Origin of the sequence: Hymenobacter sp. (genome assembly GCF_036387835.1) — a bacterium.
Classification (GTDB): Bacteria; Bacteroidota; Bacteroidia; order Cytophagales; family Hymenobacteraceae; genus Hymenobacter.
In genome coordinates this window covers 1-57,671 of the sequence record NZ_DASVSY010000117.1, presented here as the reverse complement: position 1 = coordinate 57,671, position 57,671 = coordinate 1, and the positions used below count along the sequence as shown (strand labels likewise).

32 protein-coding genes (1 of these 32 running past the window's edge) are annotated in these 57,671 nt (G+C 56.4%); 17 read left to right on the top strand and 15 right to left on the bottom strand.

The window, feature by feature from the left end:
* From VF639_RS23315 to VF639_RS23290, 6 genes are all read right to left on the bottom strand, one after another.
* Positions 1–537, bottom strand: the 5' portion of a protein-coding gene (locus VF639_RS23315; RefSeq protein WP_331148365.1) for a GH92 family glycosyl hydrolase. The gene continues 1,740 nt to the left of window position 1, outside the view; only the first 537 of its 2,277 coding nucleotides appear in the window; it begins with the start codon at positions 535–537; its stop codon lies off the left edge, out of view.
* A gap of 491 nt (positions 538–1,028) precedes the next feature.
* Entirely contained in the window at positions 1,029–2,564 is a 1,536-nt protein-coding gene (locus VF639_RS23310; protein WP_331148364.1) for a glycoside hydrolase family 28 protein, read from the bottom strand.
* Between the two features lie 220 nt (positions 2,565–2,784).
* The gene (locus VF639_RS23305; RefSeq protein WP_331148363.1) at positions 2,785–4,377 is read right to left on the bottom strand and encodes a GH39 family glycosyl hydrolase; all 1,593 of its coding nucleotides are present in this window, start codon (positions 4,375–4,377) and stop codon (positions 2,785–2,787) included.
* A gap of 260 nt (positions 4,378–4,637) precedes the next feature.
* On the bottom strand, positions 4,638–6,323 hold the full coding sequence (locus VF639_RS23300; protein ID WP_331148362.1) for a RagB/SusD family nutrient uptake outer membrane protein: 1,686 nt from the start codon (positions 6,321–6,323) through the stop codon (positions 4,638–4,640).
* Between the two features lie 124 nt (positions 6,324–6,447).
* Entirely contained in the window at positions 6,448–9,576 is a 3,129-nt protein-coding gene (locus tag VF639_RS23295; protein ID WP_331148361.1) for a SusC/RagA family TonB-linked outer membrane protein, read from the bottom strand.
* A gap of 626 nt (positions 9,577–10,202) precedes the next feature.
* A complete protein-coding gene (locus VF639_RS23290) occupies positions 10,203–11,222 on the bottom strand; it encodes a LacI family DNA-binding transcriptional regulator (RefSeq protein WP_331148360.1) in 1,020 nt (339 codons plus the stop codon).
* Positions 11,223–11,382: 160 nt separating this feature from the next.
* Here VF639_RS23290 and VF639_RS23285 point away from each other — a divergent pair, with 160 nt between their 5' ends.
* The 3 genes from VF639_RS23285 (at position 11,383) to VF639_RS23275 (ending at position 14,369) form a co-directional block, all read left to right on the top strand.
* Positions 11,383–12,264, top strand: coding sequence for an inositol oxygenase family protein (locus VF639_RS23285; protein WP_331148359.1), 882 nt, complete (start codon positions 11,383–11,385; stop codon positions 12,262–12,264).
* Positions 12,265–12,669: 405 nt separating this feature from the next.
* A complete protein-coding gene (locus VF639_RS23280; RefSeq protein ID WP_331148358.1) occupies positions 12,670–13,299 on the top strand; it encodes a DNA-3-methyladenine glycosylase I in 630 nt (209 codons plus the stop codon).
* Between the two features lie 89 nt (positions 13,300–13,388).
* Positions 13,389–14,369 (top strand): Gfo/Idh/MocA family protein, encoded by a 981-nt coding sequence (locus VF639_RS23275; RefSeq protein ID WP_331148357.1) that lies wholly within the window; start codon positions 13,389–13,391, stop codon positions 14,367–14,369.
* 69 nt (positions 14,370–14,438) lie between these two features.
* Here VF639_RS23275 and VF639_RS23270 read toward each other — a convergent pair whose 3' ends face one another.
* Entirely contained in the window at positions 14,439–17,252 is a 2,814-nt protein-coding gene (locus VF639_RS23270; protein ID WP_331148356.1) for a TIM-barrel domain-containing protein, read from the bottom strand.
* A 978-nt stretch (positions 17,253–18,230) separates the two neighbouring features.
* Between VF639_RS23270 and VF639_RS23265 the strand changes: the two genes are divergently transcribed.
* From VF639_RS23265 to VF639_RS23240, 6 genes are all read left to right on the top strand, one after another.
* A complete protein-coding gene (locus VF639_RS23265; protein ID WP_331148355.1) occupies positions 18,231–21,482 on the top strand; it encodes a SusC/RagA family TonB-linked outer membrane protein in 3,252 nt (1,083 codons plus the stop codon).
* A 23-nt stretch (positions 21,483–21,505) separates the two neighbouring features.
* A complete protein-coding gene (locus VF639_RS23260) occupies positions 21,506–23,092 on the top strand; it encodes a RagB/SusD family nutrient uptake outer membrane protein (protein WP_331148354.1) in 1,587 nt (528 codons plus the stop codon).
* Between the two features lie 56 nt (positions 23,093–23,148).
* The gene (locus VF639_RS23255) at positions 23,149–24,375 is read left to right on the top strand and encodes a glycan-binding surface protein (RefSeq protein WP_331148353.1); all 1,227 of its coding nucleotides are present in this window, start codon (positions 23,149–23,151) and stop codon (positions 24,373–24,375) included.
* A gap of 290 nt (positions 24,376–24,665) precedes the next feature.
* The gene (locus VF639_RS23250) at positions 24,666–25,694 is read left to right on the top strand and encodes a LacI family DNA-binding transcriptional regulator (RefSeq protein WP_331148352.1); all 1,029 of its coding nucleotides are present in this window, start codon (positions 24,666–24,668) and stop codon (positions 25,692–25,694) included.
* Positions 25,695–26,111: 417 nt separating this feature from the next.
* Positions 26,112–29,009 carry a beta-galactosidase GalA gene (galA, locus tag VF639_RS23245; protein ID WP_331148351.1) on the top strand — a complete coding sequence of 966 codons (2,898 nt, stop codon included), beginning with the start codon at positions 26,112–26,114 and terminating at the stop codon, positions 29,007–29,009.
* Positions 29,010–29,376: 367 nt separating this feature from the next.
* Entirely contained in the window at positions 29,377–30,675 is a 1,299-nt protein-coding gene (locus VF639_RS23240; RefSeq protein WP_331148350.1) for an OmpA family protein, read from the top strand.
* Between the two features lie 220 nt (positions 30,676–30,895).
* On the opposite strand, the gene VF639_RS23235 is transcribed toward VF639_RS23240, so the two are convergent.
* The 4 genes from VF639_RS23235 to VF639_RS23220 form a co-directional block, all read right to left on the bottom strand.
* Positions 30,896–32,797, bottom strand: coding sequence for a DUF294 nucleotidyltransferase-like domain-containing protein (locus VF639_RS23235; RefSeq protein WP_331148349.1), 1,902 nt, complete (start codon positions 32,795–32,797; stop codon positions 30,896–30,898).
* On the bottom strand, positions 32,790–33,503 hold the full coding sequence (locus VF639_RS23230; protein WP_331148348.1) for a 3'-5' exonuclease: 714 nt from the start codon (positions 33,501–33,503) through the stop codon (positions 32,790–32,792). The genes VF639_RS23235 and VF639_RS23230 overlap by 8 nt, the downstream gene beginning before the upstream one ends.
* Before the next feature lie 45 nt (positions 33,504–33,548).
* Positions 33,549–34,559, bottom strand: coding sequence for a LacI family DNA-binding transcriptional regulator (locus VF639_RS23225; RefSeq protein WP_331148347.1), 1,011 nt, complete (start codon positions 34,557–34,559; stop codon positions 33,549–33,551).
* Positions 34,560–34,878: 319 nt separating this feature from the next.
* Positions 34,879–35,760: a T9SS type A sorting domain-containing protein gene (locus VF639_RS23220; protein WP_331148346.1), complete on the bottom strand. Its 882-nt coding sequence runs from the start codon at positions 35,758–35,760 to the stop codon at positions 34,879–34,881.
* A 504-nt stretch (positions 35,761–36,264) separates the two neighbouring features.
* Here VF639_RS23220 and VF639_RS23215 point away from each other — a divergent pair.
* The 5 genes from VF639_RS23215 (at position 36,265) to VF639_RS23195 (ending at position 44,876) form a co-directional block, all read left to right on the top strand.
* Complete coding sequence (locus VF639_RS23215; RefSeq protein WP_331148345.1) at positions 36,265–37,245, top strand: arabinan endo-1,5-alpha-L-arabinosidase; 981 nt, start codon at positions 36,265–36,267, stop codon at positions 37,243–37,245.
* 108 nt (positions 37,246–37,353) lie between these two features.
* On the top strand, positions 37,354–38,265 hold the full coding sequence (locus tag VF639_RS23210; RefSeq protein ID WP_331148344.1) for an ABC transporter substrate-binding protein: 912 nt from the start codon (positions 37,354–37,356) through the stop codon (positions 38,263–38,265).
* A 224-nt stretch (positions 38,266–38,489) separates the two neighbouring features.
* Positions 38,490–40,541, top strand: a complete 2,052-nt coding sequence (gene tkt / locus VF639_RS23205) for a transketolase (protein WP_331148343.1) — start codon at positions 38,490–38,492, stop codon at positions 40,539–40,541.
* Positions 40,542–40,837: 296 nt separating this feature from the next.
* Positions 40,838–43,675 carry a bifunctional transaldolase/phosoglucose isomerase gene (locus VF639_RS23200; RefSeq protein WP_331148342.1) on the top strand — a complete coding sequence of 946 codons (2,838 nt, stop codon included), beginning with the start codon at positions 40,838–40,840 and terminating at the stop codon, positions 43,673–43,675.
* Positions 43,676–43,937: 262 nt separating this feature from the next.
* Positions 43,938–44,876, top strand: a complete 939-nt coding sequence (locus VF639_RS23195) for a glycoside hydrolase family 43 protein (RefSeq protein ID WP_331148341.1) — start codon at positions 43,938–43,940, stop codon at positions 44,874–44,876.
* A gap of 299 nt (positions 44,877–45,175) precedes the next feature.
* On the opposite strand, the gene VF639_RS23190 is transcribed toward VF639_RS23195, so the two are convergent.
* On the bottom strand, positions 45,176–46,999 hold the full coding sequence (locus tag VF639_RS23190) for a GH39 family glycosyl hydrolase (protein ID WP_331148340.1): 1,824 nt from the start codon (positions 46,997–46,999) through the stop codon (positions 45,176–45,178).
* A gap of 109 nt (positions 47,000–47,108) precedes the next feature.
* On the opposite strand from VF639_RS23190, the gene VF639_RS23185 reads away from it, so the two are divergent.
* The gene (locus VF639_RS23185) at positions 47,109–48,269 is read left to right on the top strand and encodes an MFS transporter (RefSeq protein WP_331148339.1); all 1,161 of its coding nucleotides are present in this window, start codon (positions 47,109–47,111) and stop codon (positions 48,267–48,269) included.
* Positions 48,270–48,385: 116 nt separating this feature from the next.
* Here the strand turns inward: VF639_RS23185 and VF639_RS23180 are convergent, their stop codons facing one another.
* The 3 genes from VF639_RS23180 to VF639_RS23170 all read right to left on the bottom strand — a co-directional run bounded on the left by VF639_RS23180 (position 48,386) and on the right by VF639_RS23170 (position 52,176).
* Complete coding sequence (locus VF639_RS23180) at positions 48,386–49,414, bottom strand: LacI family DNA-binding transcriptional regulator (RefSeq protein ID WP_331148338.1); 1,029 nt, start codon at positions 49,412–49,414, stop codon at positions 48,386–48,388.
* 546 nt (positions 49,415–49,960) lie between these two features.
* Positions 49,961–51,175 (bottom strand): Gfo/Idh/MocA family protein, encoded by a 1,215-nt coding sequence (locus VF639_RS23175; protein WP_331148337.1) that lies wholly within the window; start codon positions 51,173–51,175, stop codon positions 49,961–49,963.
* Positions 51,172–52,176 (bottom strand): FAD:protein FMN transferase, encoded by a 1,005-nt coding sequence (locus tag VF639_RS23170; RefSeq protein ID WP_331148336.1) that lies wholly within the window; start codon positions 52,174–52,176, stop codon positions 51,172–51,174. Before VF639_RS23170 ends, VF639_RS23175 begins: the two co-directional genes overlap by 4 nt.
* Before the next feature lie 622 nt (positions 52,177–52,798).
* Between VF639_RS23170 and VF639_RS23165 the strand changes: the two genes are divergently transcribed.
* Together VF639_RS23165 and VF639_RS23160 are read left to right on the top strand one after the other, a co-directional pair.
* Positions 52,799–55,882, top strand: a complete 3,084-nt coding sequence (locus VF639_RS23165; protein ID WP_331148335.1) for a SusC/RagA family TonB-linked outer membrane protein — start codon at positions 52,799–52,801, stop codon at positions 55,880–55,882.
* Between the two features lie 26 nt (positions 55,883–55,908).
* A complete protein-coding gene (locus VF639_RS23160) occupies positions 55,909–57,567 on the top strand; it encodes a RagB/SusD family nutrient uptake outer membrane protein (protein ID WP_331148334.1) in 1,659 nt (552 codons plus the stop codon).
* Positions 57,568–57,671 lie beyond the last annotated feature (104 nt).

Genomic DNA, 57,671 nt, shown 5'->3' with positions numbered 1-57,671 from the left:
GGCCTGGTCGCTGTTGGGGCTTACCAATAGGTACAGGCTGTCGGTCTGGGTGGCCGTGAATTGCAGTATGGCGCACCGGGTGGTGGCCGTCAGCTCGGCACGGAGCTGATACTTGGGCAACGTAACCTGGTAGTAGGCGGGCGTGGTGGTTTCGGTTTGGTGCGAGAAGCGGGTGGCATAGGCGGCAGCCTGCGTCCGGAGTTTGCCGGTGATGGGCATGATGGTGACGCTGCCGTAGTCCTGCGTGCAGGAGCCGCTGAGCCAATGGCTGCCTCGAAACCCGGTGAGCAGCGTGTCGCGGAAGTAGTACGGGGCCTGGCATTTCACTTCCGTTAGCCGGGTCTGCGGAGTCCACTGCGTCATGCCAAACGGGGTGCCGACCGCCGGAATGGTATTGGCCAGGTGCTCGGTGCCTTCGCCATGCTTGAGCGCAGCCACGGTGGTGCTGGCCGCCGTACCCGACAAGGGCTGCACATAGCGCACCAAATCAGGCGTTTGGCCAACCGCCGCGGGCAACAAGCCAAGCAGTGCAAGCAACAGAGAAAATGTGGCGGCTTTCAGCGTAGTAAGGGTTTAAGGGAAGTTTGTAGTATGTAGTATGCTTTGAAGCTAAGGCTAGCTAGTGTTAGAAGATTAATTTCCCTCAGCTTAGGAGGGGTTAGAGGTGGTTGACCCACAGCAGAACGACTCGCGTTTGTCATGCTGAGCTTGTCGGAGCATCTCGCGTGCTGACGTTGCAGTACTAACCGTCATGCTGAGCGCAGCCGGAGCCGGAGTCGAAGCATCTCGCTAGCGTGGTAAAATCTCTTTACCGTTGCAACGAAGCGGTAGAGATGCTTCGACAAGCTCAGCATGACATATACCATTACAACCTTAGCACGCGAGATGCTTCGACTCCGCCTCCGGCTGCGCTCAGCATGACGAACTAGGGAAACAACGGCAGGTCAACCACCCCTAACCCCTCCTCAGCTGAGGAAGGGAACTAGTCTTCTAGCACTAGTTTCTAGGTCTAGTTCAAAAATATCTGTTCATAATTGCTTGCGGTTTTTCGAGGACAGGACTTGCACGGCCTTTTGCTTGCTGACGGGCGTGGTTAGCTTTTTCATCGATAGGCTCGTCACTTCCTGGAGCACGACGACTGGTGTGGTGGGCGCGGTGGGGATGGTTACGTCCTGCAAGGTTAGCTTTTGTACGTCGTCGAAGACCAGGGCGGGGCGATAATCGGGGCCGGTGGTGCGGATGCGGACGTTTTTTAGGGTTAGGCCTTCGGCGTGGCGCACGTAGAAGCCGTAGGCAGGCAGTTCGCCGAACATGGAAAACTCCGGGTAGTTGGGGGCTCTTTCCGGCACGACCGACAACGAATCGAGGCTGGCGTAGGCTACGGTTTTGTTGGCACCGCCGGCGTAAGTGATGTCGATGTTTTCCAGGGTCACGTCCTGTACCGGGTGGCCGGGCAGGCCGGTAACGGACGATGGGTTGACATTGTGGGGCTCTTTGTACACGGGACCCTCTATTTCGTAGCCTTTATCGGGTTTGCCGGCGGGCACTTCCACTTTCACGTTGGCGATGTACACCCGGCGCACGGTGCCGGCCGGTGCCCCCACTTTGCGCTGCCCGAGCCGGATAAAGATGGCATTGCCCGTGTTGCGACCCATAACATTCCGAATATCAATGTCTTCGAGCACGGCGCCATCCACGGCTTCCAAGGCAATAGCCGACCGGAACGTGTCGTACACGGTGAGGTTGCGAACGGTGATGCGCCTGAAACCGCCCAACGAGCCCGTACCAAGCTTGAAAGCGCTGGCGCTGGAACGCACTGTGCAATCAGCCACGTAAATACTGTCGCAGCTACGGCTCGCATCTTCCGATTTCAAGCAGATACCATCGTCGGCCGTGTTGAAGAAGCTGTTGGTTAGGCGCACGTTGCGGCAGTCCACGAAGTCGATGCCGTCGTTGTTCCAGTAGGCGGTGCTTTCCACCCGAATGCTGTCGAACACCATATTGCGGCACTGCCGGTAGGCTTGCACCCAACTGCTGGCATCCTTTAGGGTCACGCCCGTGATGCGCACGCCGTTGCAATTGTCGAAGTTGATGAGGTGGGTACGATTGCGCTCGGTGGGCCGCTTGATTTTCCACTCCGGGTCTTCCAAGGTTCCGGCGCGCAACAGCTCCAGCAAGTTCTGAATCAGCTGCCGTCCCTGGCCATCAATAACGCCCTGGCCTGTAATGGCCAGGTTTTGTTGGCTGTCGGCAATGAGCATAGCCATGCCCTTCTCGGCGCTGTAGTCTAGGCGTTTGGTGCTTCCTAGCAGGAAAGCTCCTCGGTTCAGGTGTAGCTCCACCCCCGATTTCAAATGCAGCGGCCCGGTCACGAATTGGCCAGCCGGCACCACCACCCTTCCACCGCGCGTGGCCGCTTCGTCGATAGCCTTCTGGATAGCCTCCCCGTTGTTGGTTTCCCCATCGGGCTTGGCCCCGTAGCTGGTGATGTTGAACGAAGCTTTCTGCCCGAAGCCAGAGCCAGCCAACAAAAGCAACAGGAAAAGCAGTGGTAGTTTGTGCATAGCGTAAGTTGAATGAGCATGTAACGCGAAGCTCCAGCTTCTGCGAACGAGCACCGCGAGTAGCCCGCGTAGGCGCCGCTTGTTATTGCCGCCGGTTGGTGCTGCGCCGCCTGATATCGTTGGCTGGTATCGTGCTGCTTGATATCGTTGGCCGGTATCGTGCGACTTGCGCCTACGCGGGCTACTCGCGGTGCTCGTTCGTAGAAGCTGGAGCTTCGCGTTACTGCCGCATGAGCTTCACCAGGTACATGTCGTTTTCGCGCAGCTTAAACTGCTCCGCTACCGTGCCGTTTTTCACGGTGATGGTTTTCTCGGATTCCATTTTGTTGGAGCTGCCTTTCTTTAGCTCGGCTTCCTGCTGCAACGACAGATTGTAAGGCGCACCCATGTTTTTGTAGGCCGTAAACGCGTCGTTTTTCTGGTAGCCGGTGAGCCACACCTGCATTTTGTACTTGCCGTTGGGCACATTGGCCACGTTCAGCTTCAGCAGGCCTTTGTCTTTGGCCGGGTGCAATTGGCTGTAGTATTCCTGGTTGGACAGCTTGCCGGCCGGGTCGAGCAGGGTGTAGTTCCAGAACAGCGCCTGGAGGTTGCCCTTACTGTCTTTGGTTACCCAAGAGCTGGAATCGGTGTTGGCAATTTCGGTGTCGCCGAGCTGGTTGAGGTACTGGTAGGCGTAGAAGGTAGGCTTGTTGATGCCTTGTAGGTTCAGCAAGCCGAAGCCGCCATGGAAAGGCGTTTCGGGCGGACCCGCTTCCTCGAAGATATCCGTGAACGTCCAGTACGACATCGACGAAACCAGGTGCTCCGACTTCTTCAGCGCGTTCAGCACCAGCGTGGCGTTCATGTAAGTGTCGTGGATAGGGTCGCGCGGCGACGATGAGGAATTCCACTCCGTGATGTGCACTTCCAGCTTGTTGTAAGGCGTTGGGGCGATGGTGCGGTGCAGGCGTTCCATGGCGTGCGAAATGCCGTCGGGCTCCCGCATGCGGGGGTGGCCTTTGCCGAACTCATCGAATGCCGTATAAGTGCTGTAGGCGTGCGTGGAAATAAAGTCAACGGGCGCTTTTTTGTCGGTGAAGAACTGGAGGGTTTCGGCCATCCAGGTGCTGCTGGAGGTGGCCGGCCCGCCCACGCGGTAGGTCGGCGATACGCTTTTCACGGCGTTGACGGTGGTGAGGTACAGCTTAAAGTACTCGTCCCGGCGCGCATTATTGTCTAGGTCGCCCGCGAAAAACTGCTTGAGGTTGGGCTCGTTCCAGACTTCGAAATACCACTTCTCTACCTCCTTTTTGCCGTAGCGCGCCTCCCAATGCTTCACCAGTTCCGTCACTAGCGCCCCCCATTTCTCTTGCGACTTAGGCGGCGTTACGTTGGCCTTCCACCAAAACACGGTTTGAGTACCGCTGGCTAAGGCGGGCGGCATAAAGCCAAATTCCACGAACGGCCGCACCCCAATTTTCACCAGATAGTCGTAGAGCCGGTCCACGTACTGCCAGTTGTAGATGGGCTTGCCGCCGGCATCTTCGGCGTACACGTGCATGTCGTCGTGCAGCAGGCCGTGGAAGCGGATGTACTCGAAGCCGACTTCTTTTTTTACGTACAAGAGCTGCTCCTGCCAGTCGGCGCGCAAGCCCTCGGCGGCCCGGCCGGCACCGATTACTTTCTGGTAGCCTTTGTTGCGGGATCCTTTGGTTTTTTTGAAATCAACAGAAATAACGCGGGTGGTGTCTGCAACGGGCGCGGTGGCCTGTACGTTGGCACTGCTTACTAAACCTGAAAAAACGAGCAGCAGTACGATGGCTCTGTGCATAGGGAGAAAGATGGTTGTCGTGGCCTCACCCCCCGGCCCCCTCTCCCGCGGAGAGGGGGCCGGGGGGTGTAGCGCCGCCCCGTCGGCTTGCGCCTCCAGAACGGCTACTGATCATAAAGTTTACGATGCTATATCGAGGCTTTCTTTAGATAAGAAATGAAATGGGTCCCGGTAGCCGTTCCGGAGGCGCAAGCCGACGGGGCGGCGCTACGCCGTCTGGCTCCCCCTCTTCGCGGGAGAGGGGCCGGGGGGGTGAGGCCCTAATACCCCGGATTCTGCGGGAATTCGGCGCGGTTTAGGTCGATTTGGGTTTGGGGAACCGGGCGCAGGACGTGGTAGGGCTGAATGGCGTTGGCTCTGATCAGCTCCTTGTTGTAGAGCTTGGCCCGCTCCAGCAATTTGCCGGTGCGCTTCAACTCAAACCAGCGCAGCTCCTCGCCGAACAGCTCGCGGGCTCTTTCTTCCAGGATACCGTCGATGGTGACGCTGGTTACGGCTAGCTCGTCTTTGTAAGTGCGGCCGGTGGCGGGGTTGGTGCCCGCCTTGCCGGCCCGGCGCCGAATTACGTTGAAGTATTGGGTGGCCTTTGCTTGGTCGCCGAGCTTGAGGTAGGCTTCCGAGGCAATCAGGTAGGTTTCGGCCAGGCGGAACACGTAGGTGTCGCGGATGCCTTGGTTGTTGTCGCTGTAGGGCACGTTCACTTCCCGGAATTTCTTGGCGTAGGGCAGGGAGCGGGGTGAGAAGCTGGTTCTGTTTTCGTACTCATCAAAGTTGTAGACGAAGTACTTCTTGGTGGCTTTGCGGGCCGCCGACCAAGGCACATCGGGGAAATAGATAACCGTGTCGCCGACGGCAAAGCCCCCGGCGGCTACCTGCGCCAAAATGGCCGTGGCAAAGCTGCCCTGGTACCGGCCGTCGCGGGTTTTATCGTACAGCGTGTAGAGGTACGAGGTAGGCGCAATGAACAGCAACGACTTACCGTAGTAGGCGCTGCGCCCAATGGCCGGGTACGTTTGAAACTCCATATTGAAGAGGTTATGGATGCCGTTGCCGTTGATGAGGGCGCCCGGATTCGTGATAAAAGCATACCGGTTGCTTTCCACGTTGGGGTTGTACTGCACCGAGAAAATAACCTCGGAATTCACCTGGAAGCCGGCATTACTTGGATCAAACAGACGGGCAAAGTCGGTGAGCAGCGTGTAGGTGCCGGAGTTGATAACTGCCTCGGCCAGTTGGGCGGCTTGGGTGAAGTCGGCGTTGCCGGCGCCGTAGCTCTTGTAGCCGCGGGTCAGGTACACTTTAGCCAGCAGATGTTGCGCCATACCTTTCGTCACGCGGCCAAAATTAGGCGTGGTGGCCGGCAGCGCCCCCACGGCCTCGCTCAGGTCCTTGATGATTTGCGAGTACACTTCCTGCTCGGGGGCGCGGGTGAAGCCGAAGGTAGGCGCGCTGGCTGGCTCCAGCACCAGGGGCACGTCGCCGAAGGTTTCTACCAGCAGAAAGTAGTAGTAAGCACGCAAGGTTTTGGCCTCTGCCACGCGGGTGGCCAGCGTCGCTTCGCTGACCCCCGTTACTTTGGTCGACCAAAGCAAGGTGGTGTTGGTCAGGTTGATACTGTAGTACAACTGCTTCCAGTACATGTCAACGTCACCGTTGCTGGCGTTCAGGTTGTTGTCGTAGCCATTGAAGCCGTTCTGACCGCCTACTTCCGTGGTCGTGAAGATGTCGGTGCCGAGGAAGTAGAGAGAAGGCAGCGCAAAAAGGGGCCGCAGGGGTGAATAGTTGGATTTCACCAGATCATCGAAGCCTTGGGCCGTGCCGTAGTACGTTTCGGCGGTGCGGCCGCCCAGGTTTTCTTCTACCAGGTAATCTTTACAGCTAGCCACAGCCAGCAAAGACAATAAGCCAATCAGGCTCAGGGCCTTCGAGTATACTTTCAGTTTCATGAGTTGAGTTGTCAGTTATGAGTTGCCAGTTGTGAGTTGCCGGTTGCCAGTTATGAGTTGCCGGTTTACTGCCTGCATCAGAATCCTGATAACTGGCAATTGGCAACTCACAACTGGCAACTCATCACAGATTCACGTTAACGCCAAAGAGGAAGGTGCGGGTCCGGAAGCTCTGGTTGCCATAGGTGTCGAGGCTGGCCGATTCCGGGTCCCAGCCGATGTAGTCGGTGAAGATGAAGGGGTTGTAGGCCGTGGCGTACACCCGTAGTCCGTCGATGCCGAAGTTCTTGGAAAGGCCCTTCGGCACGTTGTACCCGAGGGTGATGTTGCTGATTTTGGTGTAGTTGGCGTCGCGGATATAGGAGGCGCCGCGGCGGTTACCGTCTTGCTCGACAGCATTGTTGGCCCACTCGTTGGAAGGGTTGGTCGGCGTCCAGTAGTCGCGCTGATAGGCGTTGTAGCGGGCGCGGCCCTGGTCACCATCCACAAACTGCGCAATGAACTGGTTGAACTCCTTCACGCCCTGGCGGGTGTACACGGTGAAGTTCAAATCGAAGCCGGCGAAGGCCAGGTTGTTGGTGATGCCGCCAAACCACTTCGGCGAGTTGCTACCCAACACTTTGCGGTCGGCCGGCGTAATGCGGCCGTCGTTGTCGCGGTCTTCCAGTTTCCACTGGCCGGGCTTCTGGTTGTACACTTTGGCCTGGTCGGCCTCATCGGTCTGCCACACGCCAATGATATTGTAGTTGTAGTACACCCGCACGTTCTCGCCGATAAACCAAGCGTTGCCCACGTCGTCTTTGCCGTTGCCGTAGAGGTCCAGAATTTCGTTGTGGTTGCGGGCGAAGTTGAGGTTCGACTTCCATGAAAACCGGTCGGTGGTAACGTTCACCGTGTTCAGGTTCAACTCGATACCGCGGTTGCGCACCGAACCCACATTCGACAACACGCTGTTGAAGCCGTTGCCGGCCGGAATCTGCTGCACCAGGATCGAGCCCTTGGACGTTTTGTTGTAGTAGTCGGCTTCCAACGCCAGCCGGCCCTTAAATATCGACGTTTCGAAGCCGACGTTATACTCCCGGGTTTTCTCCCACGTCAGGTTTCTGTTGCCGAGGCCCGAGGGCGAAAAGCCATTGGCGGTCGTACCGTTGAAGTCGTAGTACGAGGGCGTTACCGTCACTTGGGTTGCGTAAGGGTTCAAACCCAAGGGGTTATTGCTGGAAATGGCCGCGTTGCCCGATTCGCCGTAGCTTACCCGCGCTTTCAGCAAATCCAGGAAGCTTACGCTCTTCAAGAACTCTTCGTCGCTGGCCACCCACGCCAAACCGGCCGAGGGGAAGAAGTCCCACTGCTTGCCCTGCGCCAGAATCGAGTTGCCGTCGTAGCGCCCCGTCAGTGTGAGGAGGTAGCGGTTGCGGAACGAGTAGTTGGCTCGGGCCAAATACGAGAGGGTGGTTTGCTTGGAGTAGTTGCTGGTAGCAACCGTGGACGGCGGGGTGGTGGCGCCGGCAACAGTCACGGCGGTGGCAGTGCCCAAGTTGTACCACAGCGAGCGGTAGGGCAAGCCCACCACGGTGGTGCTGTTGCCGTCGTTCTGGTAGTAGTTGGCCGTGGTGCCCGCCAGCACCGTCACGTTATGATCCCCGGCTTCCTTGGTGTAGGTCAGGAAGTTCTGAAGGTCGTAGTTGAAAACGTGGTAGGTGCTGTAGTTGGCGTTGCTTGGCGCCGTACCAGCTCGCGACTTAGTAAAGGTATCCTGGTACCAGCCAGCACGCTGGTAAGTGATGTCGGTGGTGAAGGAGCTGCGGAACCGCAGGTTCTTGAGGATGCTCCATTCGCCGTAGACGTTGGGCAGCACCCGGATGTATTGCGTCCGGCGAACCTCGTTGTCGTAGTCGAATAGCGGGTTGGTGATTTGGGCTTCCGTCTCGTAGGTGAAAAACCGATTGGTGCCATCGTCGTTGTAGGCGCTGCCCGTGGGCCGCAGCCGGTAGGCACTACGGAAGGTTTCCAGCGTGCCCGGGTTGTTGTCGACAAAGGAAGCGTAGGCCGAAGCGCCAAACTTGAATCGGTCGTTGAAGGTTTTATCGATGCCTAGCTTCAGCGTGTACTTCTTGATGCCCACAATCTTCTCGGCACCCTGGTAGTTCTGGTAGCCCGCCGACAAAAACGTATTGGTCTTGCCGTCGCCGCCGCTAATGCTCAGCAAGTGGTTGGTTTGCAAGCCCGTGCGCTGAATCATATCTATCCAGTCGGTGTAGGTGCCATTCTGCACGTTGCGCAGTTCGGTCGGCGAGAACACCTTGTCGTCGGTTGCCACCACATCGGGGTTCTGGCCCTGGTCGATGGCGCGGGTGCGGGCGAATTCGCGGGCGTAGTTGGCAAACTCCGGCCCGTTCATCATGTTGGGCTGGTTGTAGGCCTGCACGAAACCCACGTACCCGTCGTAGCTGATGCGCGTGCCGCCCGAAGTGCCTTTTTTGGTGGTCACAATCACCACCCCGTTGGCGCCTCGCGAGCCGTAAATGGCCGTAGACGAAGCATCCTTCAGGATGTCCATGCGCTCGATGTCGGCCGGGTTGATGTCGTTGATGTTTGTTACCGGAATGCCGTCCACCACGTACAGCGGCTGCGTGTTGCCACCAATGGAGTTGGCACCCCGAATTTCAATGGTCAAATCAGAGCCGGGCTTGCCGGAAGCGCGCTTCACGTCCACCCCCGACAAGCGGCCCTGCAACGCTTCCTGCGCATTGGGAGCCCGTGATTTCACGATTTCCTGGTTGTCGAGCGACACCACCGTGCCCGTCAGGTCGCGCTTCTTTTGGGTGCCGTAGCCCACTACCACCACTTCCTCCAAGGCCTTGGTATCGGCCCCGAGCGTTATGTTGATAACCGACTGGTTGTTGATGGCGACTTCCTTGTTCTGGTACCCGATGAAGGATACGATCAGGGTTCCCGTCGCGTTCGGCACGGTTAAGGAAAAGCCGCCCGTACCGTCCGTGGTGGTACCGTTAGTGGTGCCTTTCAGCAGCACGGTGGCGCCGGGCAGCCCCTCCCCTTTTTCATCCGTGACTTTGCCTTTGATGGTCACGTCGGCCACTGGGGCACCGGCGGGCACTAGGTCGTAGCCTTTATCGGCGGAGGATGGGGCAAGGCCGGCGAAGTCTTGCCCGTGGGCAACGCCGGAAACGGCAAGCAGGCAAAGGGTGGCTAAGCTGCTCTTATGGGTTGGATGGGTAGGTGTGGAGGGCATAGCGTTGCTTTTTGGGAAAGGGAAGCTAACTGTGTGAAATCGATTGTGTGAGTTGCTATAAGCGCCCCAATTCACGTCGATATCACTCTCAAAGGAAAAAGTTATCCAATTGGCTACGCCGAATCCTGACGACTTTATTTACGCAACCGGTTGCGAGAAGCAGGCTATCGATTGACCTCCTCCTTGCCCTTATACTGCCTGCTGCCTGAACAGTGGAATCTACCTTACTGCGCCTCTGACTGCTCTTCCGGGTGGTTTGCAAACACTTGTTTTACAAGCATATACTTACCTTTTCGCTACTTCTCAACAGGCACCTCAATTGGGCTGTTGGCTTGGTTCAGTGAGGTCTTTTAGAATTATCTTGCCTGGCCGTTTTGGACTATTAGAGCTGCATAACAGCTCTTGGCCGTTTGGGTTATGGCGGAGTAGCTGGCTCCTTTGCCGTGGACCTCACCCCCTAACCCCCTCTCCAAAAGAGAGGGGGAACTAGCTTTCTAGTTTTCTAGCTCTAGTCCATCAACTGAATTCACTACTGCCGGAGCGTCCGAGTTAGGATTAGAATCTAAAGCTAGTTCCCCCTCTCTTTTGGAGAGGGGGTTAGGGGGTGAGGTCCCCCGCCCGCCACCTCAAATAGCCACCCCCGTAGACTGCCTGACAATGAGTTGAGAAGGCAGAATAACCGACTCCACTACCGATGCCGGATTCTTGTGTTTCAGCGCCTTGCAGAGCATAGTCGCCGCGGCCTTGCCCATTTCGAAAGCCGGTTGCGTGATAGTTGTCAACGAAGGGTTCAGCCACGGGGCGGAGCGCGAATTAGAGAAGCTGATTACTTTCACTTCCTCGGGGATGCGCAGATGCAGCTCGCTACACGCCTGATAGGCGCTGATGGTTAGCTTCTCGACCGTAGCAATGAGGCCATCTACTTCCGGATGCTTTCTGAGAAACGCTTTTATGAGCTTGCCATTTACTTCGTCGCTCTCGGTGCAGTCGATGATGTAGTGCTCGTTGATGGGCAAGTCATAGTCGCGCAACGCCTTGTGGTGACCTTCGAGGCGCCAGCGGCCAATCGACAAGTCGCGGGAAATAGACAGGAAAGCAATGTTGCGGCAGCCGCGCTCCAGCAGGTGCTTGGTAGCCGCGTAGCCGCCCTCCCGGTTATCGGTCGTGACTTTGGACGTGGCCAGCGCCTCCCCCACCCGGTCAAACAACACCACCGGCACCTGCTGCTCATGCAGGGTTTGGATGTGGGTCATGTCTTTGGTTTCGGCCGACACCGACAGAATGACCCCGTCGACCCGGCCGCTGTGGAAGGTGTTGAGGATGGCTTGCTCTTTGGCAAACTGCTCGTGGGTCATGTAGATGAGCACGTGGTAACCCTTCTCCTGCGTCACCGACTCAATGCCGTTGATGGCTTGGGCAAAGTAGCTGTCGAACACCTCCGGAATAACGACGGCAATCATGTGGCTCTTGCGGCTGCCGAGGCTGCTGGCGTGCGGGTTGGGTACGTAATTGAGCTTTTTGGCGAGGTCGAGCACCCGCTGCTTGGTTTCGGCGCCAATCTGGTAGCTGTCCTGTAAGGCCCTAGAAATGGTGGAGGTTGATAGGTTAAGTTCTTCGGCTAAGCGCTTGATATTTATTTTGTCCATACGAAATGGCAATCGGGCAGTGCTAGGTGGGGTAGGTGTCGGGAAAGTTCTATCACGCAAGCGTTTGCGTAAAGAAAGTTACGCTTTTCCAAGCTAACACTTTCAAGAACGAGCATTTTTGAGCTGCCATACCATACCACTGCCAACTACCTGATGCTCTATGACAAACAACTCAAACCCACTGGAAAATAACCCGCTTGCCAGCCTGGAAGAGTGGGAAGACGACCTCCTGGAGCGCTACCCCGACCCGGAATCCATAGCCCAAGGCCGCGACACCGAAAGCTACCGCAACTACGAAGCGCCCGCCCGCGACTCGGTGCGCGAGTTCTACCGCCTCAACCACCAGCACCAGAGCTACGACTTTGTGTTAGCCAAGAAGCAGGAGTTCTTGGCCTTCAACAAGCGCGAAATGCCCGTTTGGGATGCCTTCCAATTCCTCAACCAACTCGTCGACGACTCCGACCCCGACACCGACCTCGACCAACTGCAACACCTGCTGCAAACTTCGGAAGCCATCCGGCACGACGGCCACCCCGACTGGTTTGTGCTGGTCGGGCTGCTGCACGACATGGGCAAGGTGCTCTGCCTGTTCGGTGAACCCCAATGGGCCGTAGTCGGCGACACGTTTCCGGTCGGCTGCGCTTTCTCCAATAAGATTGTGTATCCGGAGTTCTTCAAAGACAACCCCGACATCGACAACCCGCGCTTCAACACGAAATACGGCGTGTACCGGCCCAACTGCGGCTTGCGCAACGTGCATCTTTCGTGGGGCCACGACGAGTACGTGTACCACATGGTGAAGGACTACCTGCCCGAGCCGGCCTTATACATGCTGCGCTACCACTCGTTCTACCCCCAACACCGCGAAAACGCCTATGACCACCTCCTGGACGCCCACGACCACGAGATGTTTAAGTGGGTGCAGCTCTTCAACCCCTACGACCTGTACTCGAAAAGCCCCACTCCTCCCGACTGGAACGAGCTGCGCCCTTACTACGAGCAGCTAGTGGAAAAATATCTGCCCAAGACACTGAAGTTCTAAAAGGCATTTCATATTGAATAACAACGCCCGCAACAAGGAGCCGCTACCACTTTGCGGCTCCTTGTTGCGGGCGTTGTTTACAGAGGCCGTAGCGCGAAGCCTTCGACACCAGGAAAACTACTGTAGAGCCAAGTCGTGCTACAACGAGGCGTAAACAATCGCTTTTCAGACACTTATAATAAGTACCTGTAATAGAAGACAATAGAGGCGCTGAACTTCCAGCGTCGCTGTTATTGTGCATGCTACATCCAGGGCCAAAGCGAGGGCAACCGTCAACACGAGGCACATTGCAGCATCGATAGCACATGCTTTTTGGGTGTTAGTGAAGCACCTTAAGTAACCGTTGGGGTGGCAGTAGTCGTAGCAACCGGAATGCTTATTCAGCAATCAGCCAACTATGCAACTATGATGCTCCCCCACCTTCCTCCTGCCCCTCCCGACGGCCGTTGCCCCTGGGGTAACCACAGCGACTTGCTCCGCGAGTTTCACGACCATGAATGGGGCGAGCCGGTGGCCGAAGCAGGCATCTTGTTTGAATACTTGGTGCTGCACACGTTTCAGCTTGGCTTCGACTTTCCGGTGGTATTGAAGCGGCGCGAAGGGTTTCGGGAGCTACTAGCGAACTTCGATCCGGAGCAGCTAGCGCGCTTCGACGAAGACGATATTGCGGAACTGCTGCTGAATCCGCGCATTCTGCGCAACCGGCGCAAACTGGAAGCTACCGTACAAAACGCGCAGGCGTGGCTGCGGCTGCGTCAGCAAGTGGGCGGCGACGATGAGTTGCTGGCCTTCTTCTACCAGTTTGTAGGTGGCCGAACCGTCGACAACCGGCGTAGCGCTACCAACCCGGCGCCTGTCTCCACGCCCCAAAGCGAAGCCATGAGCAAAGACCTGAAGAAGCGCGGCTTCGTCATGACGGGCCCTGCAACCTGCTACAACATCCTCCAAACGGCCGGCCTCGTCAACGACCATAGTGTTAGCTGCCCGCGGCACGCGGAATGCGCCGCTCTGGCAGAACGAGCAAGGCGAGTTTGAAGCATTAGCCAAGAGGTTTAACCTAACTGCTGTTTGCTGCTAAGTTGAAGCCCTTACTTTAGCGGCTTCTCCCGTTTCACCCTGAACCTATGCGGACATTCAACTGGGCCATCCTGGGCCTGGGCCACATCGCCCACAAATTCGCCGAAAGCTTAGCCCTCCTGCCCAATGCCCGGCTGCACGCCGTAGCCTCCCGAAGCGCAGCTAAAGCCGAGGAGTTTGCTGCCAAATTCAAGGTGCCGCATGCCGTGGGCAGCTACGATGAGCTGCTAACAATACCAGGCATTGATGCCGTTTACATTGCTACGCCGCATTCCGAGCACCACGCTCATACGTTGCTCTGCCTGCAGGGCGGCCTGCCCGTGCTGTGCGAAAAAGCCTTTGCCCTCAACGCCCACCAAAGCCAAGACATGATTAACACCGCCAAGGAACGCGGCGTTTTCCTGATGGAAGCCTTCTGGACGCGCTTCTTCCCGGCCATCAACAAAGCCCTGGAACTAGTGGCCGATGGTACTATCGGGGAGGTAAAGCACCTGGCCGCCGACTTCGGATTCGTGGCTTCTTATCAACCTGAAGCCCGGCTCTTCAACCCCGAGCTGGCCGGCGGCTCCTTGTTGGATATCGGCGTGTACCCGCTGTTCATCAGCAAGCTCTTCCTGGGTGAACCTCAAGAAATAAGAGCAGTGGCCGTACCTGCTCCCACCGGCGTCGATCAAAACTGTGCCATGGTCTTGTCGTACGCAAGCGGCGCTACGGCCAGTCTGTTCTCCACGCTGGCCGCCAACACTGATAACCAGTGCATCCTCTACGGCTCGAAAGGGCAGCTGCACCTCAACGGACGGTTCCACGCGGCCAACAGCCTCGCCCTGCGCCTCACCGACCAGGAGCCCCAACTGATTTCTTGCGAAAAACAAGGCTACGGCTACCACTACGAAGCCGAGCACGTGCAACAGTGTCTGGAGCAAGGCCTCACGGAAAGTCCTTTATTGCCGCTACAATTCAGTCAGGAACTAATGCAGCTGATGGATACTGTGCGGCAGCAAATCGGCCTTCGGTATCCAGGCGAGTAAGCGGGGAGTTAAAGATTAATGTAGCGCGGAAGCCACAGGAAACCCGTTCCGCGCTACTGTTCACACACGCTAGTCCATTTTAACCGTGACGGCACTACCCGAGTACGTCACAGTTTTGGCGGGCGCGGCCGTGAAGTTGACAGCCGTTGGCTTGTCTTTGCTTACCCATACCACGTTGAAGGTACGCTGTGTTTGCATGCCCGGGAACGTGCCTTTCCGCTCGCCAATAGTGAGGGTTTTGGTTTTCTCGTCGTACGAGGTGGGGATGGTGGCAAACGTACCTTTTTCGTAGTTGTAGTTCACGCCTTCGTCTTCGTACAGCGAGAAGCTGGCGTCTTTGCCGGTGTATACATAAAGCGTAACCGGGTCGGCAGGCTTTTCAGAGGTGTACTGGATTTCCGGGCCGAAGGGCACAATGGAACCCTCTTTCACGTACAGCGGCATGCGCTCCAGGGGCGCATCTTCCGTGATTTGCTGACCGCCGGGAGTGTACTTTCCGCTGTAGAAGTTAAACCAACCAGTATTTGCCGGCAGGTATACCTTCTTAGTTCGCGCCTGGTACTCGGTCACGGGCGCTACCAGCAAGCTCGGACCAAACATAAACTCGTCCCCCATGCTCCTTACGGCCGGGTCGGCGCTAAAGTCCATGACTAAGCCGCGCATGATGGTGGAGTTCTGGTGATGCGTTTGGCCGGCCAATGAATAGATGTAGGGCATCAGGCGGTAGCGCAACTTGTTGTAGTACAGCATGCTCTGATACGCCGGATGCGTTTCGGGCGCGATATTGTAAATCTCGCGGAACGGAAACTGGCCGTGCACCCGGAACAGCGGGCAAAACGCGCCGTATTGGTACCAGCGCGTATTCAGCTCACGCCATTCTTCCAGGTCTTTGGTGTTGGGTTTCTCGTAGCGCCGCTCCACTGCGAAGCCACCAATATCAGTGGTCCAGTACGGAATGCCTGACAACGAAAAGTTGAGACCCGCTGAAATCTGGTTTTGGAAATCTTCCCACCGCGAGCCAATATCACCGCTCCAGATGGCTGCCGCATAGCGCTGCGAGCCGGCGTAGGCCGAGCGGGTCAATAAGAACACGCGCTGGTCGGGAGCAGTTTTGCGCTGGCCTTCGTAGATGCCTTTGGCGTTTTGCAATGGGTAACCATTGAAGTACTCCGTACCCGAACCCGCGTAGGTGGGCGTCATCAGGCGCTTACGGGTTTCTTCGTTGGTGTTCGAATAGATGTCGGGTTCCGAGGCATCCATCCACCAAGCATCAATACCTTTGCTGAAGAGCTTGGTATTGAGCAGATTCCAGAACTCGTCGCGGGCTTTGGGGTTGAAGGCGTCGTAGAAGGTGGAGGTGTAGCCGGGCGCAATCCAGTCGCGGGTGCGGTCGGCGATATTGCGCTTGTAGAGGTAGCCTTTGGCGTCGAGGGAGGCATAGGCCGGAATGCCTTCGTAGAACTTACCCCACACCGAAATCATGAAGTGCAAGTTTTGATCGTGCAGGGTTTTGATCATGGCGTCCGGGTTCGAGAAACGCGCCGGATCAAACTCCTGGCTGCCCCACTCGGCCTGCTTCCAAAACGACCAGTCCAATACGATGTTATCAATCGGAATCTGACGCTTGCGGAATTCGGCGGCCGTGGTTTGAATCTCGTCTTGGGTTTTGTACCGCTCCCGGCTCTGCCAAAAGCCCATGGCCCACTTCGGCATGATGGGCGCCGGGCCGGTGATCTGGCGGTAACCGCTCACCACTTCATCCAGGTTGTTCCCCTGCACGAAGTAATAGTTGATGTCGCGGCCGGCCTCCGACCTGAAGCCGTATTCGTGCTGGCTTTGCCCCTCGAGCGGACTCAAACACCTCAAACCCAAGTATGACTCGCCGCCATCCGGGTCCCACTCCAGCTTGATGGGGTATTTCTTACCCTTCTCCATGTTGATGGCTACCACTGCCGTGCCTGGGTTCCAGGCCTGGCGCCACTTGCTTACCTGCAGCTTACCATCAATATAGAGTTTCGCGTAGCCCGCGTTTTTGAGCAGGAAGTGGTGCAAGCCAGTGCTTCTCGACTCAACTGCCCCCTCCCAGGTAGCCAGCGTCTGCCCTAGCTTAACCTGCGTGGGGAAGTTCTTCATGTCCTCCAAATACTCGTAGGGCAATGACGACTCAGCCCGCTGGGCTACCACTTCGCTGGGTTTATCTTTCCTCACGTAGGTGGCAGTTAGCCAGCCTTCGCTACCATCCTTGGCGTAGAGCTTCAGCGAGTAAAGCGGCTGGTAGTCGCGGGTGTCCCCGACGTTGGTGATGGAGTAGTTATCCCAAAGAATACCGTAGTTTTTGTTGGACACCAGAAAAGGCACCGCCACATCGGTGTTGTTGTGGGCGAGCTTCACTTGCTGGCCTTTGTAGTTCATCACCCCATTCTGGTGCTGCCCGAGGCCGTAAATACCTTCATCTGCCGGTGAGTCGAATATTTGCTCGACCTCATACAGCTTCTCGCCTTCCACTGTTACGGGCTTGAACATCTTGCCGCCGTTCTTGCGCTCCTGCAAAATGACATGGCCTTTCGGGTCGGCAAACACGATTTCGCCGGTTGTGAGCGAAACGGTGGCGGTTATTGCGCCTGTGCTCAATACCCCCTGCCCTTTCTTTTGCTTGAACTGCCATTTCGGCACTGGCCCCGCCGGAGCTACAGCCATTAAACTCTGCCTCGACGACACGGAATCAAGTGGACTGGCGCGCACATGAATGATTTTGTCGGACACCACCTGGAGTTGGATGGTGCGGACGGCATTGTCGTTGGGTTTGGGGAGAGATATAATTACTCTGTCCTGCAGTTGCTTAACGCTTGGCTTTTGAGCCACTGCCCCAGCTATTGGCGACACAAGAAGCAGCCCGAGAAGCGGAATACTACAGGTAAAGCGGTGTTTTGTCATAAGGTGCAAACGTTTGCCGATTGTCAATCTAAAAAAGGTGTTTGTTCTGCTTGTCCTTGATGCGAAGAAGAGTGTGCTAGCGGGTAACAAGCTTATGGCCTCCAGCAGGTTTTTCAGTAAGTGCTGTGGAAGGTTGTACTCGACGAATTGTGTAGCTCCTGAAAAGACCTCTAGTTTAAGTTGCTGTTCAAGAAGAAATGCTACAAGGCCGCGTAATAATACACACTAGCAGGATAGTTTGCCACCTATTTCACATCAGCAGGCACTTTTGTTGGGCGTCGTGCAGGTGCAAAGTGCTGTTTGTTAGCTTATAAAGAAGTTATCATGATTACCTATTCATCCTACTTACCATACGATAACGGTTGATTGGTAACGATACTAGCTCTTACGAAAAGTAAATATTTTGTCGCTTTGATGATTTTCATACGGCAAGAATATTTTGAATTATCATCATATAAACTTAAACCGTTATTTATTACCGCTTACTTGATAAATTATAATCCAATCAAAATAAGCAACCATTTGATCATATTTTAATAAAAATAGTTATATAAAATTCATGTGCATAAAGTGCCTAACAATTTAGTAGCCTCCCGGATTTCAATGTATTTACATAGTTAAGGAAACGTTTGTTGGCAGTTTAGCAAACGTTTGCATTTGCTTAGTCCTTCTTTATATTTGAATACTAAATCTTAGATAACGAGACGTGTGTCTGTCTTTTTTGCGCTGCTACCTACTTCACCTTTTTAGTGCTACCTGCCATTGCCTTTTTGGCTATTTCCTTGCCTACTCTTTCTAGTAGCACCTTACCTAGAAAACCTTGCACCGCCTATTTAATCCATACGCCACTTCAGCCTTAAACTGAACCGCGGTATTCTGCCATCACCGGGCACTTCACCCTCGGATAGTACTTCATAAACCCCCACTATGAAAAAAACAACTCTACCTAATTCCCTAGGTCGGAAAGCGGCGCGGATGACGCTGCTGGCACTTCTGCCCACCACTGGGCTTGCCACGATCACCCATGCCGCGCACTTAAGCGACGCAACAGCAGAGGCCGACATCACCGTAACTGGTCGCGTAACTGACGAGACGGGCGGTGGTGTACCCGGCGTAACGGTGGTGCTGAAAGGCACAACCCGCGGGGCTTCGACCGATGACCAAGGCAATTTTTCGCTTTCGGTACCTGATGGTACAGGTACGCTGGTCGTCTCCTCCATTGGTTTTGTTAGCCAAGAGGTTCCGATCAACAACCAAACCTCCATCAAGGTATCCTTGCGCTCCGATACCAAGGCCCTGGAGGAAGTAGTAGTAGTAGGCTACGGCACGCAGCGGCGAGAAGACGTGACGGGCGCTATTTCGTCGGTTTCTTCCAAAGAGATTGAGAGAAGTGTAGCCACTACCATCGACCAAGCCCTGCAAGGCCGGGTAGCCGGCGTAGTGGTCAACCAGAACACGGCCCAACCCGGTGGTGGGGTTTCGGTGCGTATTCGGGGCATCGGCACTCTGAACGGCGACCAGGAGCCGCTGTATGTGATTGACGGCGTGATTATTCCGCCCCAGCAGCGTGACTCCCGCTCGCAGGGCTTTGCCATGCGGGGGGAAGTGGGCAGCGGTACCAACCCCCTTTCCAGCCTCAACCCCAATGAAATTGAGTCGATCGACATTCTGAAGGATGCCTCGGCCACGGCCATCTACGGCTCGCAGGCGGCTAACGGCGTAGTTATAGTTACTACCAAGCGCGGCAAAAGCGGTGCCCCCAAGCTGGCGGTTGAGACCTACTATGGGGCGCAGCAGCTGCCTAAGAAGCTGGACGTAATGGACTTGCAGCAATTTGCGACGTACTCCAACGAGAAGGCGAGCATTCTGGGCTACGTACAGTATCCTGCGCTGGTAAACCCCCAGTACCTGGGCAAGGGCACCAACTGGCAGAACGAGCTTTTCCGGACCGTGCCGATGTACAATGCCACCGTCCGCCTGAGCGGGGGCGATGAGCGCACCCAGTACCTACTGTCGGGTTCGTATTTCTCCCAGGACGGCATTGCCTTGGGTTCGAGCTTCAAGCGCGCCTCGGCTCGCCTCAACCTGGACAACAAGACCACTAAGTGGTTGAAAATTGGCACCAGCCTCCAGTTTTCGAACATCAACGAAAACCTCAACTCCACGAATTACGAGCTGATTAAGTCGGCCATCTCGATTACGCCCGACATCGCCGGCCGCAACCCCGATGGCACCTATGGCGGCCCCAGCGGGGTATCGTTAGGCGCCACCTACAATCCTAACCCCTTGGCGGCGGCCACGCTCAATACCAACAACTCGGTTCGGAACCAGGCCCTGGGCAACATCTACGGGGAAATCTCCTTCCTCAAGAACTTCACCCTGCGCAACGAGATATCCGGCAACTTCGATCTGGGCGCCTACCACCAGTTCTTCCCCACCTTCTCGGTGGGGGGCCTCTCCAGCGGCCCGGCCAGTGCGTATGAGAGTTCCACAAGAAGCACCAGCTGGACTGCCCGTAACTTCTTGACTTACAACAAGAACATCAGCAGCTTGTACACCGTAACCGGGCTGCTCGGCCACGAAGCCAGCTCCGGTAGCTACGAGAGTCTCACGGCTGGTCGCAGTAACTTCCCCTCCAACACGGTAACGGCCCTGAACGCGGGCGACGGTCTCACCGTGTCTAACAGCGGCGGCCGCGGCGACTGGGCCCTTGAGTCGTACTTTGGCCGGGTGAACTTTGGCTTTAATGACCGCTACTTGCTCACGGCCAACGTACGCTTCGATGGCTCGGGCAACTTTGCCCCCGGCAACAGGTGGGTAGCTACCCATTCGTACGCTCTAGCCTGGAAGATTGCCAACGAGAAGTTCATGAAAGAGCAATCCTACTTCAGCGACCTAAAGCTGCGTCTGGGCTATGGCATTGTCGCTAACCAGAACGTGGGTAGCTACGTGTATGGCGCCAGCATCAGCCTGAGCTCCACGGGTGTAGGAACGGGAGCCCTGGTAAACAACATTGCCAACCCCAAAGCGGAGTGGGAAAAAACAGCCAGCTACAATGCCGGCCTGGATGTGGGACTGTTCAGCAACCGGATTCAGCTCACCACCGACGTTTATCTGCGCCAGACTAGAAACCTGCTGATTTCCCTACCCTTGCCGGTTTACGGCGGTACATCGTTCAACGGCAGCTTAAGAGCTCCGATTTACAACGTCGGCTCGATCCAGAATAAGGGCATCGAGTTTTCGCTGAACACGCGCAACATCGAACGCAAGGGGGTGCTCTGGACTTCGGGCCTAACGTTGTCGCGAAACTTAAACAAAGTCTTGTCGCTGAACACCGAAAACGCGTTTCTGACGCAGTCGGTTGATTACGGCAGCCGCGTTATCTCGCGCACGTCGGTAGGGCAGTCCATCGGTTCCTTCTACGGCTTCGTGGTGGAGGGTATGTTCAATGAAGCCTCTGATTTTGAAGGTGCCGCGCTGCCGGCCGGCGGCGACGGCAAGCCCCTGCCCATTAACTACATCAACGGCGTGTGGGTGGGCGACCTGAAGTACAAGGACCTGAACGGCGACGGTATCATCACCGAAAAGGACATGACGCAGCTAGGCTCGCCGATTCCCAAGTTTCAGTACGGCCTCACCAACACGGTGACCTACAAGGGCTTCGACCTAACCTTGTTTGTGAACGGCAACTACGGCAACAAGATCTTCAACTACAACCGCGTCAAGCAGGAGGATCCGGCTGCCAACTTCACCGGCCTGCTGGCCACTACCAATGACTTCGCGCGGATAAGAATGTATGATCCGGCGGGATCCATTTCTGACATCAACAACGTGTATGTTGAAAACGCAGGCACAACGGTCCCCGGTATCCGCCGCGCCGGTGACCCAAACCAGAATACCCGTGTCTCGTCGCGGTTTGTGGAAGACGGTTCTTTCCTACGCATGAAGAACGTGGTGCTGGGTTACACGGTGCCGGCCAATTTTGCCACGCGCCTGCACCTGAGCTCCCTGCGCGTGTACACCAACGTGCAGAACTTATTCACTATCACCAATTACTCAGGCTTTGATCCGGAAGTGGGAGCCTCCATCCTACCCGGCAGTCCGCTGCTCTACGGCTTCGACTGGGGTCGTTATCCTACCCCGCGTGTTTTCACTGCCGGTCTCAACATTGGCTTGTAATTAAACTTTAAATCACTCTCATCATGAAGCTAACTAAAATTTCCACCGCTGCTCTGCTCGCCGGATCGTTGCTGATCAGCAGCTGCGGCGAAGATTTCTTGGAGCGTCCCCCGCAAGGGCAGATAGTGACCGACAACTTTTATCAAACCGTTTCGGACCTGCGCCTCGCTACGGCTGGTTTGTACAACCGGCCCTGGTTTGAGTTCAACTATCCCTTCATCGTGGACGTGGGCGAAACCATGAGCGGCAACGCTTACGCCGGCTTCAATCCGCGCCAGACTTACATCAACTTCACCCTGGCAGAAGGCGAAAACGGCATTCTGGCCGGGTGGGCGTCGATGTTCAACGTCATTGCCCAATCCAACACGGTTATCAACAACGTGACGCGCATCACGCCCGCTTCGGTAGCCGCTAAAGACAAAAATGCGGCTATCGCTGAAGCCCGGTTTATGCGGGGGGTAGCCTACTTCTACCTCGTGCGGCTCTGGGGGCCCGTGCCCATCATCGAGGACAACTCCAAGCTGGTAGAGAACCCGCTGGTGCCGCGCAACACGGTAACGGATATCTACCGGTTTTTGATCGACGACCTGAAGTTCGCGGCTGATAACCTGCCGCTGACGGATTCGCCCGGCCGCTTAACCGTTTGGAGTGCCAAGGGGATGCTGGCCAAGGTTTACCTAACCAAGGCAGGCGTGGGCCAGAGCGGCAGCCGCGTACAGGCTGATCTGGACCAGGCCAAGCAGTACGCCGCCGACGTCATCAACAACAGCGGCCTGGCGCTGATGCCGAACTACTACGACCTGTTCCTGCGCAAAAACCGCAACAACCCGGAGTCGCTGTTCTCCATTCAGTGGGTATACAACCAGGGTTGGGGCTCGCAAAACATGATGCAGTCCTACCTGGCCGCCGACTCGCGGGTGACGGGCGCGGGCGATGGCTGGAACAACATTGCTCCCACCTACGACCTGTACATGAACTACGAGACAGGCGACAACGTGCGGCGCAAGGCCACGATGATGATCAACACGGACGTATATCCCGAGCTGGTTACGAAGGACAACCCGAACGGCTACACCATGACGGCCACCCAGCCTTCGTTTAAGAAGTACGTGATTGGGGGGCCGCTTGCGCCAGGCAACGATGGAGCCGTGTCTTCGCTGAACACGGATATCAACACCTACATCATGCGCCTGTCGGACGTGTACTTGGTGCATGCGGAAGCCGTGCTGGGCAATGGCACCTCTACTTCCAACTCTGAAGGCCTAGCTTCGCTCAATAAGGTAAGAACCCGCGCCGGCTTACAGCCCGCTACGTCCTACGACCAGATGTCGCTGCTGCGTGAGCGCCGCTCGGAGTTTGGCATGGAAGGGCAGTTCTGGTTTGATCTGTTGCGCCTGCACGATTACAAGCCAGCCGCGGCCATTGACTTCATCGGCAAGCAGCACCGCAACACCTTCACCTACACGCCGACGGCGGCGGTGAAGATTACGGAGTCGCCCTCGGCCAACTTCGTAACGGCCACTGAGCGGAGCTTCTCGCTGCCTTATCCGGCGGCCGACGTGGTGAACAACCCGAGGCTGCGTGAGGAGCCGGTTCCGTATTACAACTAGCTCAGTGGTTAACTGTCCATTTCTTAGTTAACGCTCATCTCCCAGAGACTTCCGATATGAACAACCGTTCAGTATTTTTCTCAAAGACTAGCCTGCTGGCCCTGCTGGCCGCCTTTACCTTGGCAGGAACCTCCTGCGAAAAAGAAGACGACGTAGACGCAAAGGCAGATGGTCCGCCGACCGTTACTGGTCTGCGGGCGTACGCCGCTGCGCCCAACGACAGCCTTATCACCCGGGTTAGTCCGGGTACCGTGATTGTAATTGAAGGCACGAAGCTCAAGACGACCAGAGCCGTGCTGCTGGATGGCTACCCGGCCACGTTCAACAGCGCCTTGTTTGCCGACAACAGCATCGTGGTTAACGTGCCGGCCGATATCCCGTTTGCCAGCCTGGACCCGGCCCTGTACAACAAGATTCAGGTAGTGACCTCAGGTGGGGAAACAACGTATGACTTCCCCGTTTCGGCGCCCGCGCCGGTGCTCAGCGCCGCTTCCAACGAAATGGCGAAGCCCGGGGAAACCATCACCATCACCGGCAACTTCCTGTATCTCATCAAAAAGATCACCTTTCCCGGCAGCGTAGATGCTACGGAGTTTAAGGCGAATACGGGTGGTACGGAGTTGCAGGTGAAAGTGCCGCAGTCAACCCAGGCGGGCCCAGTGAGGGTTCAAACGGAGTTTGGCACCACCACCTCTGTCTTCCACATGAATGATATGGCGGGCACGCTGCTGAATTTCGATAACGCTAACCCTTTTGATTACGGCTGCCTTGTCACCAACGATGCCAGCGCCTTCCCTGGTGCCAATGGCAAGTATGCTCGGTTGATGGGCGAAGGTATCGGAAACTATAACTGGAGCTACGATGATGGCAAGCGTGCTATTTTCTCGAAGCAGGTCGATTGGTTGCCCGCCAGTGAGCTAAATCAGCCGGCGGCTAACTACGCCATGAAGTTCGAGATTTTCGTGAAGGAGCCACTCAGCACGGGTTGCCTGTTCATCGGTCCGCCTCCCGGCGGAAGCTGGGCGTATATGGCCCGGTACGAGCCCTGGAAAACTACACCCAACTACAAAACGGCTGGCTGGACAACGGTTAGTATTCCGTTCGATCAGTTTAAGCTGAAAGCCAACGGCGCGGATGGTACGGGTGCCGGAGCTGCTACCGTCAATGATCTGGTGGGCAGTATCAATGAAGTAATCAAATTTATGTACGTGAACGATACAGCCACTCCCCTAGCCAAGCTCGATATTGCGGTTGACAATATCCGAGTGGTGAAAATCAAGTAAATACAGCTTTTTTTAAGGAAACTCGCCGGAATTGCTAGTCAGTTCCGGCGAGTTTTTGTGTTAAGTCCATTTACTTTCGCACTCCTATAGGGCAGTGGCAGTTGGTCCTTCACCTGTTTCTGGTAGAAGTACCATACCGGGAACGTTCCCGCTTGCCATTAGTAAAGAAAAGTTATTAAATTGCTGTGATGTACGAGGCTTCTACCCTGGAAGCAAATTCAGCTAGCAATTGCCTGCTACCATCACCCCACCGGGCAGAATTTCGCCTGGTGTTTTTAAAGACGACGACCTTGGCAACTAAGCAGGCTTCCATTACCACCATTGCAACGCACCTAGGCCTGGCCGTATCCACCGTGTCGCGGGCACTGAGCGACCACGCCAACATCCGGGAGGATACCAAGGAGCGCGTTCGGCAAATGGCCATCAAGCTCAACTACCAGCCCAACCACCTGGCGGCCGGTTTGCGCAAAGGGCACAGCGGTATCCTGGGCGTAGTGGTGCCTCACATCAGCGGCTCCTTTTTCCCGACGGTGATGCACGGCATCGAGAAAATGGCTTCCAAGGCTGGCTTCCACGTAATGCTCTGCCAATCCAACGAGGACGTGAAACAGGAGCGCGCTAACATTAAAATGCTGCTCAACGCGCAGGTGGAAGGCATCCTGATTTCGATGTCGAGCACGACCTACGATTTTCAGCATTTCGAGAAGGTGCAGAGCCAGGGCGTGCCGCTGGTCTTCTTCGACCGCATGCCCGACATGCCCTCCACCAGCGCCGTCGTGCTCGATGACCACCAGGGCGCGTTCGGGGTGGTGAAGCACTTGGTAGAGCAAGGCTGCAAGCGCATTGCTTTTTTCTCGGGTCCGCAGCACCTAAACATCAACAAAAACCGCTTCGAGGGTTACGTTGACGCGCTGGAATCTTCTAGTCTGGACTTCGACCCACAACTGGTTTTTCAATTGCCGGACCTAAGTAAAGCGGCAGGCGCCGAAGGCATGAACCTGCTCCTGCAGCTCGCCTCCCCCCCCGATGCTGTGTTCTCGTCTTACGACTTGCCGGCCGTGGGAGCCCTGGAAGTTTTGCAGGAGCGCAACATCCGAGTGCCGCAGGACATTGCCCTTTCCGGCTTCAGCAACGAGCCCTTCACCACGCTCATCTCACCCCGCCTGACTTCGGTAGAGCAGCGGGGCGAGCTAATGGGCGAAGCCGCGGTGCGCCTGTTTCTGCAAATGCATAAGCGCACCGACAACTACTCTCCGCAGCGCATCATGCTCAAGCCTCAAATTGAGGTACGGAGTTCCTCGTTGCGCAATATCGTTTAGGAGGCGTAGGCCCCATTCTGTTCCCACTGCTGGAAGCCCTGATTCGGTGAGGAAAAGATGCTAGTCAAAAGCTAATACCTTTTAGCAGAACATAAACGCTCCTCTAGGCAAGATTCGAGGCTTGCTCCAACAAGAAACGCGGTGAAATAAAACAACCGTTAAGCAACTGCCGACTAACTGAGGGTCATAGGTTTATAGCCTTGCGGTAGGCATCAGCGCGGTGGCGCTACCAACACCACCATGCAGCGTACCCTTGGTGCTTCGGTCTTTTCCTGCAATACTTGGTTGCTAGCTGCTACCATTGGCGGCAACCAGCTACCGGCACCTCACTATTCCTGATTGATCTGCTACGGCACACAGGCTCCTGGTGAACTCAGGCAGTACGCAGTTAATCACGCAACCCGAAACCCAAATCCAATGCTACGAAGACTTCCTTTTGTGCTTGCGCTTTTAACTGTCTTAACAACGGGTGGGTTCAGCCAGGCCCAAACTCCTGCGGCGGGCCGCGAACATCTGTTGATGGATTTCAACTGGCGCTTCGCCTTCGGCCACCCTTCCGATGCCAGCAAGGACTTCAACAACGGTACCGGCTATTTCTCTTACCTGGCCAAAACGGGTTACGGCGACGGGGCAGCGGCCGCCAAGTTCGACGACCGCGCCTGGCGCAAGCTCGATCTGCCCCACGATTGGGCCGTAGAGCAACCCTTCGACAGCAAAGCCAGCTTTAGCCACGGCTTCAAGGCCATTGGCCGCCCCTTTCCCGACGCCAGCGTGGGCTGGTACCGCAAGTCGTTCACCATTCCGCAATCCGACCTGGGCCGCCGCATTAGCTTGGAGTTTGATGGCGTGTTTCGTAACTCCATTGTGTGGGTGAATGGGCACTACCTCGGTACCGAGCCTAGCGGCTACAACGGCTTCCAGTACGATATTTCCGACTACCTGAACTACGGCGGCACCAACGTGGTGGCCGTGCGCGTAGACGCCACCATGGAGGAAGGCTGGTTTTACGAAGGCGCTGGCATTTACCGCCACGTCTGGATGACTAAAACTGCCCCCGTGCACGTGGCTCCCAACGGCACTTTCGTTATGACCCAGCTAACTGGCAATGCGGCCACCCTAACGGCGCAGGCCACAGTGGTGAACGGCAGCACCACGGCGCAGAATTTCGAGGTGGTGCAGGACGTGGTAGATGCCGAAGGCAAAACCGTGGCCACTGCGCAAGTAGCCCAAATTCAACTGGCGGGCGCCGATCAGCGCGACCTTACCTGCCGCATTCCGGTGGCCAACGCCCGGCTATGGTCGTTGGAGTCGCCTTACCTCTACACCCTGGTTACGCGGGTGCGGCAGGGCGGCAAGGAGGTAGATCAGTACAAAACCCGGTTTGGCATGCGCACCATCCGGTTTGATGCCAACGAGGGCTTCTTCCTGAATGGCAAGCACGTAAAGCTGACCGGCACCAACAACCACCAAGATCACGCCGGCGTGGGTTCGGCCATGCCCGACGCGCTGCAAGACTGGCGCATTGCCACGCTGAAAACCTTTGGCTGCAACGCCTACCGGTGCTCGCACAACCCGCCCACGCCCGAACTGCTCGATGCCTGCGACCGGCTGGGCATGCTGGTTATCGACGAAAACCGCTTGATGGGCATCACGCAGAACAACTTAGGTGGTATGAAGCGGATGATGGTGCGCGACCGGAACCACCCGAGCATCATCAGCTGGTCGATTGGCAACGAAGAATGGGCCATAGAAAGCAATATTCTGGGTGCCCGCATCGGGGCAACCATGCAGGCCTTCGCCAAAACCGTGGACTCGACGCGCGCCATTTCGGTAGCTATCAGCGGGGGCTGGGGCCAGGGCACTTCTACCGTGATTGATGTGATGGGCTTCAACTACATCGGCCAGGGCGACACCGACGCGCAACACGCCAAGTTCCCCAATCAGCCGAGCATGGGCACCGAAGAAGGCTCGACGCACGCCACCCGCGGCATCTACGTCAGGGACAACGACAAGCACTACGCCGCGGCATACGACGCAAAACCCAACCCCAAGTTCTACAGCATCGAGGGCGGCTGGCAGTACTACGCCGCGCGGCCTTACCTGGCCGGCATGTTCATCTGGACCGGGTTCGACTACCGGGGCGAGCCCACGCCCTTCGGCTGGCCATCCATCACCTCGTATTTCGGAATGATGGACTTGTGCGGCTTCCCCAAGGACAACGTGTGGTATTTGAAGTCGTGGTGGACCAACGAGACGGTGCTGCACTTGCTACCGCACTGGAACTGGAAAGGCCGCGAGGGTCAGGAAATCGACGTGTGGGCTTACAGTAATTGCGACGAAGTAGAGCTATTCCTGAACAAGAAAAGCCAGGGCAAAAAGACCATGGCCAAGAACTCGCACTTGGAATGGAAGGTAAAATACGCGCCTGGCACCCTGGAAGCCGTAGGCTACCGCAACGGCAAAAAGATTGCAACGGACGTGGTAAAAACAACGGCGGAGGCTTCGGCCATTCAGCTAATTGCCAACAAGCCCACCGTGCAAGCCAACCGCGAAGATATTGCCATGATTACTGTGCAGCTCGCCGATAAAGGTAAACTGCCGGTGCCCGCGGCCAATCAAGAAATCACCTTCCGCCTGAGTGGCCCCGGCAAAATCATCGGGGTTGGCAACGGCGACCCCACCTCGCTGGAACCCGATAAGTATCTGGAAACCGTGCGTGCCGTGCCGATCCGCAACTTAAAGGAGGTAGCCGTGGAAGCCCTGACCAGCGGCCCCGAGGTAGCCGCCGGCTTCGACGACTCCAGCTGGTCGTCTGCTTTCCGGTCGCGCCAGCTGGATGCGGCGGGGCTGGCCCCGACGGCCAAGGCGTATACTACCCGCGGCAGCTTCGAGCTGCCGGCCGATCTTACTACTTCGGATGTCACCTTCTTCTACCGCAGCATTGGGCGCGAGCAGTCCATCTACATCAATGGCAAAGCCATAGCCGAGAATATCAAAGAGGACCCCAATGGCAACACGTTCAAACTTGATAAAGCCCTGCTAAAGCCCGGCAAGAACACCATTGCCATTGTGGCGACGCCCTTGGTTAAGAAAAACGTGTGGGACACCACCAACACTGATCCGGGCACCGTTCAGGTCTTCACCCCTGCCCCTGCCTGGAAGCGCCGTACGTTCAATGGCTTGGCCCAGGTAATCGTGCAGTCGACGCAAGCCCCCGGCGACATAACACTAACGGCAACGGCTCCGGGAATGAAGCCGGGTGTGCTGAAGATAAAAGCAGTAGCTACTACCCCGCGGCCAGCCCTGCAAGAATAGTAGCAGGTGATAATTCTTTAGGACGTTCAAGCAGCTTATGAAGCTGTTCGTTGGTTCGAAAGATTTACTAGAATGCCCTGCTTTATCTGCCTCCGGCTCTGGCCGGGGTCCGGTTGCCGAAGCCTCTCGTGTGCTGAGACAGAATAGTAACCAGCTATTAGCACGCGAGAGGCTTCGGCAACCGGACTCCAGCCAGAGCCAGATTACAAAGCGAATTACTCGCCGGCTTCTATATAACTGATAATCAGAAATAAAACCGCAAGCTCGGCCTGGAAACAATCTGCTATAAGATTTGCTACGTAAATATCATTTAATGATAATTCGATATTAAATTGGATTATCTTGTATTCCACTACGAGCCCTCCTTATGGTTACCAGCCAAAATTTAGCGGAAGAAATCAAGCGCTTCATCCTGCGCAACGACCTTATCAACGTTAGCGGGGTTGGTGTCGAACAAGAAATAAGCACCAAATTGGCCTTACCGCGGATTGTTACGCTGGTTTTAGGCAACCTAGCGCAGCTAAGTGAGCAAACTGGCGGCCGGCAGGCGGTTTACAATATGGCCACCGAAGCCAGTAAGTCGGACGTGCTGAATGTAGAGTCTGCCAAGCAAGAACTAGCAGTCCTGCCTAATCAAGGAGCAGAACTAATCAAATCGGTGCAGAAAGACCGTTACTTTGGCACCATCAATAGCGTGGTGTCTACGACCGGCATCGAACAAAAAACCGTAGTCGACCTGATTAACCTGGTCATGCCGGTTACACTTGGCATGCTGGGCCGGCAAGTGGTTACCAATAATTGGAATCCCAACGACTTAGCGCAAACCTTACAGGAACAATCGCACCAACTCATGCCTCCGGCTGCCGCTGAGCCCATAGTAGTGCCCAAATTACCAGCGCAATGGGTTCCAGCGCAAGGAACGGCGGCGCTGCCCCGGCAGAAGATTAGTTCTCCTGTCAATAAGTGGCTGATAGCCGCCTTGGTGGTTGCTACGGCAGAGCTGGGCTACATCGTGGGCAGCGAGACCAAAAAGGCAAACGACGATACAGCGACCATTCGCCCTAACACCGATAATTACACCACACCCACCGTGACCGTAGTCAACAAAGGTGTGTGGGACCCTAATAATCCGGCGGCACTGGCAGCCAACGGCAACTTCGACCGCACCGGCGGCGGCTACGTGTATGGCGACGCCGGGGTACCAGCCGTTCTCAAACTCAAAGATGGCTTGCAGCAAATCATTGGGTCCAATTCCACGGAAAATAAGCTGTATCAGTTCTTGGTCGACCCGCGCGTGGAGGTTGACAAGGAAAGCCCCACAACAGGATGGATTGGCTTCGACCGGATCTATTTCGAGTCCAGCAGAGCGGTGCTTACCAACGAATCGATGTGGCAGTTGTCGAATGTGGCGAGCATTTTGAAAACCTTCCCAAATGCCAAAGTCCGCATTGGCGGCTACACCGACAGTTCCGGTAACCCTCTTCTCAACCTGAAACTAAGCCGCGAACGGGCAGAAGCCGCCAAAGCTACACTTGTGAAATTTGGCGTCGAGCCGAAGAGTGTAGAAGCCGTCGGCTATGGCTCCCTCGACAACATTGCCAGCAATGACACCCCAGATGGCCGCTCCCTGAATCGGCGAGTTAGCATCCGGGTTGTTGAGAAGTAAGCTTTAGAGCTGCAAGCCTCCAGCAACAAGCAGACGCCAAGCACTATCGCCCGTCGGGCTGAGCCGAAGCATCTCACTAGTGTAGTAGCTTCAATCTCAGCACGCGAGATGCTTCGACAAGCGGACGCCAGATCAAGCACGACAATACTACTCCAAAGTCAGCACGCAATATCCGTCGGCTAGGTCTCTGCGTCACGGCCATTACCATTCACTATTATGCTTACAGCGTTTTGGTGAAAACCACCTTGATGCGAAGCTGGAAGTCGGCTATTACTTTAAAGATTTCCTTGAGGGTGACTTGTTCTACCTGCGTTAGAACTTTGGGGTCGAGGTAGTTAGTGGGCGGAATTCGGTCGTTGATGAGTTGGCGGGCTTGCTTTTTGAGGCGCATGCCCATCAGATAGTAGTAGGCCTGAAACAGCTCCTGATACTCTTTCTCGGTGAACACACCTCGTTCGTGAAGCTCTTGCAGCCGCTCACCGGTATTGGTTTTGAAAATCTGGTGTTTGAGGGCGTACACCCGCACTAGGTCCACGATGGGAGTCATCGTTTTCTTCAAGTCGAACACCTGCTGCGTGCCCTGCGTGAACGTGCGGAAGTTGCGGAAAAAGGTCAGGGGCGGCTCGTATTGCAGGGCATTGTTAGCCATGTAGTAGAAAAACCGCTCGACGGGCCCTTGCAGCACCTCGCCCATATACGCCTGCAGCTCCTCCATGATGCTAGCTTCACCGTAGAGGTAGCGGCAGTCGAAAAACGTGGTGAATTGCATCACCGTCTCGTTGTTCGACTCGTTCATCCAGCTGTGGTAGTTACGCTTCCAGTGCGAAAGGGAATGCGTCCACTTGTGGTTTTTAGCCATGAAACCGCCGGTGCAAAAGCTAAGCCCAATGTGGTTGAGCTGATCAGAAACGGCTTCGGCAAAGCGCAGGAAATAAGCCCGCACCAGCTCGCGCTGCTCGTTGGCTTTGTCTTCGTAGATGATGGCGTTGTCTTGGTCGGTGAGCAGGGTTTGCTCTTTGCGGCCTTCGCTACCCAGCACCATGAACACAAATTTGGCCGGTGCGGGGCCATGCTCAGCCAGCACGCCCTCAATCACCTTCAGCGCAATGGTATCGGCCACGGTGGTAATCACCTGGTTCACGATTTCCGGCTTCACGCCCCGGCTCAACAGCTGGTTCACAATCTCGGGCACCGTTTCCCAGCGCCGCTTCAACTCCTGCATGCTCTGCGCCGACTTCACCGCCTGAATAAACATAAACGGCGACTGCGCTAAGTCGCTCAGCAGCTTGTTGCGGCTCAGGAAGCCCATGTAGCGCCCCTCCTTCTCGACCAGCAGATAGCGGGTTTTGGTTTGAAACATCAACAAGATAGCCTCATACACATAAGCTTCGCTGTTGATGGCGACAATAGGCGTAGCCAGTATCTCGACTACCGGCCGGGCCGCGTCCAGTTGCTGCGCTATCACGTTGTCACGCAGCGTAATATCGGTCAGGTAACCGATGATATCGCCTTGCTCATCGGTTACGAAAGCACAGCTAACTTTAGCGGCGGCCATTTGCTGAGCAGCCTTGAAAATGGGCGTGTCGTGCGGTACGGCCACTATTTCACGTACCTCCTGCGTCTCGATTTTGCGCGAGTACATTTGGTCGGCCGCAATGAAGTTCTCTTCGGGCGCCGAGGTGGGCTTCACGAAATGCGCGTACTCCTCGTTGAGCATTCGCTCGCCGTAGAGGGCCGTGAAGAAATGGAAGAAAGCCGGATACGCTAAACACAAGGCCCGAAAGTCGCGGCGGGGCAGCGCGTACACTACGGTGCCCTTTTTGGCTATTACCGTGCGGATCGAGCGTTTCTTGTTGAGCAGGATGGACTGGCCGCCGTAGCAGGCACCGGCGCGTAAAGCTTCGGGCAGGCGCTTGTTTTGTTCGCTGTCGTAGAAGAAGGCCTCGTATTCGCCGGCCACAATAATGTCGAGGCTGCGTAGCTTCGACGAGTCTTGCTGATAAATCAGAGATTCTTTGGTATAGCGCACTTCCTGCAACAAATCCACCACCCCAAGCAATACGTCTTCGGGCAGCAGATCGAAGGGGCTCACCGTTTTCAGAAATGCCAAGCGGTTATCCATAGAGCCAAAATAACAGCAGTGAAATTACCCCGACTACCAGCACAAACAGCAGCCACAATGACCGGTACCGCTCAAACATGCCGGCTTCGGCCGACGGCACCGACAGTTGCGGCTGCTCAGAAATGGTTTCGTCGCTGAGGTCGCCCAGGCGGCGCAGCTCGAAGAAGCAGCGGGCTGTCGCCTGCGCGTCAACCAGCGCATCGTGCTGGCGGGCCATAGGCTCTTTGAATAGATGCTCGTGCAACTCTCCAAGGCGCAAAAAGCTGCGCGCCTGCGCCTGCGCTTGCCGCTGGCTGGTTTGCATGGTGCACAGCGTAGGCAGCTCAGCCAGTAAGTTAGGCAGACTGCTCCGATGAAACTCTACGCCCACCATATGAAAGTCGAGGCGCATATAGTGGCCTATCACCAAAGGGCAATAGGTGCGCAAATCATTGAAAAAGCGCTGCATCACTATCGAACGGTCCTCGCCATGCTGCTCCAGAAAAGCGGGCGTCAGGCCGTGGATAGCTTGCGCCGACGGCCGCATCCGGCCGGCCGGCACCCGGATGTAGTGGTTTTCGGTTTTCACCAGCTCGCCCTCCACTGTGTACACCACCCAAGCAAGTTGGGCTATGCAAGGCCAGTTACGCTCCGACGAATACGGTTTGCTCCAGCCCGTAGGCAGCCCAGTGGTTTCCGTATCTACGAACAGCAAAAATTGTTGCACTCGCTTTGGTTATGAATCCATCCTATTTTCCAACCGCACTTAAACCTACTCTTTGTTTTGATGCAACGAAGAGTCCCGAATAAACAACTCAGGTTGCAGCACCACTTGGCGATGCGAAAACGGGCTCCCCTTCGCTTCTACTAGCTCCAGAAACAGCCGGACCGCCGCCTGCCCCATTTCTTCACAACGCTGATCGACAGAAGTTAGCATAGGTTCGGTTATCGCCGTAAAGCCTTCGTTGCTGAAACCTGCCAGCGCCACATCCTGCGGCACCCGGATGCCCCGTTGCTTGAGCAGTTGTAAGGCCCCAAGCAACGAGGAGTCGCCGGCGGAAAAGACAGCATCCGGCGGATTAGGCAGAGCCAGCAGACGACGCATACCGGCCATGCCTTCTTCCAGGGTCATATCACAATACACAATTAGCTCCTCGTCGTGGGGTAGCCCATAAAGCTGCAGCGCATCCAAATAGCCTTGCCGACGGTTTTTGTAGATGTTCAGGTGCTGCAAGCCCGCAAAATGGGCGACACGTCGGCACCCCTGTTGCAGCAGGTGTTTCGTTGACTGAAAGCCCCCGTCCCGGTCGTTGAGCACCACGGCATTCACGTTGTCGCCTTCCATAGTCCGGTCGAAAAACACCAGTGGAATGCCCCGCTTTCGCACTTTATCGAAGTGCTTGAAGTCGATAGTAGTACGTGCCAACGACACCATGATACCCGCTACCTGCGCGCTCAGCAGCGTTTCAATATTCTTGCGCTCGTGCACCACATCTTCGTTGGACTGGCAGATAATAACACTGTAGCCCGCTTTGCTGGCGGCACTTTCAATACCGTGTACCACCGACGGAAAAAAACGTCCTTCGATATAAGGCACAATTACGCCTAGCAGCTTGCTTTTGCCTTTGCGCAAAGCCGCTGCCAAGTGATTGGGCTGGTAATTGAGCTTTTTGGCTAGCTTCTGTACCTTTTGCTTGGTGGCCGGCCCAATACTGTGATGGTCACTAAGGGCCCGGGAAATAGTGGTCATGGATACCCCTAGCTCGCGTGCCAGATCAGACATAGATACCGGACTACTCGGTACGTTTGTCAGATCGTTGAGCTTTTTACTACGTGGGGCCATATTATTTCACTCAATAATTACTTTTGTAAGCTTTGTGCGTAAAGCTACTGCGGTTTTGGAGACTGTACACAAGCTTTCTATCTACATTGTGCGGCATAACGAATCCAGACTTAGTGCCTTTTACTTACGGCGCCATTGTTTAATTACTGTTGAGTAGGCCTGATACATAAAGAGAGAACGTTCATTGGAACATTCTCTCTTCACGTATCCACTTCCGAAACTTGCTTTTACTTAGTGCTTAAGCGCACCAGCAAGCGTTTTATTGCTGTACCACACGGGTCTGCTGAAGGAAATCACCTTGGCTTATGCGTACTATATACACGCCGGCCGATAAGGGCTTATTGCTAAGTGCTACTAGGTTCGAGCCTGCTTTAAAAGTAGCAGCTTGGCTATGTACGGTATGCCCTAGCACATCAAGGATAGATACAGTAGCCGAACCATTGTGAATGGTTTCCACCTTCACTGTTAAGTTCTGACCTTGATTAGCGGGGTTTGGGTAGGCTTGGGTTCTGAGCACCGATTCGCTGGCATTTTTGGTGCCTAGTGGTATCAGTGTCAATTCAAACCGCTGGAAGCGGGCGTTGTCGTTGTCATCAAAAATCGCGAATTGGTCGCCGGCCGCATCCGAGAACATGTCGATGCACTGGCGCGGGATGGTCATGCCATTGAAAACGGACGACGAGTTTTTCAGCGCGAATTCGTAGCCGAACAACGGGTTGGTGTCGGCCGTGATAATCCAGCGCTGAGCTTCGTCTTCCACGCTACCGTTGCTTACGAGGGGCCCCTGCACCAGCTTCGAGAAGGCAGCTTTGGGGTTCGTGATTGGTGGTATAGGCTGAGTTTGAATGTACAAGGCCGGGTTGGTGCCCCGGTGCCGGATTTTATATTCGTTGGTGGTGCCGGTTTGCAGCTCGAACACGAAGTTGAACGCATCGGTATTGTCGTTGACGGCTTGCACCACCGGAGCCAGCGCCGTGTTGCCCGTCACTTGCATGGAAAGCCGGCCCCCAACGGGCACGGCAAGGGTGGTACGCCCAATCCGGTAAGTGCCACCGTTGACAATAGCTTGAGCAGAGGCCGAATAATTGAAAAATAGCGAGCTGATTGCAGCCAATGAAGTTAAGAGTACAATTTTTTTCATGTGGAATGGTGAAAGTGAAGAATGAGAAATTAGAAACTTGGTTTTCTGAGGCAGAAGGAATGTGAAGAAGACAAGTATTACCGAGCTCATGAATTATTAAGCAAGTATAGAGAATAGACAACAAATAAGAACAAACGATTGTGTTTATATTTTTTGGTTCATTATCAAACTCCTCACTATAATGGAAATTTTATAAAATTCGTGGGTAATAGCTTATTTACTGCCCACTTTCTCTCATGAATTAGAGATATAGTTGATCCTCTCTTGAGTGCGTTGTCTTCACAAATACTTTGTCAATGAGGAAGGTCGAAGGTCGTTTTGCTATTTAGATCCACCATCAACACAACGCCATTCCTAACGTCTGCGCTACTTTACTTATTAGTTCAATTACTTAGGTTAGTAACTGTTTTATCCGAACATCCTTTTGAACTGGCCGCTGGCATCTATCCTAAATTTAAGTATCTATGCACAAATTACACAATCGTTAATCCTCCTCTTCTACAGATGAAACGCCTGCTTTACTTAGTACTATTATTGGTCGGTCTGCAAGTGCAGGCGCAAGAAGCACAACCGCTTATTTCCGCTCACGACCCGGTGATGATCCGGCAGAACGGCACCTATTATATGTTCTGTACGGGCCGGGGCATTGCCAATTGGTCGTCGAAAGATATGAAGACGTGGAAGCAAGAGAAGCCGGTATTTGCTACGCCGCCGGAGTGGGCTGTGAAGGCTATACCGAGCTTCAAAGGACATATTTGGGCGCCTGATATTTCACTGCACAACGGCGTGTACTACCTGTTTTACTCGGTATCGGCGTTCGGCAAGAATACGTCGTGTATCGGGTTGGCCACCAACAAGACGCTGGACCCAGCCTCGCCGGATTATAAGTGGGTTGATAAAGGCAAAGTGATTCAGTCGGTGCCTGGGCGCGACATGTGGAATGCGATTGACCCGAACCTAGTGCGTGACGAGAAAGACACGCCGTGGCTGGTGTTCGGCTCGTTCTGGGATGGGATGAAGCTAGTGAAGATGCAGCCCGATCTTACGGCTCCGGCACAGCCCGAGGTGTGGCGCACCGTGGCGGCCCGCCCCCGCGACCAGAAGCTCACCGACTCGCTACCCGGCGATGCCGCCATTGAAGGTCCTTTTATCTTCAAGAAAAACGGCTATTACTATCTGTTCGTCTCGTTTGACTACTGTTGCCGCGGCCCGCAGAGCACGTACAAAATGATGGTAGGCCGCTCGAAGTCAGTTATCGGGCCCTACGTAGACAAGGCTGGTATGGGCCTGGAGCAAGGCGGCGGCACCTTAGTGCTGGAGGGCGACAAAAACTGGTTCGGGGTGGGGCACAACTCTGCCTATACCTTCGACAACACCGATTACCTGGTTTTCCACGGCTACGATGGCGCCGATAAGGGGCGCCCTAAGCTCCGCATTGAGAAAATGACTTGGGATGCCCAAGGCTGGCCGGTGGTGAAGCCCTGAACAAGTACTTTCTAAAATATATAGGAAACAATTAACCAGAACTGTGCATTCTGGTTTAAACTGCTGCCTCTTTTATCATCTCAAAAAACGACCGCTTTCAGGCAGCAGATGGAAAAATTAAGGATAGCCTTGGATTGGACCCCGAACACCAATCACACCGGTTTTTTTGTAGCCAGTAGCTTAGGCTTTTATGCAGAGAGCAATCTGGAGGTTGAAATCGTGACCCCGGAACCCGACAATTACGCTCTCACCCCAGCCAAAAAGCTGGAATTGAGGGAAGTAGATTTCGCCGTGGCGCCCATCGAAAGCGCCATTAGCCTGAACACCAAACCCAACCGAGTAGCCGTCAAAGCCATAGCCGCGCTTTTGCAGGAAGACCTTAGCGCCATTGCCGCGCTCAAACAAAGTGGCCTCGAAGCGCCCAAGGACTTGGATGGCAAAACGTACGCCTCATACAAAGCCCGGTACGAAGACGACATTGTGCGCAAAATGACCGTGAATGATGGCGGTCAGGGCAATATTGCCATCGTTTACCCCGACAAGCTGGGCATATGGGACACGCTGCTGGCCAAGAAAGCCGATGCCACCTGGATATTCATAAATTGGGAAGGTGTAGAAGCCCAAACCCAAGGCGTCGAGCTAAACTACTTCAAGCTGTCTGATTACGGTATTCCCTACAGCTACTCGCCGGTGATTATTGCCCTCGATGAAAAAATCAAGCAGAAGCGGGCGGTGTATCAAGCCTTTCTGAACGCCACTAAAAAAGGCTTCTTGTACGCCAAACAGTTTCCGGCGGAGAGCGTTGCTATTTTGGCGGAACACGTGCCAGCTAAGGACAGAATGAACATCGACTTGCAGCAAAGCCAAGTCTACACGGCCAATTATTACGGCGACGAAGCGCAATGGGGCAAAATGGCTATGCCGGCAGTTGAGAATTTTATTACTTGGTTGAAAACGAACAGTTCGGAAACTAGCTCCATTGAGGCTGCCACTGTTTGCACCAACGAACTGCTAGACTAATTTAATCCGGCAAATATGCCTTCGGCCTTTCGGTGGCTACGTACTACACCCCGAAGCGCTTTTCTACTGTTAAACTTCAGGGCCAAGCGGACGGCTTGGCCCTATTGCCCTTGCGGGCTTAGCCGTGCGTTGTGCTAGTGCCTGCCTGCGGTTAATTAAACCAAATAGTTTAGCTCCTTTCACTCGTCTCCCACCAAGACCTTACCTCTCTTCCTTAATTCCTCATGAGCAACCCTTCTGCTTCCCTCGACCAGCAAAGTGTCACCACCATCCGCCTGTTGTCGGTGGATATGGTACAGAAAGCTAATTCCGGCCACCCGGGCCTGCCGTTGGGTGCGGCGCCAATGGCGTACGTGCTGTTCTCGCGCTTTTTGCGCTTCAACCCGCAGGACCCCAAGTGGCCGAACCGGGACCGGTTTGTGCTGTCGGCGGGTCACGGCTCAGCGCTGCTTTATAGCCTGCTGCATTTGTATGGCTACGATTTGCCGATGGACGAGTTGAAGCAGTTCCGGCAGCACGGCGCACGCACGCCCGGCCACCCCGAGTCGAACGTGACGCCCGGCGTGGAAGTAACCACCGGTCCGTTGGGACAGGGCTTCGCCAACGCCGTGGGCATGGCTATGGCCGAGGCCCATTTAGCCGCCGTGTACAACAAGCCCGGCCACACTGTGCAGGACCACTACACCTATGCCATTGTGAGCGACGGCGACCTGATGGAAGGTGTTGCCTCGGAGGCAGCTTCGCTGGCCGGACACTTGAAGCTCGGCAAGCTCATTTTCCTCTACGACGACAACGACATCTCGCTCGACGGTCCCACTAGCCTAGCGTATACCGAAAACGCCATGCAGCGCTTTGACGCTTACGGCTGGCACACGCAGCACGTGAAGGACGGCAACAACCTCGACGAGATTGAGGCCGCCATCAAAGCCGCGCAGGAAGAGAAAGACAAGCCTTCGATTATTTCGATTAAAACCGTCATCGGGTTTGGTTCGCCGCTGGCCGGTACCAGCAAGGCCCACGGCAGCCCCCTCGGCCCCGACAACGTGAAGAAGGCCAAGGAGTTTTTTGGTTGGGACCCGGAGTCGAGCTTTGTAGTGCCCGCCGAAGTGTACGAGCACCTGAGGCAGCCCGGCCAGCAAGGCGCCGAGCTGCAAAAAGAGTGGGACGCACGATTCAAGCAGTACGAGCAGGAATTCCAGGCGGAGGCCCAACAGTTCCACGTTTCCTTCAACGGTGAACTGCCCGAAGGATGGGACAAAGACCTGCCCGTGTACACGCCTGCCGATGGCGAGCTAGCCACCCGCCAAGCCTCCGGCAAAGCCCTGACCGCCATTAAGAAAGCAGTGCCGTTTATGTTCGGCGGCTCGGCCGACCTGGCTTCTTCCAATGAAATGGACAAGTCGGGCGACGACAGTTTCCAGCCTGGCCACTACGAGCGCAGCAACATCTGGTTTGGGGTGCGCGAGCACGCCATGGGCGGCATCATGAACGGCATGGCCCACCACGCCGGCGTGCGCACCTATGGCGGCACTTTCCTTACCTTCTCCGACTACATGCGCGGCGCCATTCGCCTCACGGCCCTGGCCGAATCGGCCGCCACGTTTGTTTTCACTCATGACAGCATCGGCTTGGGCGAAGATGGCCCAACGCACCAGCCCATCGAGCAGATTGTGTCGTTGCGCACCGTTCCGAACATCATAGTACTTCGCCCGGGCGACGCCAACGAAACCACCGAAGCCTGGCGCATTGCCATGACCACGCCCAAGTCGCCGGTCTGCCTGATTTTGTCACGCCAGAAGCTGCCCGTTTTCGACCAGACGGTGCTTGGTTCGGCTCGTGAGGGCGTAGCGAAGGGAGCTTATATTCTGAGCGAAGCCGATGGTGGCACCCCGCAGCTTATCCTTGTTGCTACGGGCTCGGAAGTGAGCTTGGCGCTGGCCTCGCAGAAAGCGCTGCAAGCGGAAGGCGTAGCAACCCGCGTGGTGAGCATGCCATCGTGGGAGCTGTTTGAGAAGCAGGATAAAGCCTACCAGCAGCAGGTGTTGCCGCCTTCGGTGCGTAAGCGTATCACTATTGAAGCCGGCTCGCCTATCGGGTGGGCCAAGTATGCTACCGACGAAGGCACCAGCATCAGCATGAACCGCTTCGGCGAGTCGGCCCCGGCCGAGCTGCTGTTCGAGGAGTTCGGCTTCACGGTGGAGAACGTCGTGAAAACGGCTCACACCGTCTTGCAAGAGCAGCCCGCCGAAGAAGACAAAAAGCAAGTGGTTTCGTAAGGCGTATAAGCTAGGTCGTCATGCTGAGCGCAGGCGTTAGCCGAAGCGAAGCATCTCGCTAGTGTGGTAACTGTCATGCTGAGCGTAGGCGCAGTCGCAGTCGAAGCATCTCGCGTGCTGACGTTGCCAAACTAATCCATTCATGCTGAGCTTGTCGAAGCATCTCGCTTCGTTGCTATAGCAAATGACTTTACCACACTAGCGAGATGCTGCGCCTACGCTCAGCATGACGGTCTGAGTAAAAAACGGCAGCCTGCTTTCCACTTCTTAACATTCGTCTACTCTATTTCCCTGTCATGAATCCATTAATTGCCATCCGCGAGTTCGACCAAAGCATCTGGCTTGACTTCATTCGTCGCAAGATTTTGATTAACGGCGAATTGAAGCGCCGCATCGACCACGAGGCGTTGCGCGGCGTTACGTCCAACCCGGCCATTTTCGAGAAGGCTATCGGCGGCTCCGACGACTACGACGCGGCTATCCGCAGCTTGGCGCTGCAAAACAAGACGGCCGACGAAATCTACACCGAGATGGTCATTGCCGACGTTCAACACGCCTGCGACCTGTTCCGCCCGCTCTACGACAGCCACGATAACTCTTCGGACGGCTACGTGAGTCTGGAAGTGTCGCCTGCTCTAGTCAACGACACGGAAGGCACCATCGAGGAAGGCATGCGCTTCTGGAAAACCGTGGACCGGCCCAACGTGATGATTAAGGTGCCCGCCACGCTGGAAGGCTTGCCCGCCATCCGCCGGCTCATCGCCGAAGGCATCAACGTCAACGTGACCTTGATTTTCGGTTTGGAGCGTTACCGTTTGGTGGCTGAAGCCTACATTTCCGGCCTCGAAGACCGGGTGAAAGCCGGCCTGCCCCTCGACAACATCGACTCGGTAGCCAGCTTCTTCCTCAGCCGCATCGACGTGCTGCTAGACCCCATGCTAGAGAAAATTGCGGCCGAAGGCGGCGAGAAAGGCGAGCTGGCGCAGTCGATGGTAGGCGAAGTAGCATTGGCCAGCGCCAAGCAAGCTTACCAGATCTACAAAGAGATATTCCAGGGCCCGCGTTGGGAAGCGCTGCTAGCGCAAGGTGCTGATACGCAGCGTTTGTTGTGGGCCAGCACCGGCAACAAAAACCCGAAGTACGACGACCTGAAGTATATCGAGAACCTGATTGGGCCGAAAACGGTGAACACCGTGCCGACCGAAACGCTGGACATTTTCCGGGAGAAAGGCCAACCCGCTGCCCGCCTGGAAGAAGGCCTCGATAAAGCCGCTGACGTGCTGCGCCGCTTGCCCGAGTTAGGCATCACGCTGGAAGAGCAAACGCAAGCCCTGGAAATCGACGGAGCCAAGAAATTCAACGAGCCTTTCGGCAAGCTGATGGCCTCGTTGGAAAAGAAGCGGGAGCAAGCCCTGGCTGAAACTACGGCCCCGGCCACGCTGGCCCTCGGGCAGTACCAGGCCGATGTAGACGCGAAAATCAAGGAGTTCAACGCCAAGAACTTCACTGAAGGATTCTGGAACAAGCAAGCCGATTTGTGGGTGCAAGACGCCGAAGGGCAGGAAAGCATCCGCAGCTTCATGGGCTGGTTGCGCGTGGCCGAGACGATGGTAGCCGCCGTACCCGCCATCGAGCAGTTTGCGCAGGAAGTGCGGGACGCCGGTTTCAAGCACGTGGTGGTAATGGGCATGGGCGGCAGCACTATGGCGCCCATTGTGTTCAAAGAAAGCTTCGAACAGGGCGAAAATGGCCTGCCCATATCGGTGTTGGACACTACGGACCCCGGCACGGTGCACCAGATTGAAGAGTCGGTGCCGCTGGCGGATACGCTGTTCATCGTGGCCAGCAAATCAGGCACTACAGCCGAGCCGCTGGCTTTCGGCGACTATTTCTACAACAAGCTCAAGCAGATCAAAGGCGACAAAGCCGGCGAAAACTTCGTGGCCATTACCGACCCCGGCTCGAAGTTCGTGGCCTCGGCTACGGCGCAGGGCTACCGCCACATTTTCCTGAACTTTGCGGAAGTGGGCGGCCGGTTCTCGGCCCTTACCTACTTCGGCCTGGTGCCGGCGGCGCTGTATGGCCTAAGCACCGGCGAGATTCTGGAGCGCGCCATTCTGATGATGCGTGCTTGCGGCGCCTACGGTGCCGTGGAGCATAATCCGGGCTTGGAGCTTGGCGTGGCGCTCGGGGTGCTGGCGCAGCAGGGCCGCGACAAGCTGACTTTGATTGTGCCCGAGTCGTTGAGCAGCTTCGGACTGTGGCTAGAGCAGCTAACGGCTGAAAGCACGGGCAAGCAGGGCAAAGGCATCATGCCGATTGCCGGCGAGCCGGTGCGTGAGCCGTCGCAATATGGCCAAGACCGGGTGTTTGTGTACGTGGGTTACGAAAGCGAAGCCGACGAAGCCAACAAGCAGGCGCTGCAAGCCCTGGAAGCGGCCGGCCACCCGGTGGTGCGCGTCACCATCAAGGAAGCCCTGGATTTCGGACAAGAGTTTTTCCGGTGGGAAGTGGCCATTGCCGTAGCCAGCGCCGTGCTGGAAATTAACCCCTTCGACCAGCCCAACGTGCAAGCCGCCAAAACGGCCACCGACGCGCTGATGAAAGTGGTGGAAAAGGAAGGCAGCCTGCCCCAAGGCGACGCGCCCGTAGTTACCGAAAACGGCGTGGCCTACTACACCGCCGTGTCGGGCTCCGACGCTGCCGAAGTGCTACACGCCTTCTTCGACCAGGCCAAGCCCGGCGACTTCCTCTGCCTGCAAGCTTACCTGACTGAAACGCCTAGCCTGAACGAAAGCCTGCTTCAGCTCCGCACGCAGGTGCAGGAGCAGTTGCACATTGCTACGGCTTCGGGCTACGGTCCGCGCTTCCTGCACTCCACCGGCCAGTACCATAAGGGCGGTCCGAACACCGGCCTGTTTGTGCAGTTCACCATGGACCACCCCCTGGACTTGCCCCTACCTGGCCGCTCTTACTCGTTCGGCACCTTCAAGAACGCCCAAGCCGCCGGCGACCTGCAAGCCCTACACGACTATGACCGTCGGACGCTGCACATCCACCTCGGCGCCGATGCTGAGCAAGGCATGCACACCGTATTGACGGCTCTGCAAGCGGCTACTTTGCAAGCGAAGTAGCGCTTTTTAGCTAGTAGTATAGAAGCTATTTCGCAAACCCTAGCCGGTGTAGAGACGCAACGATGCGTCTCTACACCGGCTAGGGTTTGCGAAATAGCCTCCTGATTGAAGCCGGTCTGATGGCAGTAGCTGTCGGGCCGGTTTTTCAGTTTCTTCAAACAATCGATTGTGTAAATTTCTACCTTTCGGAATGACAAAAACCAGCTACAGAAAAGCTTGCCCGCTGCTTCGCCAAGTTGCCTTAGTTGGGTTCGTTGGCTTGATGACATCATCCACTGAAACTCTAGCGCAAACCACACTGCCTAAGCCTGCAACAACTGGCAACCCCATTATCACGCAGAAATACACCGCCGACCCGGCTGCCCTCGTGCACAAAGGCACGGTATACCTCTACACCGGCCACGATGAGGCGCCGGCCCGGCAGGAGCGCTACGTGATGCACGACTGGCTCTGCTTTTCCTCGACCGACATGGTGAACTGGACCGAGCATGCGGTGCCCCTCACCGTCAAAGATTTCACGTGGGCCAAGGATGATGCGTGGGCCTCGCAGGTGGTGGAGCGCAACGGCAAGTTCTACTGGTACGCGGCCGTGGAGCACAACACCATTCCCGGCAAGGCCATCGGGGTGGCCGTGGCCGACAACCCGCTTGGCCCGTTCAAAGATGCGCGCGGCTCCGCCTTGATTACCAACAACATGACCACCGAAGCGAAGATATCGTGGGACGATATCGACCCATCGGTTTGGATAGACGAAAAAGGCCAGGCCTACCTGTTTTGGGGCAACACCACCTGCCACTACGCCAAACTCAAGCCCAACATGACCGAGCTAGACGGCCCCATCATGAAGGTGCTGCTGCCCAATTTCACTGAGGCCCCTTGGCTACACAAGCGCGGCGACTGGTACTATCTCTCCTATGCCACCGGCTTCCCCGAGAAAATAGCCTACGCCATGAGCCGCAAAATTGAAGGGCCATGGGAGTACAAAGGCATTCTGAATGAGCTGGCCGGCAACTCCAACACCAACCACCAGTCCATCATCGACTTCAAAGGTCAGTCGTATTTCATCTACCACAACGGCGCCATCAACACCGACGGCGGCAGCTTCCGCCGCTCCGTCTGCATCGACTACCTGAACTACAACAAGGACGGCACGCTGAAGCGCGTGGTGATGACGACGGAAGGTGTGAAGGCAGTGCGGTAGCGCTCCACCCCCGGCCGTTCAACGATGGGCCTTACCCCCCGGCCCCCTCTCCCGCGGAGAGGGGGAGCCAGACGATGTAGCGCCGCCCGTTCGGCTCGCGCCTCAGGGATGGCTACCGGTAAAGAACTACTACCAAGAAATGGACTACGAAAAGGCTCGCAGCTAATCAGTTGTGGGCCTTTGTTGTGTCAATAGGATGAAAATGCAGTTGGTAGCCGTTCTGGAGGCAATAGCCGACAGGGCGGCGCTACATCGTCTGGCTCCCCCTCTCCGCGGGAGAGGGGGCGGGGGGGGTGAGGCTACCAGCTCAGCTTCAACAGCGAAACGCCTTGGCGGGGAAGTTTGAAGCGCAAGGTGGTTTTGCCGTCTTTGGTTTTCACCCACGATGGGGAATCCAATAGAGTGAGTTGTCCGGCTTGTTCTAGCTCGGTGCGTTGGGCGGCGGATAGGTTTTGCGGGGAGCCCATCTTCTGCCACACGGTGTAGGAGTTGCTATGGTCACCGTCGATGCGGTAGTGCTGAACTAGGGCTTGTGGCGCGGTTACGCCTTGCAGCACGATTTCCACGTCGGAGGCGGCGGCGGGCAGGTCGTCGTTGTGGTAGTTCCAGACGAGCACGTTAGCGGAGCGGCCGTCGGTGGAGGCGAGGGCGCTGATGTCGGCGCGCTGGCTTTGCTGGCCTTGGCGCAGCTCGGGCAAGGTGAGGGCGGTGGGGTTGCTGACGGTTACGCGCTGGCCGCTCATGAGGCCCATCATGCGGAACACGTTGAGTACGGGCTTATCGACGCCGTTGGTGGCTAGGTCGCGGAAGCCAGCAAACCAGGGCTGGTTTTCGAACTCGAACGACCAGCTTACCGAGCCGAGCAGATTCACCTTGTACTCGTCGGCCAGCTCGTAGAGGTGAGAGTAGGCCGAGGCGGTGTAGCTGGAATACATGGTGCCGTTGCGGTAGGCGTTTTCGGGACTCAGGTCCACGGAGCAGGCGGCGCAGCCTTCGGGGTCGTTTTCGCCGATGATGATGGGCAGACTCTTGTATTGTGGGAACGAGGCCACGATTTTGAAACCCTCGGTGAGGTCTTCCATCTGCACGCCCATATTCATGCGTACATGACCTTCCACCACTTTCGGCGAGCCTTTGGCGTGGAAGGTGATGAAGTCGAGGCGGGTACCGGTTTTGCCGGTGGCGTAGTTGGTGCCGGTGGCGCAGTGTTGCAGAAAGTCTTTCAGGAACTTACCGGCCTTGTCCCACCGGGGGCCAGTGGTTTCGGGGCCGCCGAGCTGGATGCCGGGGCAGGCGCGGTGTACCGCTTCTTCGGTGTAATCGAAGAGTTTGCTGTACTCTTCGGGCGTGCCTTTCCAGTAGCCGATGTTGGGTTCGTTCCACAACTCCCACGGCCACGATTTCACCTCGTTTTCGCCGTAGCGCGCCACGCAGTGCTTCACCCACTGGTACACCAGCTCCGACCACTTCTTGTAGTCTTTAGGCGGGTAAGCCCACCCGGTGTAGATGTCGTCGTAGGGCTTGCCGGGCTTCCAGTAGTGGCGGTACGGCACGGGGTGCGACGACAAGGCTTCGGGCATAAAGCCGATTTGGGCAATAGGCTTCATGCCTCGCGCCAGGTACGTGTCGAAAATCTGGTCGGCTATTTTCCAGTTGTAGACGGGGCGGCCTTTTTTGTCTTCGGTGTAGGCGTTGGTTGAGCCCCACTTGAGAGCGGGCGTACCGTCGCCGGTGGTGAGCAGGTTGTGGACCCGCACGTACACGGTAGCGGGGCTCAAGGCGGACAGCTCTGTCAGCAGCTTCTGGCCGTCTTTCATGTACGTGTAGTTAGGCTCGTCGTAGCCGAAATATGCCCACATCGGGTACATAGGCCCTTTTGGCTTCGCTAAATCAACCTGGATGGAAACCGGCGCGGCAGGAGTTTGAGCTTGCGCCGGCAAGATGCCAACCGCCAAACCTAGCAGGACAGCAAAAGCCGTAGCGCGGAAATCTGTTCCGCGACGAGCGGAGCGAGTTCCTACGCGTATGGGCCACGAGGCGCGTTGCCGGATACTCGCGCTGCTCGTCGCGGAACAGATTTCCGCGCTACATCGCGCCTGGAAAATCAAGGAAAGTTTGTTCATGCAGCCGTTGAGTTTGGGTGGAAGGACGCTCGAGGCAAGCTACCATTCCTCGGCGGCAAACACAACCGATTGTGTGGCTGCCCGTACCTTTGGCGGATTATTGCCTGCCATGCCGTCTACCACAACCAAGAGCCGAATTGCCGTTGCGGCCATATTTTTTCAAGCCGGAATCTGCTTTGCCAGTTGGGCTTCCCGCATCCCTGACATCAGTTCCAAGCTAGGCCTGAGCGAGGGCGACATCGGGCAACTCCTGCTGGCTACGCCGGTAGGCTCGCTCAGTGCCCTGCCCCTAGCCGGCTGGCTGGTGCATAAGTGGGGCAGCCGAATGGTGGTTCTGCTATCGGCGAGCCTGTACGCGGTGTTTCTGCCGCTGCTTGGGTGGGTGGAGCACTTCTGGACCCTCGTGCCCGCGCTGGCGCTGCTAGGCTTTGCCGGCAACCTGCTCAATATATCCGTCAACACGCAGGCCATCAACGTGCAGGCGCGTTTCGGCAAGCCCATCATGGCGTCGTTTCACGGGCTGTGGAGCTTGGCGGGCTTTTTGGGCGGGGCCTTCGGAACGCTGCTCATTGGCTGGCAACTGTCGCCCCTCTCCCACTTCCTGTTTGTGGCCGTCTTGGGGCTACTTATTGCTTTCGTGGCGCATCAGTTCACCTTGCGCCACGACGAGGGCAGCGAGGCCGGTGGCATGAGCTTGCAACGCCCCGAACCGTATCTGCTTCGCATCGGCATCATTGCCTTCTGCGGGATGCTCTGCGAAGGGTGCATGTTCGACTGGAGCGGCGTGTACTTCCAACGCGTGGTGCGGCCCGACGCAACCATGGTCACGAGCGGCTACGTAGCCTGCATGTGCACCATGGCCCTCGGCCGCTTCATCTCCGATTATTTCACCCACCGCTTGGGGGCGGCCCGCATGCTACAAATTAGCAGCGCCCTCATTACCGCGGGGCTATTGACGGCGGTGGCATTGCCGTATCTGGTGCCCGCTATTGTGGGATTTCTGCTGGTAGGCTTTGGTATTGCTTCCGTCACGCCCCTCGCCTACTCTGCCGCCGGGCAAGCGCGTACGGTGTCGCCGGGTGTGGCGCTGGCGTTGGTTTCCACCATCGGCTACTTCGGCTTTCTGCTCGGCCCGCCGCTGATTGGCCTATTAGGCGAAGTATTCAACCTGCGTATTTCCTTCGCGCTAGTAGCCGTGATAGGCGCGGCCGTAGGCATATTGGCCGCCGGCATTACCGCCAAGCCAGCGAAGGTGCGCACGCCTGCTTAGGTGAGATGGTGAGATGGTGAAGTTGTGAGAGGTGAAGTTGTGAATGGACTGTTCTGGCGGCGCTTGTGCTACTTAATTGGCCCATTCACAACTTCACCTCTAACAATTTCACCATCTCACAACTTCACCATTTCCGCCACCGTGGAGCCTCTGACAACCAGCTCCGATTTCAGCTCTATGCTCTGAGTGGCAACTATCGGCGTGTTTTTAATGATGGCTTGGAACAGAATTCTGGCGGCCTCCTGCCCTATAGCGTAAGCTGGTTGCGTGACGGTAGTGAGGGGCGGGTCCAGCAACGACGCCGTTTCCAGGTTAGAAAAGCCGATAACCTTTATATCCGTCGGAATAACCAAGCCGAGGTTCCGGCAGGCCTCGTAACTGCTCATGGCCAAGCTTTCAACGGACGCGAAGATTCCATCTATATCGGGCCGTTTTAGCAATAGCGCCTGAATCGCCTCGATATCTTGCGCCTTGCTGGCTTGGGCGTATACCACCAGTTCCTCCTCGTAAGCAATACCGCTGTCTTTCAGAGCGTCAGTATAGCCCTGCATGCGCCGTTTGCCAATGGATAAGGTTTTGGAAACCACCAAGTGCGCTATGGTCCGGCAACCATTGTCAATCAGGTGCCGGGTGGCTTCGTAGCTGCTCTCGTAGTCGTTGGTGGTTACTTTGGCGGTGGTGGTTTCCTCCTGCACCCGGTCGAAAAACACCACCGGCACCCCTCTTCCTTGCAACGCCTCCAAGTGGCTGAAATCCTGTTTGTCATTGGCCACCGATACCAATACGCCTTCCACCCGGCCATTTGCCAGCAACCGGGCCACCGATAGCTCGCGCTGGTGGTCGTCGTGGGTCAGGTAAAAGAGCACGTGATAGTCGTTGGCCCTGGCTACTTCCTCGATTCCGTTGATGACCAGCGAAAAGAAATGGTTGGCTACTTCCGGAATAATTACGCCGATGATTTTGCTTTGCTGCCGCCGCAGGCCGCTGGCGTAGGGATTTGGCTCGTAGTTAAGCTTGCGCGCCAGTTCCCGAACCCGGTCTTTGGTGGGCTGTGAAATGTCGTAACGGTCGTTGAGGGCGCGCGATACCGTGGCAACGGAAAGATTAAGCTCCCCAGCTAGTTGTTTCAGATTAACAGGTTTCATGTCTCAAGTTATGGATAACAAATTATCCAGAATGAGTCCTCTTTGTAATGAAATCATGGCTAAAGGCGAAGTAGCGCGGAAATCCTGGCTATTCTATCGGAGCCTAGCCAGCTAAGCACACGCTAGCTCGTCCTGCTTGATTTGGCGTCCGCTTGTCGAAGCATGTTGCTAGGCTAGGGTGCTAAAGTTGAATACTACCTGTTATTACGCAGTGCCACTTCAACTTCTGTAATGGCTTTTCAAGCAAACCACTGCTCAACGGCGTGATGGCCGGGCCTCCCAGAGGTAACGCGAAGTTATACTTCGCGAGACGCGTGCTGACGCCGGCCCGAACCGCACCGTCAAGTCGTTCAACGTTTCGCGAAGTACAGCTTCGCGTTACCTCTATAACTGCCTAGTGCTTCTGCGCTTCCAAAAAAGACGGTTGCTGTGGTAAAACAGCCTGTCTGTTGGTGCCGTGTGTAACGGTAGTTGCTACACCAGAGTCAGCACGCCAGATCGAGCAGGAAGGTCCTATTTACTTTGGCTAGTTAGCTAGACAACCTCTTAGCTGAAGTTGAACTCCGGGCGCCATTTCTCGATGGTGTGGTTGTAGATGGCTTGGTTCGCCATGTACACGGCGCAAGCCACTCGTGCCCCGGTGAATACGTTGGAATCGGGCAGTTTCTTTTCGCTCACTGCTTTATGGAAATCACGCAGTGCGTACCAGGAGCCATCTTTTAGCGGCTCGGTGGTAATGGGGAGGCCGCCGTTTTTATCCCACGTAATTTTGGTGGCGCCCGTTACGCCATCCACGGTACCGTACTGCTTTAGCGTTTCTTTTTCGGGGTAATAAATACCTTGGTCGATGAGCAGGGAGATGGTGCCTTTGGTGCCTTTGAGCTTGAATAGGTATCCGTCGCGGGCGTTGCCGCAGGTGGCCCCGAAGTTGCCGACCATGCCTTCGCGGGCATAGCGCACCATTACTTGCACGTTGTCGTAGGTTTCGCGGCCATCCTTATAGTAATCGATGCCGCCGGTGCCAAAGATTTCGTCCGGGTAGGTGTTGAAGGCCCAATGGATGAAGTCGAGCTGGTGGGAAAGCAGTTCGGCGGCCAAGCCACCGGAGTATTCGCGGTACATGCGCCAGTTGATTTTACGCTCCAGGCTTGGATCAGGCACCGGGCGGCGCCAGCTGCCGTTCCGGTCCCACCGGCAGTCGATCTGCGTTACCTTGCCCAAGTAGCCTTGGTCTATCATCTCCTTAACGCGGTAATACAGCGGCGAGTAGCGGTACTGGTGGCCGACTTGCAGAATCTGGTTGGGGCGTTGCTGCGCGAGCGTTACCAGTTCCGTAGCCTGCTCGATGTTATGGGTCATGGTTTTTTCCAGGTACACCTGCTTGCCCGCCAGCAAGGCCGCCTTGGCCACGGCAAAATGCAGGTTCAGCGGCACCGAGATAATCACGGCGTCCACGGCTCGCGAATCCAGCAGCGCGCGGTAGTCGGCGTAGGTTTTAACTTTGTTGGCCCCGCCGATTTTCTGGGCATCGCGCAAGCGAAACGGCAGCTCGTCGCACAGGGCCGTCACCTCGTATTGGTCGGGCAGCTCCTGTAAGATCTTGAGCAGCCCGGTGCCCCGGTCACCGCACCCGATAATGCCGATTTTCAATTTGCCAGCGGCAGGGGCGGCAAAGGCTTCTCCTAGCTGACTGCCGAGCAGCAGCCCCCCGGTCAGCAGGCCGGTTTGCTTCAGAAAATCACGTCTTGGAAGGTGAATCATGGGTGGGAAAGGTAGCGGTAGAATTGTTGGGAGGCAGTATCGGCAACCACCCCGTTGGGGCGCTGGTAAATCAGGTAGGCTTGCAGCTCGGGGTGGGCTTGCAGGAAGGCAAGGGCCCTCGGTAACCCCATGCCCATCAGGGCGTTGTCGTAGGCGTCGGCGGTCAGGGCATCGGGGGCCACCACGGTTACGCTAATCATTTCGTTGTGAAAAGGATAGCCGCTTTTAGGGTCGATGAGGTGCGCTCTGATGGTGGCGCCCTGTTGTTTGAATTTACGATAATTGCCGGAGGTTGTAACGCCACCAGCACTCAGCTCGATAACCTGCCGCATGCCTGGCGAAGGCCAGCCACTGCTATCGGGCCGCTCGATGCCAATGCGCATCAGTTCCCCGCCCGGCTGTTTGCGGCCCCGAACCCGGATTTCGCCTCCCAACTCCACCAAATAGTTGCGAATGCGTTTGCGCTCCAGCAGCGCGGCTAGCACATCCACGGTGTAGCCTTGGGCAATACCATTCAAGTCCAGATGCACGGCCGGCACGCGCTTCACCAGAGAATCGCCGCGCAACTCGATTTTGTCGGAGCCGATGGCGGGCAGGATGGCTTGGATGGCGGCAGCCGAAGGAACAGTTTCGGTGGGTTTGGTGCCAAAGCCCCACGCCTGCACCAGTGGCTGCACGGTAGCATCAAACACGCCGCCGGTTTGCTGGTACACGTTCAGCGCCTTGCTAATCACTACTCGTAAATGCCGGTCAACCAACACGCCTGTTGCAGACTGATTGAACTGGTTGATCCGCGAGTTAGGCTGATAGAGCGAGAGTGAAGCGTCGATTTCCGCTAGCTGGTGCCTTACTTCGGCACTAGTTACCGAACTGTCCTTGGCGTAGTAGGTGACGGTGTACGTGGTGCCCTGCGCGTAACCGGTGAGCTGGTACGGCCGGAGCGTATTTCCCCCGACCGGAAACAGCCACAGCACAAAGGCGAAAAGAACACCACAGTCCATAACCAAGCGAGATAATCAAGGCCAAGGCCAAGCTTTTTGCACAGCCCCACCCCCGGCACTGCTCTAAGTTCGCTATTTGGCGAACACAGCGCATCCTGTAGTTTCCGGTGTTTGCTGCGCCAGGTTTTGCTGCGGTCAGGTAATACTAGACATTACCAAGTGCAAAACCAACAGCTCAGCGCTTCTAGTTCTAATTCGCTTAGGATGGGCTTGTTGAGGTGCAAATACTATTCGGGAGAGTACAGGAGAGTTTAGATAAATGCTATCTTTAATATGAGCATCGATAGCAACCACCTAAGCTTCTCCCTTCCGCAGTACGCCTTACTCGCTGCTGCCCGCTCCCTGTCCGTACTGCCAGCGCTTTTCGGCCGAAGTATACCTCCTGCTGGCTTTTCCTGCTGATTACGCTACCACTTGAATAGACATTCGCTATCGATTGCATAGACCGAAAACGATTGCGTAACTAAAGACCCTGTTCGCCTATCCACCCGATGCTATTAGCCTCTAGCTTAGCACTTCGCACCAACTCTAAGCCTCCTGAACGCCGAGTTATCAACTGAAAGTACAAGCAGGTACTGTAGCATTAACTCACTTTCCCTCACCCCTCCATCAATCCCATCCTATGACTACACTGTACTCTCTCCCTGTGCGCAGGGTGCCACTTTTGCTATTGCTCTTGTGGCTATGTTTCGTCTCCGGGGCGTGGGCGCAACAGGCCGGCTCGGAAATCAGCGGCCAGATAGTTGACAACAAAGGGTCCGGGTTACCAGGCGTTACCATTCAAGTGAAAGGCACCACGGTTGGGACCAGCACCGACCCCAACGGCAAGTACTCGCTGCAAGTACCCGCCAACGCTACTGCCCTCGTCGTTTCCTCGGTAGGCTTGGTAGCACAAACCGTCAACATCGACGGGCGCAAGCAAATCAACGTGACGCTCAGGGAAGATGCGCAGGCGCTGAGTGAGGTGGTGGTGGTAGGTTACGGCACGCAGAAGAAAAGCCAAACCACCGGCGCCATTTCCTCGGTAACATCCAAGGAAATAGCCGAGCTACCCGTAACCAATGCCCGCCAGGCCCTGCAAGGCCGCGCCGCCGGCGTCGACGTGATACAGTCGGGCAGTGAGCCGGGCGGGGGCGTAACGGTCCGCATCCGGGGCCGCCGCTCCATCAACGCCTCCAACGACCCGCTCTACGTGGTAGACGGCATTCCGGTAGCAGGCGGCATCGACGACATCAACCCCCAGGACATTGCCTCGCTGGAAGTGTTGAAAGACGCTTCGGCCACGGGTATCTACGGTTCCCGCGGCGCCAACGGCGTGGTACTGGTGACCACCAAGCGCGGCAAAGCCGGCAAAACCGTGGTCAGCTACGACGCCTACGCTGGCTTCTCGAAACCGCTCGGGCAGGTGGATGTAATGAACGGAGCCGAGTTTGCCGAATATAAGCGGGAAGCTTACCGCACGGCCGGTATTTACCTCGACAACAACCCCACCGTTTCCGACCAGAAAACCTTTACGGCGGTGGAGCTGGAAAGCATTGCCCAGGGTCGCAGCACCGATTACCAGAAGCTGCTGCTGCGCACCGGCTCCATTCAGAGCCACCAAGTAAGCGTGCAGGGCGGCACCGAGAAAACGCAGTTTTCTGTTTCCGGTAACTTCTTCCAGGAAAAAGGCATCCTGCAACAAACCGACTTCACGCGCCACACTTTCCGCGTCAACCTCGACCACCAGATCAACGACCGGGTTCGGATTGGCACATCCACGTTTGGGGTGTACAGCGTCAACAACGGCGCCGACAGCCCCATCAACAACCCGAGCTTCGATGGTTTCCCTAACCCGAGCTACGTGGCCAGGGGATTCCACCCTTTCGCCGGGGCGTTGTCGGAAAACCCGCTTGGCAAACCTTTCGATGACCAGGGCAACCTGATTTTCCTGCCTACCCCCGACGGCCTGCGTTCCAATCCGGCGGCCGAGGTAGTAAAGGGAGCCAACATTGCCGAAACCAAGACCGTCCGCATCTTCAACAGCATCTACGGCGAGTGGAAAATTGTGGACGGGCTGAAATACCGCTTCAATTTCGGGCCCGACTTCACCAATCAGCGGTTCGGACGCTTCACGGGCTCGGCCACCAACGCCCGGCGCTCCGGCGCCCCCACGGCCCGCACCGAGTACGGACAGCGCTTCAACTACACCATCGAAAATATCCTGACTTACAATAAGGTGTTTGGCGAGGCGCACAATCTGGGTCTGACGGCGCTGCATTCCGTTCAGCGCGACAACTACGAAACCGGCTTTATTGATGTGAATGCCGTGTCGGCGGAGTCGCAGGAGTTTTACAACCTGGGGCAGGCCGGCTCGTTCAACGCGCCCGGCACCGACTTGCAAACCTGGACCTTGCAGTCATTTATGGGCCGGGTCAACTACGACTTCAAAGAAAGATATCTGCTCACCCTGACCGGCCGCTACGACGGCTCGTCGCGCTTCGGCTCCAACAACAAGTACGGCTTCTTCCCGTCGGTGGCCGTGGGCTGGAACCTTGGGGATGAGGAGTTTATGAAGGCCATATCGGTTATGGACCAATTAAAGCTGCGCGCCAGTTACGGCTCGATTGGCAACACCGGCATCTCACCTTATCAAACCCAAAGCCTGCTGGCCCGCACCAGCTACGCGTTTGGCACCGCGCCGGGCTACGGCTACCGGGTGGGCACGCTTGGCAACGACGACCTGAAGTGGGAAACCACCAGCACGGCCAACATCGGAATGGATTTCAGCTTGTTCAAAGGCCGTGTTTACGGCTCGTTGGAAGCCTATCAGGCCGATACGCGCAACTTGCTGCTTTACAACCAACTGCCTATTTCCAATGGCTTCGACCGGGTGCTGCAAAACGTAGGCCACACCCGCAACCGCGGCTTCGAGGCCACGCTGACTACCGTGAACGTGAATACCCCCGGCGGCTTCCGGTGGTCGACGGATTTGCAGTACACCCGCAACCGCGAAGCCATCATCGAGCTTTTCAACGGCAAGAAAGACGACGTGGGCAACGTGCGCTTTATCGGCCAGCCGCTGCAAGTGTACTACGACTACGAGAAGCTTGGCATTTGGCAGCAGGACGAGGAGTCGCAGGCGGCAGCTTTCGGCCAGAAAGTAGGTCAGATCAAGGTGAAAGACCAGAACGGCGACGGGAAGATTGATGCCGTCAACGACCGGATTATCCTTGGCTCCACGATTCCGAAGTGGGCCGGCGGCATCACCAACCGTTTCGAGTACAAGGGCTTCGACATGTCGTTTTTCGTGTATGCCCGCATCGGCAACATGATCCGCAGCGACTTTCACCTGGGCGTCAACCAGCTGGCCGGCCGCTACAACAACCTGGATATCAACTACTGGACGCCCAACAACCCGACCAACGATTTTCCGCGGCCCAATAAAGACCAGGAGTTTCCGGTCTATAACTCCACGCTGCAATACTTCGACGGTTCCTTCGTGAAGGTGCGCAACATCAACTTCGGCTACAACTTCGCACCGGCCCTCGTGCAGCGCTTCAAGCTGACGGGCTTGCGGCTGTACACCAGCATTCAGCAGCCCTTCATTTTCGCGGAATACCGCTCGAAGTACAAAGGCATCGACCCTGAAACCGCCGATATCGTGAATGCCAACCAGATTCCGTCGGTCCGGCAAATCACGTTTGGCCTCAACGCCAAGTTTTAAGGCTCGCACTTTCAACCCATCCTGACATGAAGACCTTGAAATACAGCAAGTTTCTGGCAGCCGCGCTGCTGCTTTCCCTCACTACTACTGCCTGCAAAGACCTGCTCGAAGAGGATGTGGTGTCGCAGGTAGGCGCCGACTACATCACTACCGCCGCCGGCTTCGAATCGGGGGTGAAGGCCGTGTACTCGTCGCTACGCGACTTTTATGGCCGGGAAAATGGCATGGACGTCACGGTGTTTGGCACCGATACCTACACATTCGGCTCCGATGGCACCTACAAGTACATGAACCAGTATACCACCCAGCTCGACAGCCGGACGCAGCCCATCATCGATATCTGGAACGCGTTTTACGTGGGCATCAACACGGCCAATGCCGTCATCGACCAGGCGCCCAACGTGACGGGCCTGGACGAGGCCACCAAGAAGCGGCGCGTAGCGGAAGTGAAAGTGCTGCGGGCCCACCATTACTTCGTGCTGGTGCAGATGTTTGGCGACATTCCGCTGGTGCTCAACCAAAGCACCAAGGCCAACAAAGAAGCGACCCGCACGCCCGCGAAAGACGTGTACCTGGCCATCGTGCAGGACCTGGAATCGGCACTGCCCGACCTGACGGCTACTACCACTGAGTACGGCCGGGTAACCAAAGGCGCCTGTGAGCACCTGCTGGCCCGGGTGTACCTGACCAAGGCCACATCGGTGGCAATGGCGGCCGACGACTACACCAAAGCGGCTACCTACGCGCAGAACGTCATCAAGAACTACACCTATCGCCTGCTGCCCGACTTCGCCAGTGTGTTTCAGCAGGGCGCCGGGGAAATCAGCGATGAAGTAATTTTCGCGACCCAGTACACTTCCGACCCTACCACCAACGGCGTGGGCAACGAGACGCACCTCTACTTTGTAATGGAGTACGATGCGCAGGCCGGTATGAAGCGCGACATCGCCTACGGCCGTCCTTTCCGGCGCTTCCGCCCCACCACCTACCTGCTGGAAACGGTATACAAGGACCGGGTCAATGACTCGCGCTACCAGAAAAGCTTCCGTACCGTTTACCTCTCCAACAACCCTGGCACGTTCACCAATCTGTTCGACACGTCAAAGCCTTCTATCACCGTCAAGGCCGGCGACACGGCTATTTACTTGCCGGGCGTGGAGTGGACCGTGGCGCAACGTGCCCGCAAGCCGTATCAGGTTATGGTGCCGAGCTTGTACCGGCCTAACCTCTTCCCGACCCTCATCAAGTTCCTAGACCCGATCCGGCCCGACCTGCAGTACCAGCCCGGCAGCCGCGACTTCCTGATGTTTCGTTTGGCCGAGACGTACCTGATTGCGGCCGAAGCTTTGTTTAAAAGCGGAAAAACTGCCGACGCCCTGCCGTTCATCAACGCCGTTCGGCGGCGGGCTGCCTTCCCTGGCAAAGAAGCGGCCATGCAAATCACGGCCAGCCAGCTCACCCTGGAGTTCATTATGGAAGAGCGGGAGCGGGAACTGCAAGGCGAGATGCTCCGCTGGTTCGACCTGAAGCGGTGGGGTGTGCTGGTTGAGCGGGTAAAACTCTACAACCCCGACGCGGCGCCCAACATCAGAGCCGGCAAGCACGAGCTACGCCCCATTCCGCAGGACCAGATTGACCGCACGGCAGGCGGCATAGCTTCTTTTCCCCAAAATCCGGGATATTAGATTGCATGCACAGTAGCGCGGAAGCCACAGGAAATCCGTTCCGCGACGAGCGAAGCGAGTTCTCACGCAGCAGGGCTATTCGATGCAGTGCAGCCTACTCGCTG

What these genes read in the sequence shown, in the direction of transcription:
- VF639_RS23180 (WP_331148338.1), bottom strand. Translation starts at nt 49,414, where the DNA reads ATGAAACCTGTTAATCTGAAACAACTAGCTGGGGAGCTTAATCTTTCC.
- VF639_RS23235 (WP_331148349.1), bottom strand. Translation starts at nt 32,797, where the DNA reads ATGGATAACCGCTTGGCATTTCTGAAAACGGTGAGCCCCTTCGATCTG.
- VF639_RS23170 (WP_331148336.1), bottom strand. Translation starts at nt 52,176, where the DNA reads ATGGACTGTGGTGTTCTTTTCGCCTTTGTGCTGTGGCTGTTTCCGGTC.
- VF639_RS23275 (WP_331148357.1), top strand. Translation starts at nt 13,389, where the DNA reads ATGCGGACATTCAACTGGGCCATCCTGGGCCTGGGCCACATCGCCCAC.
- tkt (WP_331148343.1), top strand. Translation starts at nt 38,490, where the DNA reads ATGAGCAACCCTTCTGCTTCCCTCGACCAGCAAAGTGTCACCACCATC.
- VF639_RS23240 (WP_331148350.1), top strand. Translation starts at nt 29,377, where the DNA reads ATGGTTACCAGCCAAAATTTAGCGGAAGAAATCAAGCGCTTCATCCTG.
- VF639_RS23160 (WP_331148334.1), top strand. Translation starts at nt 55,909, where the DNA reads ATGAAGACCTTGAAATACAGCAAGTTTCTGGCAGCCGCGCTGCTGCTT.
- galA (WP_331148351.1), top strand. Translation starts at nt 26,112, where the DNA reads ATGCTACGAAGACTTCCTTTTGTGCTTGCGCTTTTAACTGTCTTAACA.
- VF639_RS23280 (WP_331148358.1), top strand. Translation starts at nt 12,670, where the DNA reads ATGATGCTCCCCCACCTTCCTCCTGCCCCTCCCGACGGCCGTTGCCCC.
- VF639_RS23290 (WP_331148360.1), bottom strand. Translation starts at nt 11,222, where the DNA reads ATGGACAAAATAAATATCAAGCGCTTAGCCGAAGAACTTAACCTATCA.
- VF639_RS23220 (WP_331148346.1), bottom strand. Translation starts at nt 35,760, where the DNA reads ATGAAAAAAATTGTACTCTTAACTTCATTGGCTGCAATCAGCTCGCTA.
- VF639_RS23300 (WP_331148362.1), bottom strand. Translation starts at nt 6,323, where the DNA reads ATGAAACTGAAAGTATACTCGAAGGCCCTGAGCCTGATTGGCTTATTG.
- VF639_RS23200 (WP_331148342.1), top strand. Translation starts at nt 40,838, where the DNA reads ATGAATCCATTAATTGCCATCCGCGAGTTCGACCAAAGCATCTGGCTT.
- VF639_RS23285 (WP_331148359.1), top strand. Translation starts at nt 11,383, where the DNA reads ATGACAAACAACTCAAACCCACTGGAAAATAACCCGCTTGCCAGCCTG.
- VF639_RS23260 (WP_331148354.1), top strand. Translation starts at nt 21,506, where the DNA reads ATGAAGCTAACTAAAATTTCCACCGCTGCTCTGCTCGCCGGATCGTTG.
- VF639_RS23265 (WP_331148355.1), top strand. Translation starts at nt 18,231, where the DNA reads ATGAAAAAAACAACTCTACCTAATTCCCTAGGTCGGAAAGCGGCGCGG.
- VF639_RS23195 (WP_331148341.1), top strand. Translation starts at nt 43,938, where the DNA reads ATGACATCATCCACTGAAACTCTAGCGCAAACCACACTGCCTAAGCCT.
- VF639_RS23175 (WP_331148337.1), bottom strand. Translation starts at nt 51,175, where the DNA reads ATGATTCACCTTCCAAGACGTGATTTTCTGAAGCAAACCGGCCTGCTG.
- VF639_RS23215 (WP_331148345.1), top strand. Translation starts at nt 36,265, where the DNA reads ATGAAACGCCTGCTTTACTTAGTACTATTATTGGTCGGTCTGCAAGTG.
- VF639_RS23255 (WP_331148353.1), top strand. Translation starts at nt 23,149, where the DNA reads ATGAACAACCGTTCAGTATTTTTCTCAAAGACTAGCCTGCTGGCCCTG.
- VF639_RS23310 (WP_331148364.1), bottom strand. Translation starts at nt 2,564, where the DNA reads ATGCACAAACTACCACTGCTTTTCCTGTTGCTTTTGTTGGCTGGCTCT.
- VF639_RS23295 (WP_331148361.1), bottom strand. Translation starts at nt 9,576, where the DNA reads ATGCCCTCCACACCTACCCATCCAACCCATAAGAGCAGCTTAGCCACC.
- VF639_RS23190 (WP_331148340.1), bottom strand. Translation starts at nt 46,999, where the DNA reads ATGAACAAACTTTCCTTGATTTTCCAGGCGCGATGTAGCGCGGAAATC.
- VF639_RS23305 (WP_331148363.1), bottom strand. Translation starts at nt 4,377, where the DNA reads ATGCACAGAGCCATCGTACTGCTGCTCGTTTTTTCAGGTTTAGTAAGC.
- VF639_RS23210 (WP_331148344.1), top strand. Translation starts at nt 37,354, where the DNA reads ATGGAAAAATTAAGGATAGCCTTGGATTGGACCCCGAACACCAATCAC.
- VF639_RS23225 (WP_331148347.1), bottom strand. Translation starts at nt 34,559, where the DNA reads ATGTCTGATCTGGCACGCGAGCTAGGGGTATCCATGACCACTATTTCC.
- VF639_RS23185 (WP_331148339.1), top strand. Translation starts at nt 47,109, where the DNA reads ATGCCGTCTACCACAACCAAGAGCCGAATTGCCGTTGCGGCCATATTT.
- VF639_RS23165 (WP_331148335.1), top strand. Translation starts at nt 52,799, where the DNA reads ATGACTACACTGTACTCTCTCCCTGTGCGCAGGGTGCCACTTTTGCTA.